The organism is Paraburkholderia sp. Ac-20336, from assembly GCF_017105025.1.
Lineage (GTDB): Bacteria > Pseudomonadota > Gammaproteobacteria > Burkholderiales > Burkholderiaceae > Paraburkholderia.
This window is the reverse complement of the sequence record NZ_JAAGPS010000033.1, coordinates 1-56,073: the sequence shown is the minus strand read 5'-3', so window position 1 is coordinate 56,073 and position 56,073 is coordinate 1. Positions and strand designations below refer to the sequence as shown.

Here is a 56,073-nt window from a genome sequence, read left to right as displayed (position 1 = left end):
CGGCCACCATGCTGTCGATCATGATCGGAGTGCCGCCGTAACCTGATTTCTGTAGAAGATCGACTGCCAGTTCCCTGACCTTTTCGAATTCACTTTCCAGTGACTGCGTGCTGGACAGATAGCCTGGTGGCCTAACCCTGCCAGTACGCCAGAGATTGAGTACCCAGACATACTGCGCGATGGCTATACGTTTGATACTCGCCAGCATCAAGGGATCGTCAGGTATTGATACCACCCTGGCTAGAGCCACTGCCGTGCGCCCTGGAGCACTCGCAGCGACTACAGCACCCGGCCACTGATCGATCCGTGTATCAGGAAAATTGTCTGGATGTTGCTGCGCTATCGCGTAGCTCCAGAACCATTGCTGGCAATGTCGCGACTCGTGGTAAATCGTATCGACAAATGCCTTGAGCGTTCTGAAGCGCAGATAGCGTTGACCCGCATCCTCGTCCGCTAACCGGCTTATAAGAATGAGGTCTTTGAGATCATTGAGATGCAGGAGCAGGCTCCAGTTCGCGGAATCAAAAAAGCCCTGCTCGGGTGCCGAACCCGGCGACACATCGAGTTTTATCTGCGAGGGAACGGCCTGAGCGGGAATACCGCCGTCTTGCGATTGATCCGTCATTGCCTTGACGATAAGCGGCTTTATCAGACTGAGTAGATATTTTTGTCCATCATCGTCAACCGGCCACCTGAGCACCTTCTCCGGCACCCCCTTACCAAAGAAAGTATTCCCCCACTGGATCTTCTCGAACAGCAACTCCACCGCAAACGCGTAATCCCTGGCAACCGGAAACATAAGCTGCCCTTTGCGTTCCGGGTCCAGATCAGAAAAGCGCATCCCCCAGCGCTCGGCCGAGCAGAGTGCGTAGGTCGGGATTCTGCCGGCGCTGGTGAGGCCTGGCTGATTGATCTCGACGATATGGTTGCCGACTTTGTGTGTGCGTCTAGCGGGCATTCCTGGCTTTCTCCTATAAATCGGATTTCGTCCCGGCATCCCGGACCAATATCGACCGATGCGTCGAGGCGACCGCGCCACACGCGCGTAGCAGGCTGACGGATGCAATCCGCACGCTGTCGCTCATCGCAACGGATGTTTCGCCGCGTCCATTACTGATCCCTTCGATCACCTGTCCGTCTGCAAGCTCGATCCGGTAACGCTGGTTCGTCATCACCCACCCCGAAACCTGTTCCACAAGCTTGAAATGCTCCGCCACCTTCGCCTGCCCGATATCCGTCATCGGCACGACAAACGGCACCGCCACCGGCGTATCGTTCAGATAACTCGCCGCATGAACCCGATGCCCGCCGTCGGTGTAGACGCTGTACCCCTGCGCATTGATCACGACCTTCGTGCCGGCCGCATGGAACACGATCTCCTTTCCGGCAATCAGATTGATCGATTCCGCCCGGCTGATGATGTTCACCACGCGCTGCGCAATGACCTCGATGTCATCGTGTTGCGCCTCGATCTGCACCTTGCCGGACGCTGCCTTGAGCCGGATGCCGAGGTTCTGCGCGAACACCCGCACGCCATTGACCGCCGACGCCAGCAGCGATCTCGCCGCGGCGATGCTGACGTGTCCGCCGGCCGTGAGCGCGAGATGTTCGCCACTCGCCACGTGCGTGCTTTCCGCGGCCGCGAGACTGATACCCGCGGCGCTGGCCAGCACCATGTCCGGCCTCGCCAGTTGCGGAAACGGCTGCTCCGCATCCGCCCCGCGCGCTACGCCACCGCGGATCGCCTCGTTCTGCATCCTGATCGCTTTCGACACCTCGCCCTGGCTGGCCTGCGGCTCCTGCACCTCGTACTGCCGGGCGAGACCCGCCAGGTTCTCGTGGATATCGCGCGCCTGCGCGAGCCGGGCCACCGTCTCGCCCATGTCCTTCGCCGGTGCGTTCGCACCGCTGCGCGCCTCGGTGGTGATCAGCAGGCCCCGGTTGGCCCGCGCGACACCCCATGCGTCGGTCGCGAGTTCCCAGCCGATGCCGCGCGCCTGCTGGCGGCCTGCCTCGCGCACGATGCGCGTGTTGTAGCCGAGCACGAGACGCGACTGCGCGTGATCGCTGGCGAGTTGCGCCTGGAGCTGGCCCGGCGTGTCGTCGAGCACGACGTGATTGGACTGGCCGGTGGCGCCGCCTTCGAGATCGCGGCTGAGCGTGCCCGAGAGCGCCTGGTTGGCCGGCAGCTTCCACGGCGGCGGGTTCCAGCCGTTGACCATGCGGCCCGATACGTACGGTTTGTCCGGGTCGCCCTCGTGGTAGCCGACCGTGACTTCCTGACCGGTACGGGGCAGATGGATCGCACCGAAACCATTGCCTTGCCACGGCGAGGACACGCGCACCCAGCAACTGGCGCTGGCGTCCTTCGGGCTGAGACGGTCCCACATGAAGTGGACCTTGACGCGCGCGTAGCCGTCGACCCAGAGCGGCTGGTTCTCCGGACTCACCACGATGGCGGTTTCGCTGGCGCAGTGCGGCTTTTTCTTCGGGCGGTTCCTGAAGAACGTATTCGCGGGTTGCAGCACGAAGTCGCTCACGCACTGGCGCGGTTCATCGTTCTCTCCCTCACCGGAAGACTGCGAATCCTGCTGCGCATTGCGGATATCGAGCGTGGTCGACACCACCAGGTATTCCGCGTTCACGTCCTGCTGCGGATGGTCGTCGAGCCAGAACGTCTTCCCGGTGATGAGCCCGCGCAGATTGCCCCGACCCTTCAGGCGCAGGCCGTGGCGGCGCATGGCATCGACGCGCACGCTCGCGAGGTATCGCGCTTCATCCTCGTGACGGTTCCGTTCACCGGATAGTCCGGACTCCCCGGCGAGCGGCTGCGCGTAGTCGCCCCAGCCGTGCTGTTCGATGCTGTCGCAGGCGCTTTCGCTGTAGCTCGCGTATCCGCCCTCGAACCGCGCGCCGGGGCGTGTGTAGTCGTAGTCGGTCAGGCTGACCTTGCCCGCCGTGATCCGGCGCGAGACCTTGAGCCGGTGGATATGCTCTGCGTCGACCCGCCGACTCTCGGGCGCGCGATAGCGGATGCGCCGGTACGTGTCGTCGTGCCGCTTGTGCGAGCCGGGGGAATCGCAGAGCACCAGCGTCAGGCCGTCGAACAGATAGTAGAGGCCCCATTCCCGCCAGAGGCGCGTGAGAAATGCGAAGTCGGATTCCCACATCTGGCGGACATAGTCGCGCTTCGGGTAGCTGCGTTCCGTGCCGGGGCCACCGAGTTCCATCACGACAGGATAGGGATAGCGCGCCTTGAGTATCGCAGAGGTGATATCCACGACGTTCATGTCCTGGAAGATCCGGCTCTCGCGGTTCTTCGTGGCGAGCCACAGCCACGGGCGCACGATGAAGCGGTAATAGGCGTGCCGGTCGTCGCTACCCATCTGCCTGACGCCGGTGATGAGGCCGGAGATCGTGCGGCTGCCGGTGGCTGCGCTTATCGCGTCGCCGCCGCAGGCAATCGACACGTCGATCACCTGGCCGATCAGGCGATCGGGCACGACCCGTTGCCGCGCCTGCCATAGCGGAAGCGTCGGTCTTTCGATCGTCGCCACGTCGAGCGCGTACCGGTAGAGCTTGCCCAGGGCTTCGGTGCCGTGCAGACGCAACGGCGCGAGCAGTGGCTCATTGCCCCAGGTCGGCAGCGTGTCACAGAAGATAGCTAAAGTGCGGTCCCACGGTGGTTTGGACATGCGTGCATCGAGTGATGGGTCGAGCACACAGTATCGAAAGCACCTATCCCACCGTCTATAGGAATTGGACTAATTTTTATCCTGAGCAGGCAAATTGCTCAATCTGCATAGCTAATTGAGATAGGCCGGTTTGATCTGTTTAGTGATCCTGTACAGCAATACGAATTAATCCCGTTGAATCCGCTGCAAAGAGAAATACAAATAAAAAATCAGAAAAGAAACGGCGAATATGATTGAAGCCGAGGGCCATCCGGGGCGGGCCCGCGCAACCGTGCCGTACTGAATAACACTTCGGCGGTATTAAAAAAGAATGGCAGCCGTGAGCGAACCCGATAACAAATCGCCGCGAATATAAATTACTGCGCGCTTGCACGAAGCTGAACGGGAACGACAGTTCTGCGTAAGCAGGGGAATAAACAAAGTGGCGAACAGGGCGGCAAGCAACGCAACCGGCAGAGCAGCGAACAGAACAGCAAATCTCCGCGAAAAGCGGAATCTGGCGCATCGAATCCTAAATATTGGTGATTCGAAGCATGTATTCACGCATTTGCGCACTCATCGTCCTCGGCGCCCGCCGTACGTGCACAACCCTACGGCGATTCGGCCCCGGTGCGAGCGTCGCTCCTGTTTATTACAATAAAGTTTAAATTTGAAAGGTAATTTAAGTAAATTGAAAGTAAAATTTCTTAAAGGTTCCCTGTCATAAAAAAAGAACATACGGACTCGATAATCCCGCTGCGTTAGAAAAATACGGATTTGTTCCGTTTGGGCGGAAAAAAGTTGTACATGCAAACCACCAGGGGTCCCATAATGCCGGTCAGTTCAACACCACGTACTACCCTTCTTTTAACCTCGATCGCGGCGGCCTGCGTGCTGGCAGCTTGCGGCGGCAACGACAATCCGTCGACGGCAAGCAACGGCGGCGGCAACAGCCCGACCCCGACGCAAACCACGACGTTCTCGGGCGTCGTGACCGCCGCGGCTTTCAAGCCGGGCAACGCATCGGGTAACCCGACGATCGCCGCCGGCTATTACGCGGGCGCGACGGTTTGCGTCGACGCGAACGGCAATGGCGTGTGCGATGCGTCGGAAACGAGCACGACGACCGACAGCAAGGGCCACTTCACGCTGAAGACCTCGGCGACCGGCCAGTTGATCGCCGACATCAGCACCAAGGCAACCAACACGGCAAGCGGCGCGGCCGTGCCGAGCCACCTGATCCTGCGTGCTTCGGCCGCGCAGATCGCCGACCAGGGCGCGGCTAACGTCGTCATCAGCCCGATGTCGAGCGAAGTGCAGCGTCTCGTCGAAGCGAACGGCAGCAGCTACGCCACCGAGAAGGCCAACCTCGCAACGCGCCTGAGCGGCCCGGCCCTCGGCGCATCGTCGGTGACGGTGAGCGCGACCGACGCGCTCGGCGACGTGAACACGCTCTCGGGCGCCGAACAGCAAGCGCTGCTGTTCGAAGACAACCAGCTTGAAAACCGCTACACGTACGCGACGACCAAGCTCGATCGCGGCGACATGTATCCGGACAACCTCGCGATGACGGGCGGCGATCCGTCGCTCATCGGCACCTCGGGCGTGATCCAGGCAACGGCCGTGAAGTCGTCGCAGACGCAGGCGAAGATCACGTACGCACAGGCGCAGCAGGCCGCGTTCAACGTCGAAGGCGTGCCGCGCTACGACAACGTGTTCGTGATCATGCTCGAAAACCACAGCGTGGGCCCGACGCCGGGCACGCCGGGCATTTTCGGTTCGACGAACGCACCGTTCATCAACCAGTTCCTGACCAGCAACAACCAGTTCACGACCTACTACGCGACCGGCAACCCGAGCGAGCCGAACTACACGGCACTCGGCGGCGCGGACGACTGGGGTATCGTCGACGACAACTGGTGGGGCTGCGGCGCGGGCACGAGCGGCGCGAACGCACCGACCGACGCGGCCTTCGCCGGCGGCACCGCTTCGGACGGCCAGCCGCTCGTCGCGACGACCGCACTGCCGCCGCAAGACACGAACCATCTGACGGGCCTGACGAGCGCGGCCTGTACGACGGTCGGTTCTTCCGCGAACCACAACGTCGCGGCGCCGAACCTCTTCACGCTGCTGTCGCAAGCGGGCATGACGTGGCGTACCTACAGCGAGTCGATGAACCCAGGTCAGGACCCGCGTTCGGACAGCATCGCCGAACCGACGATCTCGGCCGCCTACACGGGCCCGGGCGCGAACGGCACGGCCTACCCGATGCCTGGCGCGCTGTACAAGACCAAGCACAGCCCGGCAATGCCGTATCAGCTGGCGCGCAATCTGCCGGAGTTCTTCGCCGACAACCGCACGATCTTCGGCACGCAGTACCCGGCGTCCGCCCTGGCTACGTCGAAGGACTATTCGATCCCGACGAACTACAACTACGACCAGTTCAGCACCGACCTCGCGAACGGCGACGTGGGCAACCTGAACTTCATCATGCCCGACCAGTGCGACGACATGCACGGCACCGGCTCCGATCCGTCCTGCTCGAGCGGCAGCACCGCCATCGTGCAGCGCGGCGACGACTACGTGCGTCAGGTCGTGACGAAGATCCAGGCTTCGCCGCTGTGGACCAACAAGAAGCGCAAGGTCGCGATCGTCGTGATGTTCGACGAAGGCGAAGGCAGCTCGACCTCGTGCTGCGGCTGGAACCCGGTGACGTCGAACGTCAACCAGGCACCGCTCACGTTCTCGAACGGCAAGTACTCGCCGGTCACGACGACGCTGTACAACCAGGGCAACCATGGTCACGGCAACTCGGTGTTCGGCGTAGCAACGAACCAGGCGAGCGCGGGTGTGGTCGACAGCGACGAGTACAGCCACTTCTCGTTCGTGCGTACGATGCAGGACATGTTCCAGATCGGCGACCCGGCACAGCCGCAAACGTACCTTGCTCGCGCGAAGTACACCGAGTCGTTCATCGCCGCGAACGTGCTGAACCTGCCGGAACTCGCGGGCAGCGCGGATACGCACTTCGACTCGGTCCGTCCGATGAACCACGCGTACATCACGCCGGCGACCTACACGCAGAAGCTGAACCCGGTCGACGTGACGGGCACCTCGCTGGCTTCGCGCCAGGCGGGTCCTGACGCGAACCAGACCAACGTCTGGGCGCTGAGCAAGTAAGCGGTCGACCTAAGCGGCGGACCGACACACGCCGGGCGCAGCGCGCGCCCGGCGTGTGCAACCCGGCGCCGCAACGCTGCCTGCCGGACCACGGATCATGTGGTCCGGCAGTTTTCCATTCCGTTCGTCCCATTTCCACGCGGCCTTAAGTCGTACGCGCACTCAGCCAGGTCCTTCCACGGACCAAGCCAGGACCGCCCGGCAATCGGACTCAGGTAACACGATCAGGCTCAACACATCGATATGCGAAAAGTTTCTCTCGGCGTGCTTTGCGCGCTTTCCCTCGTATTGGCCGCCTGCGGCGGCGGGGGCAGCGATAGCGGCAGCAACGGCGGCAACGGATCGAGCCAGACCTCGGCGCCGGGCGGCGGCGAAACGGGTAGCGTTGCGCCGCCCGCCGCCGTCACGCTGAGCGCGGCGGCCCAAGTCGGCAAGCAACTGTTCTTCGATCAGAATCTGTCGGGCGGCAAGAACATGTCCTGCGCGACCTGCCATAGTCCGCAGTACGCGTACGGACCGCCGAACAGCCTGTCGGTGCAGCTCGGCTCCGATCCTTCGCTGGCCGGTCAGCGCGCGGTGCCCTCGCTGCGCTACAAGTCGATGACGCCGCCCTACAACGACGTCGCCGACAATCCCGACGGCATCACGCAGAACGCGCCGGGCGGCGGCTTCATGTGGGACGGCCGCGCGACGACGCTGGCGACCCAGGTCTCGCTGCCGCTGCTCAATCCGCTCGAAATGAACAACACGTCGGCCGCGAACGTGGTCAAGGTCGTGCAGGGCGCCTCGTATGCGCCGCTGTTCCAGCAGGCCTTCGGCTCGGGCGTGTTCGCCAACACCGACGCCGCGTTCGCCGACGTCGGCCTCGCGATCCAGGCCTACGAGACGGAAGACCCGAGCTTCGCGCCGTATTCGAGCAAGTTCGATCTGTTCGAATCGAACAAGGTGGGCGGCACGTTGACGGCGGCCGAGCTGCGCGGCCTCGAACTCTTCAACGACACCGACAAGGGCGCCGGCTGCGTGGCCTGCCACTACGCGGGCGCGAACTTCAACGGCTCGGTCGGTCTGATGACGGACTTCACGTATCAGGCGATCGGCGTGCCGCGCAACGACACGCAGATTCCCGACAACCCCGACCCGATCCCGAGCAACGCAACGACCTCGTACTACGACCTGGGTCTGTGCGGTCCGCTGAACAACCTCCACACGCCCGGCACCGCGACGAGCGGCGCGGGACCGGATTCGTTCACGGGCGTCAACGTGCCCGATCCGTATTGCGGCCGCTTCAAGGTGCCGACGCTGCGCAACGTCTCGACGCGCACCGCGTTCTTCCACAACGGCGTGTTCCATTCGCTCGTGCAGGTGCTGAACTTCTACAACACGCGCGACACGAACCCGGAATACTGGTATCCGAGCACCGGCGGCGATACGAGCCACATGGTGCAGAACCCGTCGTTCGCGCTGTTCCCGAGCGCCGCATCGGGGGCGACGGCGACGCCGTTCAACGATCTGCCGGTCGCCTACCAGGGCAACATCGACGAAGAACTGCCGATGGGCCAGGGGCAAACCGACGCGGGCGGCACGACCGCGGCGGACGGCGCGCTGGCCCGCCCGGTCCACTCGACGCCGCAGCTGACGCAGCAGAACATCGCCGATCTGGTCTGCTTCCTGAACACGCTGACGGACGGCTATCAGCCGCCCGCCACGCCCCCCACGAGCGGCGCATGCGTGAACTGACGACGCATCGATGACGATCCGCGCGCGGCCGGCTTCTCGTGGAGCGGCCGCGCGCCGGCGTTCGGGCCGTCGTGCCTCGGACCGCCGGCACCGCTGCCGCGCGCGCATCGCCTGCCGCCTGCCGCACCTAGCCGTTCAATAAGCCATCCAACCTGAGCAACAACACCATGACGCGACGTACCACCGCCGTCCGCCTTGCCGGCGGCGCGCTTTCCCTGTTTGCCCTGACCTTCGTCGCCGGCTGCCATGACAAAAGCCAGGACGCCAATCAGGAAAACTTCACGGCCGCCATCAACGATTTCCTCGGCCAACGCGGTCACCTGTGCCTCGCCAAATACGACTGGCCGATCTACACCACCACCGACGATCGCACCGCGGGCACGCGCGACGCCGTGCAGATGCCGGTGCTCGAAAAGCTCGGCCTCGTGAAGGGTCAGGACATGATGGTCGAGCGCGTCGACGCCGGCGGCAAGAAGATCACCGCGGCCGCGCGCCAGTACGAACTGACCGACGAAGGCAAGAAGTACTACCTGCACATTCCGGAAGTGGTCGCGACCGGCACGTCGCGCGTCACGCATCCGGCCGACTTCTGCGCGGCCACGCTGACGCTCGACAAGGTCGTGGGCTGGGAGCGGCCGATGCAGCTCGACGGCAAGACCGTCACGTCGGTGGTCTACACGTACAAGGTCGAGCCGGCGCCGTGGGCGAAAGATGCCGACGCGCAGCGCGTGTTTCCGATGGTCAAGCGCGTGATCGAAGGCGCGGGCACGATGCAGTTGCGCGAGGGCATGCACCTGACCTCGAAGGGCTGGGTCGCCGACGAGATTTTCCAGCGCTGAAGCCAAACGCGCGGGCGGCGCAACGTGCGGGCCGGGCCGTGCTGCCCGGCACCTGGGGTGCCTCGAACCTGAAACGCTCAGGTCCGCCCGGCGCTCAGGCCTGCTGGCGCGGCACGAAGCGGCGCGCGCGCAGCCATTTCGTCGCGACCCACTTCTCGCCCGAGCGCAGCGGCGTGCTCGCATGCAGCGAACTCGGATCGGCGAGGCCGAAGCGGTTGCCGTATTCGAAGTAGAGCGCGTGACCGCGCTGCGGCGTCACCGACCAGCCGATCTGCGGGAACACCGTTTCGCCGCCGTCTTCCACGTCGTTCAGATACATCAGCAGCGTGCCGACGCGCTGGCCGCTGCGCGCGATCGACTCGCGATTCGCCTCGTTGCCCGCGATCAGATAGTCGACGTGCGGCGTCGATTCGGCGCCTTCCTCGTAGTTCAGCATTTGCAGCCCCTCGCCGTTCTCGGCCGGCAGGCCCGTGAGTTCGGCGATGCGCGCTTCGAGGCGCGCGATCAGCGGCGTCTCGGCGAGGCGGAAAAACATCCCGTAGCTGCTGCGATGACCGGCCACGACGTTGCGGCCCGTCACCGGATCGACGACGGTCGAGCGGTCGAGGCGCGGCCGCGCGAGCGCAATCAGCTGCTCGCATTCGTCGGCGCTCAGAAAGTTGGCGAGATGCACGGCGGCGGGCCGTTGCAGGCGCGACAGCACGCGCACCTTGCGCTCGCCGAGCTGAAGCTGCGCGCCGTCGCGCACGCGCAGCGGTTCGGCTTCGTAGCTGAGCGGCGCGGCGCCCACTTCGAGCTTGTCGCCCGGCATCGGCGTGCCGTAGAGGAACGCGGCGGACACGGCGTTGACCATCGCCGCCGCGAGTTCGGCCGCGTTGTTGCGGCTGACCAGCTCGTTGACGATCGCTTGCGGCGCGACGCCGCGCGTGAGATTGGCGGCGATCCAGTCGCGCACTTCGGCGGGAAAATTGACGGTGATGGACATCGGGGTGACAGGCGCGCGGCCTGGAGGGTTATGTCGCGGAAAGAGGCGGGAAAGAAGCCGGGCTCGCATGATAGCGGTCGATTGTGACGCGCTTTAGACAGCGGAGCGGGTCCTGCCGGGGCGGCCCGGCCATTTTTCGTTACCGCATATTGCAGCCGTGCGCGGCCGGCCACGGCCGATCGATCCCCTTCCACGCGGCCCCGAGCCCGCCTGTCCGGGCGCCGCGCGGGGCCGCGTTGCCTTTCACCGCGTCAACTGTTGCACCGCTGTAACTCAAGCGTTCGGCAGCCCGGCTACATTGGCGCCATGCGGGCATCGCGCTTGCGTGCCGTTGGCGCCTCGATACGCGGCCCGATACGCGGTCCCAAGCACGGCCCCGCTTCCTTACGTTCAGATAACAGCACGTCCAGAGGACTTCGACTGATGACAACGCGCGCAAACCATGGCACTTTTGCGCAGTCCCATCAGAGGACGACGTTTCCACCGATCATCGACGCTACTATCCGTCCACGGAGATCAACATGAGCGAAGCCGTGTCCCCGCCGCCGAAGCGCTCCCGACGCGGGCTCGTCATCTTCGTGGCGATCGTGCTCGTGCTGATCGCGCTGGTTGCGATGCATGTGCTGACGCGCAAGAAGCCCGCGCGCGAGAACACGGCCATCGTCGTTACGGTCGCGAGCGCGACGCTCGGCTCGATGCCGGTCACGCTGAGCGAGCTCGGCACGGTCACGCCCACCGCCACCGTGACCGTGCTGCCGCAACTGAGCGGCTACCTGACCGAGGTCGGCTATCACGAAGGCCAGGAAGTGCAGAAGGGCCAGTTCCTCGCGCAGATCGATCCGCGCCAGTACCAGATCAGCAAGCAGCAGGCGCAGGCGACGCTCGCCAAGGACCGCGCCTCGCTCGCCCAGGCGCGCGCCGATCTCGCGCGCTACACGCAGTTGAACGAGCGCAAGTCGATCGCGCAGCAGACCTTCGCCGATCAGCAGTTCCTCGTGCAGCAGGACGAGGCGGCCGTGCAGGCCGATCTCGCCAACATCGCGCAATTCGATCTCGATCTCGCCTATTGCCGCATCACCGCGCCGATCGCCGGCAAGGTCGGCCTGCGCCTCGTCGATCCGGGCAACTACGTGACCGCGTCGTCGTCGACGGGGATCGTCGTCATCACGGCGGTCAAGCCGACCACGGTGCAGTTCACGGTGCCGCAGGACGCGCTTGCCTCGATCGTGCAGCGCATGAACAGCGGCGCGAAATTGCCGGTCACCGCGTATTCGAGCGACAACGCGCGCGAGATCGCCACCGGCACGCTCTACGCGATCAGCAACCAGATGGCGACCGCGACCGGCACCGTGACCTTGCGGGCCACCTTCGCCAACGACGACGAGGCGCTGTTCCCGAACGAGTTCGTCAACGTGAAGCTGCTCGTCGATACGATGAGCAACGCCGTGCTCGTGCCGACCGCCGCGGTGCAGACCGGCGCGCCGGGCGACTACGTGTATCTGGTCAATGCGAACGGCACGGTGTCGGTGCACAAGGTGAAGCTCGGCCCGAGCGACGGCAGGAATACGGTGATCCTCTCCGGCCTCGCGGCGGGCAACCAGGTCGTGACGGACGGCACCGACCGGCTCAGCGACGGCGCGAAGATCGAGCCGGCCCATGCGAAGCCCGCGGCGGCGGGCGTGAACGGCGCGAGCGGCGCGGGTGGTGCAGCGGCGAAGCCCGAGGCCGCTTCGGAGAGCGGCTTCAAGCGCCTCCTGCAGCGCGTTTTTCCGCCTGCCGCGAAGCCCGCTGCGCCGGCGTCGTCATCCGCCGCTTCGTCGTAACGGACCGCCGCGCCGATGAACATCTCGCGCCTCTTCATTCTCCGACCGGTCGCGACGCTGCTGCTGATGATCGCGCTCGTGCTCGTCGGGCTCGTCGCGATGCGCGTGCTGCCGGTCTCGTCGCTGCCGAACGTCGACTATCCGACGATCCAGGTGCAGACCTTCTATCCGGGCGCGAGCCCGAGCGTGATGGCGACCACCGTCACCGCGCCGCTCGAAGTGCAGCTCGGCGAAATTCCCGGCTTGCAGCAGATGACCTCGTATAGCTCGGACGGCGCCTCGGTCATCACGCTGCAGTTCGATCTCTCGCTGAACCTCGACATCGCCGAGCAGAACGTGCAGCAGGCGATCAACGCGTCGAACAGCTATCTGCCCTCGGGCCTGCCCGCACCGCCGACTTACGCGAAGGTCAATCCGGCCGACCAGCCGATCCTCACGCTCGCGGTCACCTCGAAGTCGATGTCGCTGACGCAGTTGCAGGACGTCGCCAACAACCGCCTCGGCACGAAGATTTCGGAAGTCTCGGGTGTCGGCGTCGTGACGACGAGCGGCGGCAACGTGCCGGCGATCCGCGTCGAGGCGGACCCGCACAAGCTCGCCGCCTACGGCCTCAATATCGACGATCTGCGCACGCTGCTCAGCTACGTCAACGTGAGCCAGCCGAAGGGCAATTTCGACGGCCCGGACCTCGACTACACGATCAACGGCAACGACCAGATCACCGATCCGAAGGACTATCTCGACACGGTGATCGCGTATCAGAACGGCTCGCCGGTGTTCCTGCGCGACGTCGCGCGCGTGAGCCAGGCGCCGCAGGACGTCGAGCGCGGCGCGTGGTACAACGGCTCGCCCGCGATCGTGCTGAACGTGCAGCGGCAACCGGGCGCGAACGTGATCGCGACCGTCAACCAGATCATGAAGGAGTTGCCGCAACTCGAATCGACGCTGCCGGCCGGCATGAAAGTGACCGTGGTGTCGGACAGCACCGGCGTGATTCGCGCCTCGGTCGCGGACGCCGCGTTCGAGCTGATTCTCGCGATCGTGCTGGTGGTCGCGGTGATCTTCGTGTTCCTGCGCAACGTGCCCGCCACGCTGATTCCGAGCGTCTCGGTGCCGGTCTCGCTGATCGGCACGCTGGCCGTGATGTACCAGCTGAACTACTCGATCGACAACCTCTCGCTGATGGCGCTCATCATCGCGACCGGCTTCGTGGTCGACGACTCGATCGTGATGATCGAGAACATCGTGCGCTATCTGGAAGAGGGCATGACGCCGCTCGAAGCCGCGCTCGAAGGCGCGGGGCAGATCGGCTTCACGATTCTCTCGCTGACCGTTTCGCTGATCGCGGTGCTGATTCCGCTGCTGTTCATGGGCGGCGTGATCGGGCGCCTGTTCAGCGAATTCGCGGTGACGCTCGCGGTCACGATCGTGATCTCGGCCATCGTCTCGCTGACGGTCGTGCCGATGCTGTGCGCGCGCATGCTGCGCGCGCAGGCCGAGCGGCATCCGAGCCGCTTCGAGCGCATCAGCGAGGGCCTGTTCGACAAGACGCTCGCCGCCTACGAGCGCGGCCTCGCGTGGGTGCTCGACCATCAGACGCTGACGCTGATGGTCGCGATCGGCACCGTCGTGCTGACCGGCCTCCTGTACGTGGTGATTCCGAAGGGCCTGTTCCCGGTGCAGGACGTCGGCGTGATCCAGGGCATCAGCGTGGCCGACAACTCGGTTTCGTACTCGGCGATGGTCAAGCGCCAGAGCGCGCTCGCCGAGGCGATCCTGAAGGACCCGGACGTGGTTTCGCTCACCTCGTACGTCGGCATCGACGGCATCAATGCGACGCTCAACAACGGCCGCTTCCTGATCAATCTGCGCGATCGCGACCAGCGTTCCGACACCGCGCAGGAAGTCGCGCGGCGGCTCGCGCAGGAAGTCGCGCGGCGGCTCGCGCAGGAAGTCGCGCAGGTGCCCGGCGTGAAGCTCTACATGCAGCCCGAGCAGGACCTGACGCTCGATACGACCGTCTCGCCGAACCAGTACAGCTTCGTATTGCGCGGACCGAGCCAGCAGGCGTTCCAGCAGTACGTGCCGGACCTCGTCGCGCGGCTGAAGCGCATTGCGTCTCTCGAAGACGTGCAGAGCGACCTCAATAGCGACGGCCTCAGCGTGAACGTCGAGGTCAACCGGCAACTGGCCGCGCGCTTCGGCATCACGCCCGCGACGATCGACAACGCGCTGTACGACGCGCTCGGCCAGCGCATCGTGTCGACGATCTTCGAGCAGTCGAACCAGTACCGCGTGATTCTCGTCGCCAAGCCGGAGACGCTGCCGAGCGTGCAATCGCTCGGCAATCTCTATCTGCCGAGTCAGACCAGCAGCACGGGGCAGGTGCCGTTGTCGGGCATCGCGAAGATCGAGATCAAAAAATCGCCGCTCGTCATCAGCCATCTCGCGCAGTTCCCCTCGGTGACGATCTCGTTCAATCTCGCGAAGGGCGCCTCGCTGAGCACGGCGGTCAAGGAGATTCACGCGGCCGAGCAGGCCGTGAACCTGCCGCCGTCGATCACCTCGTCGCTGCAAGGCGCAACCGCCGCGTTCGAGGATTCGCTTTCCAGCGAGGTCTATCTGCTGATCGCGGCGCTCGTCGCCGTGTATATCGTGCTCGGCGTGCTGTACGAGAGCTTCATCCATCCGGTCACGATTCTCTCGACGCTGCCCTCGGCCGGCATCGGCGCCTTGCTCGCACTGATGCTCGCGGGCAGCGATCTCGACGTGATCGGCATCATCGGCATCGTGCTGCTGATCGGCATCGTCAAGAAGAACGCGATCATGATGGTGGACTTCGCGCTCGACGCCGAACGCAATCACGGCAAGCCGCCGCGCGAGGCGATTTTCCAGGCGTCGCTGCTGCGCTTCCGCCCGATCCTGATGACCACGCTCGCGGCGATGCTCGGCGCGCTGCCGATGCTGCTCGGCACCGGCACGGGGTCGGAACTGCGCCGGCCGCTCGGTCTCGCGATCATCGGCGGCCTGACGCTGAGCCAGATGCTGACGCTGTTCACCACGCCGGTGATCTATCTGTTCTTCGACCGCATGGCGGCGCGCGTGAAGCGCTGGCGCGCCGCGCGCAACCCGCGCGGCGGCAACGACGGCAGCGAATCCGGTGAGCCGCCGCCCGCGGGCGGCACCGAGGGCGCGCCGTGAACATCCCGGCGCTCTTCATCCGGCGGCCGGTGGCGACCACGCTGCTCGCCATCGCGATCCTGATCTCCGGCACGCTCGCGTATTTCCGCCTGCCGGTCGCGCCGCTGCCGAACATCGCGTTTCCGGTGATCGTCGTGCAGGCGAACATGGCGGGCGCGAGCCCGGACATCATGGCGGCGACGGTGGCCGAGCCGCTCGAGAGGCGGCTCGCGACGATGGCCGACGTCGAGGAGCTGACCTCGATCAACTACGTCGGCTCGTCGCTGATCGTCGTCGAGTTCGGCCTGAAGCGCGACATCAACGGCGCGGCGCGCGACGTCGAAGCGGCGATCCAGGCCGCGCGCGCCGATCTGCCGACCACCTTGCGCAGCAATCCGAGCTATCGCCAGTACAACCCGGCCGACGCGCCGATCATGGTGCTGTCGCTGACTTCGGACACGCTGACCAAGGCGCAGCTTTACGATTCCGCCGATTCGGTGATCCAGCAGCAGCTCTCGCAGGTACAGGGCGTCGGCCAGATCACGCTCGGCGGCGGCGCGTTGCCGAGCGTGCGCGTCGAGTTGCAGCCGGGCAAGCTCAACAGCTACGGCATCGGCATGGAAGACGTGCGCGCGGCGATCAGCGCGGCCAATGCCGACAGCGCCAAGGGCCATCTCGACGTCGGCGCTCAGCGCTATGTCGTCACGTCGAACGATCAGATCACGAAGGCGGCGCCGTATCGCGACCTCGTGGTCGCTTATCGCGACGGCGCGCCGGTGCAGTTGCGCGACGTCGCCGAGGTGCGCGACTCGAACGAAAACATCCGCAATGCGGGGCTCTTCAACGGCAAGTCGGCGATTCTCGTGATCGTCTATCCGATGCCGGGCAGCAACGTCGTGAGCACCGTGCGGCAGATCCGCAGCGTGCTGCCGTCGATCGAGGCGACGTTGCCGAGCAGCGTGCACGTGGGCGTCGCGATCGATCGCTCGGAGTCGGTCACGTCGTCGGTCGGCGATACCGAGCGCACCCTGTTCATCGCGATGCTGCTGGTGGTCGGCGTCGTGTTTATCTTCCTGCAGTCGCCGCGCGCGACGCTGGTGCCGGCCGTGGCGCTGCCGCTGTCGATCATCGGCAGCTTCGGGCCGATGTATCTGCTCGGCTATAGCATCGACAATCTTTCGCTGATGGCGCTGACGATCGGCACCGGCTTCGTCGTCGACGACGCGGTCGTCGTGCTCGAAAACGTCGTGCGCCATATGGAGCTGGGGCTGAGTCCGAAAGAGGCCGCGCTGAAGGGCGCGGGCGAGGTCGGCTTCACGGTGATCTCGATGAGCCTCTCGCTGATCGCGGTGTTTCTGCCGATCATCCTGTTTCCGGGCATCGTCGGGCTGATGTTCCACGAGTTCGCGATTACGCTGTCGATCGCGATCGTCATCTCGCTCGTGATCTCGCTGACGGTCACGCCCGCGATGTGTGCGTACGTGCTGAGCCGCGAGAACGCCGGCCATTCGAAAGCGCGCTGGGCGCGGTGGATCGAACGGCAATTCGAGCGCTTCAAGGCGCTCTACGCTCGCTCGCTGACGGCCGTGCTCGATCATGCGCGGCTCGTCATCCTGCTGCTGTTCGCGCTGCTGATCGGCAACGTGTTCCTGCTGAAGCTGGTGCCGGCCACCTTCTTTCCCGAGCAGGACACCGGCATCCTGATCGGCCAGATCATCGCCGACCAGAGCATTTCGTTCCCGGCCATGCAGAAGAAGCTCGCGCAGTTGCAGGCGATCGTGCAGAAAGACCCGGCGGTGCTGTCGGTCGCGGGCTTCACGGGCGGCCGCGCGCTCAATAGCGCGAACGTGTTCATCGAACTGAAGCCGCTGTCGGAGCGCCACGCGACGGCCACCGAGGTCGTGAACCGGCTGCGGCCCAAGCTCAACGAGGTGTCGGGCGCGCGGCTCTTCCTGCAGGCGCAGCAGGACTTGCGCATCGGCGGCCGGCAGTCGGCGGCCGAGTATCAGTACACGCTGACGAGCGACGATTCCGCGGCGCTCTTCAAGTGGACGCCGAAGCTCGTCACCGCGCTCGCGAAGACGCATGGACAACTGCTCGACGTGAACTCGGACCTGCAGCAGAACGGCCTGCAAACCTATGTGAAGATCAATCGCGCGACGGCGGCGCGCTACGGCTTCGCGCCGAACCAGGTCGACAACGTGCTGTACGACGCGTTCGGCCAGCGCACCGTGTCGACGATCTACAACCCGCTCAACCAGTACTTCGTCGTGATGGAAGTCGCGCCCGAGTACTGGCAGTATCCGCAGGCGCTCGACCATATCTATCTGAGCACGGCCTCGGGCAACCCGGCCGGCACGGCCGCCACGCAGATGCCGGGCGCCACGGTGTCGGCGGCGAGCGCGCAGAGCGGCAGCGCCTCATCCAACACCAACGCGCGCAATGCGAATGCGCAGTCGAACGCGACGAACAACAGCATCGCCAACAGCAAGGGCGGCAGTTCGACCGGCAGCGCGGACAGCACGGCCGCCGAAACGATGGTGCCGCTCTCGGCGATGGCCTCGTATTCGAACAGCCACACGGCGACCCAGGTGAATCACCAGAGCGGCCTCGTGGCCGCGACGATCTCGTTCAACCTGCCGCCCGGCGGTTCGCTGAGCCAGGCGGGGCAGACGATCGAGAGCACGAGCCGCGAGATCGGCATGCCCGCGAGCATTCACGGCGCGTTCGCGGGCGCGGCGGCGGCCTATTCGCAGTCGGTCGGCACGGTGCCGCTGCTCGTGATCGCGGCGCTCGGCGTCGTGTATATCGTGCTCGGTGTGCTGTACGAAAGCTCGATCCATCCGCTGACGATTCTCTCGACGCTGCCGTCGGCGGGCATCGGCGCGACGCTCGCCTTGCTGATCTTCAACACGCCGTTCTCGGTGATCGCGCTGATCGGCATCATTCTGCTGATCGGCATCGTCAAGAAGAACGGCATCATGATGGTCGACGTCGCGATCCAGTTGCAGCGCCAGGAGCGCATGCCCGCGCGCGACGCGATTCACGCGGCCGCGCTGATCCGCCTGCGGCCGATCATGATGACGACGTTCGCGGCCGTGCTCGGCGCGGTGCCGCTCGCGGTCGGCATGGGCCAGGGCGGCTCGCTGCGTCAGCCGCTCGGTATCACGGTGATGGGCGGCCTGCTCCTGAGCCAGGTGTTTACGCTGTACACGACGCCGGTGATCTATCTGTACCTCGACCGCCTGCGCGCGCGGCTCGTCAGATGGTCCGACGGCCTGCGCTGGAACCGCGACGCGAAGCCGGGGCAACCGGATACGAAGGCATGACCATGAAGATTTTCATCACACGTTTGGGTGCGCGGGATTCGGCACAGCGTGCGCGTAGCGCGAGCCGTGCTTCGGCCCGTGGCGGCGATGTCGGCCGCGCCGGTTCATGGCGTTGGCCGTCCGCCGCGACGCTCGCCGTTACGCTGCTCGCGCTGCTGAATGCCGGCTGCATGGTCGGCCCCGACTATCACCGGCCGCAGGTGCGCGTGCCCGCTACCTATGCCGAACTGCCGGGCTGGACCCAGGCCGAGCCCAACGCGGGCGCGCCGAAGGGTACGTGGTGGACCGCGTTCAACGATCCGCTGATCGACGAACTCGAACCGCTTGTCGCGGTATCGAACCAGACCGTGCGCGCGGACTACGCGAACTACCAGGAAGCGCTTGCCGAAGTGCGCGCCGCGCACGCGAGCCTGTTCCCGACGCTCGGCGCGACCGGCTCGGCCACGCGCGAGCGCGCCTCGGCCACGACGCTGAACGGCACGGCGACGCGCATCGCCAACGCGGGCTCGCTCGAAGGCAACGTCAGCTGGGCGCCGGACCTGTGGGGCCAGGTGCGCCGCACGGTCGAGGAGAACGCGGCGAACGCCCAGGCCACCGAAGCGACGCTCGCGAATGCGACGCTCTCCGAGCAGGTGGCGCTCGCGACCGCGATCATCGAACTGCGCACGAGCGACGCGAACATCGACCTGTTGCAGCAGACCGTCGTCGCGTATCAGCACTTTCTCGACGTCGTCACCGAGCAGGACCGCGCGGGCACGATTGCGCCGAGCGACGTGATTACCGCGCGCACGCAGCTCAATACCGCGAAGTCCGATCTGATCGCGCTCGGCGTTGCGCGCGCGCAGTACGCGCATGCGATTGCGGTGCTGGTCGGCAAGAACCCGGAAGAACTGTCGATCGCTCACGATCCCGGGATGCCGGTGCTGCCGTCGGTGCCGGTCGGCGTGCCGTCGACGCTGCTCGAACGCCGGCCCGACATCGCCGCGGCCGAGCGCAAGATGGCCGCGCAGAACGCGGCGATCGGCGTCGCGGTGTCCGCGTATTACCCGGAGATTTCGCTCTCGGGCGCGGCCGGTTTCACGCAGTCGCCGCTGGCCGGTCTGCTCAAGGTGGCGAACTACGTGTGGTCGCTCGGCGCCAGCGCGAGCGAAACGCTGTTCGACGGCGGCCTGCGCAGCGCCGACGTCGATGCGGCGAAAGCGGCCTACGATTCGGCCGTGGCCAGCTATCGCGGCACGGTGCTGACCGCGTTCCAGAACGTCGAGGACGATCTGTCCGGCTTGCGCATTCTCGCGGAGCAAGCCGACGTGCTCGAAGCGGCCGTGCGCGACGCGAACCGCGGCGCGGAGATCGCCTTCAACGAGTACCAGGCCGGCACCGTCGACTACACGACGGTCGCGACCGCGCAGGCCACGCAACTGAGCACGCAGCAGACCGCGTTGAACGTGCAGGAGTCGCGGCTGTTGCATGCAGCGTCGTTGTTCGGCGATCTAGGGGGCGGGTGGTCGGCGGATCAGTTGCATGACCCGCGTGGCGGGAGTGCGCGCGCGGCGGCGCAAAGCGGGGATGCGGGGGCGGCTTCTGCGGCGGCGGTTTCCTCTGCTGCTGCGGCTGCATCCGCTGCCGTGAGCAACGGTGGCGCGAATCCGCCATGACGGTGCATCCACGGGCGGGTTGGCCCGTCTGCCGGTAACACGACACGACAAAAGGCCGCGCGCCGTTGCGGATATCATGCGCGGCTTGTCTTATACGAAGGCACATGACGGCATACGAAGACATACGCAGCATCACACAAGGAGAAACAGGCGTGGCAGGCACCAACGAGCACGAAGTCGACGAGAACGACAGCCGCGACCCGGCCGCACCGCGCGGCGAGCTGGCGGCGCAACCCGGCGAACCGCCGTCCGGCAACATGACCGTGCTCGGGCTGTTCATGATTTTTGCGCGCATCGGTCTGACGAGTTTTGGCGGCGGCCTGAGCGGCTGGTTCCTGCGCGAGTTCGTGCACGACCGCCACCTGATCAGCGAGGACGAATTCCTCAACGGCCTCGCGCTGTCGCAGGCGTTGCCGGGCGTCAACGTGAAGAATCTGGCGATCTGGGTCGGCTATCGCCTGTTCGGCTGGCGCGGCGCGATTGCGGGGTTCTGCGGCATCATCCTGCCGCCGGCCGTGGTGATCGTTCTGCTCGGCGTGTTCTTCGCGGCCATCGCCTCGTTTCCGCTCACGCATGTCGCGCTCGCGGGTGCGGCAGCCGGCGCGATCGGCTTGTCGCTGTCGATGGCGATTACGGCGGCGCACCGTCTGCCGCGCCGCGTGTTCCCCTATCTCGTGCTGGTCGCGACGTTCGCGGCTGTCGCGCTGTTTCGCGTGTCGCTTGTGTGGACCGTGCTGATCGGCGGCGCCATCAGCATCGGCTATGAATATGTGCGCGCTGCGCGAGTCATGGATCGTGAGCCGTGAGTGGTAGTAGGCCGTGTCGTTATACACAATGTGTCTGCTGTGCCGTGGCATCGAAATAGCCGGTTGACTTTCAATGACATGGTGCAGCGTTTGTAAGCTGTTCGTGCTCCACGTTTGCAATCCGCTTCGCGCGTATGCCTTGATGTCTGCGGCAAAGTTCATCGCAGGCGGCAAGCCATAGCAAATGGTCCTGACGCCGTGTTTTCTGTCGCTTTTGCGAGGCACGATGGGTATTCCAGCGTACACAAATGTTGACATTTCGTTGTCCAGCGGAACCCCAAAATCATCCATCGCCCATTCCATATCGCTGTAGGCACCTGTTAGCTTGGCAGCCCAAACAATGACAGAGGAATTCGGAATGTTGGATCAACAGGATTCCGACGGAGTGCGCGTGGTGCTCAGTGCGCCGCAATTGGCTGCGGTACTGGCTCGCCAGTCGATCAGCCAGTCGGAGATGTCTTTCAATCGGATCTGGGGCGGTCTTCAGATCGTGGGTGGCGTGCTGGAAATGGTCGGGGCTGGGGCGCTCTGCGTGCTGCCCGAACCGACCATGGCGAGCAAGGCGGGATAATGGGCAATATCAGAAGTAGTGCGCGTCCACACGACACAAGTCCAGAATTGGGCGAAGTCTTCAGGTAGTGGTGGTCCCCTCACACTGATGCAGCACGTTGCGGGTGATGTCGGCTATGGAATAGAGAGGCAGACAGGAAAACTGACACGGATGAATGAGGTTGTCGTTGTGCTGAAATATCAAACCTGCAATGGAATGCCATACTACATTCTCACAGCTTACGTCGGATGAAGGAAAAAGTTATGCTGTCGGATCGCTACCCGAACCTGTATCAGTTGTTTGGCGCATACTTTAATCAGGATTCTGATTTATGGGGAGACACGATTCCAGAGATTGTTTCGTGCTACAGAAGGGACTGCCCACGGGCAAATCACCTCGAAATGATCCGCGAGATAGACTCGTTCATAAGCGAGCACCCGAATGATCTGGATTCTGCATTTGAAAAGGATTACGGACAGGATTTTGACCCGATGTTATGGGGCCATACAACTGCTTCGTTTCTCGAAGAATTGAAACACCTTCTGAGTGAGCAATAATCCGCCGGTTGCCGCGGGCACGGAAGGGCCGCGGCAACCAGGCACCCTTATCTCGCAGGCCCCCGCTTCATAAGGGGCTGGCGAGATAGGTATAACGTCATGGCGTTAGCCGCACCTCGGGCAGTCAAACTTAAGAAGAACCCATCACGTGTCCAGAACGCTCATCGCACTGTTTTCGGTTTTTGCTCCGCTGTCGATCGTGACCGTCGGCGGCGGCCAGGGTGTCGTCGCCGAGATTCAGCGACAGGTCGTCGACGTGCATCACTGGATGACGCATGCGCAATTCCTCAGCGACTTCGCGATTGCGCGGCTCGCGCCCGGCCCGGGATCGCTGCTCGCGACGCTGATCGGCTGGCAGGTCGGTGGACTCGGCGGCGCGGTCGTCGCGACGCTCGCGTTATTCGGGCCGACCGCGTTTCTGATGTACGCGGTCGTGCACGTGTGGAACCGCCACGAGGGCGCGCGCTGGCTCAACGCCTTGCAGGCCGGTTTGCGGCCCGTTGCGGCGGGCCTGATTCTCGCGGCCGTCTACGTGCTGGTCGAGCAGCTCGAAGGCGGCTGGATTGCATGGCTTACGGCCGCGATTGCCACGCTGCTCGTGATGAAAACGCGCATCAACGCCTTGGTGCTGATTGCGGGCGGCGCGGTCGTGTTCGTGCTTGCGCATTTCGCGGGGCTGCTTTGAGTTAAGGCGCGCGCGATTCAACGCCCGGAAAGAACCGCATCCTCTATTTCATAGCGCTCGTCGCCGATCGAAATCAGGTTGATGCCGGCGTTATTCCGGGTCAGCGTATTGCCCGGCATCGGTCGATCGCCTGCTTTCATGGCCGCGCCGAGTACTCGTCCGTGCGCGTTGAACAGGATCACGCGCGTATTGCCATCGGGCCAGTAGATTACGACGCTCGCGGAGTGATTGCCATGACGAACGACACCGTACTTGCACATGGTCTTCGTCTTGCCGCCGCCGCGCTCGCAGGGCAGCGTGCCGGTCGTGCTGAAATGCATGTCCTTGTCTTGCGTCTGCGCGGGCCAGCTTCGATCGTCGGCGGCGGGACCGTCCTCGGTGGCAATCGAAATCAGCGTCACGCCATCCGCTTCTCCCACCACGCGCGCACGTCGATGGTCGAGAATCGCATGCACGTCGGCGCTATTGCGCAGGCCCGGACAGCCGACGAGCATTGCCGTATGGTCGAGATAGTTCGCGGTCGCGGACGATTCGCCGAGCCGCCGGCATACATCGCCCGCATGCGGATAGCCATCGCCGAGCACCACGAACGACGCGGGCCACGCAAAATGCTTCGCGTTTGTCGGCGTGTTTGTTGCTGTGTTTGTTGCTGTGCTTGCCGCGGCGATTGCCGAAGCACTGCTCCAACTCAAAGCGGCCGCGACGAGCGCCGTCAGAGTGGCATTCGAAGCAAAAGTGGCAGCAAAAGACCGGCTCGCGCATTTCATCGACTGTCTCCTTGCGTCGCTCATTGCCGTGTCGAGCCGCTTGCCAACGCGGCCTGCGCGCGCTGCAACCACTCGCGGTTATGTTCCCGCGCGTGACGCGGCCAGTGCCGCGCATCCTGAACGATTTCCGCGTACAGACTCTCGGCGCGCTGGCGATCGGCGGCGTCGGCCTGCGTGGCCAGCCAGTCCGCGAACAGGCAGCGCGGCGCGACATCGCTCGCACAGGTGAGCGCCTGCTCGAAGGCGGCGCGCGTGCCCGGCGCACCGAGCGCGGCCAGCGTGCGCGCATACAGCAGCGCCGGCTCGCCCTGATTGCGCGCCTGCGGATTGCCCGAGAACAGATTCGCCAGCGTCGCGTCGGCGGCGGTGTAGTCGCGCAGCGCGAACTGCGAGCGCGCGAGACCGAGCAGCAAGACCGGATCGTTGGCGAAAGGTCCGTTTGCCGCCGCCTGGAAATGTTCGAGTGCCTCGCGCGCCTCGCCGGCCGCGAGCAAGGCCTCGCCGAGCCGCATGCGATGCTGTACGGTCGGCGCGCGATCGAAAGCGGCGCGCGCTTCACGCAGCGCGCGATTCGGGTCGACGAATTGCGTAATGGCCTGGGTTGCGACGCGCGCGCCACGCGAATGCCGCAGACCCGGCAGATAGATCGCGAACAAATAGACGATGCTGCCGAGCATTGGGAAAGCGAACAGAATGAACAACCAGTAAAGGCCTTGTCCATTGCGTATCGCGTGGACGGCGAAAAAAATCGCAATGATGACGTGAAGACCGATTCCGAAGAAATAGGGCATATCGATTCAACCTTGGAGCCTGAAGGAGCGCGAGGGCGCATGAGCCGACGCCTGAGCCACACATGGTGGCATATGGTGGCACACGGCCGCGCCGGATTTCGACCGCACAGTGTATTACAGCGCGGCCCATGCGTATCCCCCGCAGCTGCCGAGCTTAACCGGCGCGCAGATACGCGAACAGCAAGGACAGCGCCACGACGACGATGCCCGTCGCCACGGCGAGGTGATTGGCCAGGAGTCGACGCATCGCAAGTCTCCTAAACGAAGCTGTAGCGTTCGGAATGGTAGCGCGTGCGCGGCACGTCTATCTCGCCGAGCGCGCGTTCGATCGCATCCATCATCGGGTCCGGTCCGCAGATGAAGTACTCGTGATCCGCATAGCCCGGCGGCAGATGGCGCCGGAACATGGCCGCATTGATGTGCCCGGTCTCGCCGCTCCAGCCCTGGGGCGGTTCCGCCAGCACGTAGACGACGCGCAGATCGAGCCTCGCCTGCAGCGCATCGAGTTCCTCGCGAAAGGTCAGCGAATCCCAGTTCTTGCCGCCGTACAGCAGCACGAGCGGACGTGAGTCGCCGCGATCGGCGAGCGTGCGGATCATGCTCATCATCGGCGTAATGCCGATGCCGCCCGCGATCAGCACGTGCATGTCGGTCGGCTGGCCGATCGTGAACGCGCCGTACGGTCCGTCGAGATAGACGCGCTGGCCGGCCTCGATCGTCTTGACCTGGCTCGTGAAGTCGCCGAGATTGCGGATTGTCATTTCGACGCGGCCCTGCGCGGCTTCGGCGCTCGACGAAAACGAAAAAGGATGGCCGGTGATTCTGAACGGACTGCCCCATACGGTAAGCCAGCCGAATTGCCCCGGCTTGAAGCGGAAGCCCGCATGTCCGTCGGGCTGCATGACGAGCGTCGTGGTGTCGCCGCGTTCGCTGCGTACTTCGGTGATGCGATAAGGCCGACGCAACATGAAGAGCGGCTTGAAGAGCCGCACGTAGAGCAGCAGCGCGATCCAGAACAGCGTCATGCCGATCCACAGCGCGCGCTTGAGCGGATCGGCGAGATAGAAGCCCCAGCCGATCATGTGCAGCACGCCGCCGAAGATCGCGATCAGCGCGAGCGCGATATGCGACAGATGCCAGAGTTCGTAGGGGATTTTCAGTTGCTTGCGCCACAGCGCGGTAATCACGAGCACGATCACCGCGCCGATCGACAGCACCGCGAACCACGCGCCCCACGGCACTTCGCCGAGCGACGCGGGCATGGCGAGCTTGTCGGAGCCGATCGCGAGCAGGATCAGCGGATGAACGACGACGAGGCCGACCGCGAGCAGCGAAACGCGCCGATGGAAATGGTAGATGACGTCCTCGCCCCACGGCTCGGTCACGTGACGAAAGCGCGCGGTGAGGCCGAATTGCAGACCCATCATCGCGAGGCCCGAATAGCCGAGCGCCACCGAGAACTCGGTGCCGAAGCCGCGCGCGGGCGGCAGCGTGCCGGCCAGCAGCGCGAACAGCGGGGCGAGAATGAACAGCAGATAGATGGCGGACCAGATGGCCTTGCGCGCGAGATCGTGAGACTGCATGAGTGCCTCTTTATGGGAGCGGCGAAACGGGAGAAACGGGCGGACCGCGCAGGCGGCGAAAGGATCGCGGCGCGCTCGAACGCGGCCCGGAAGTGATGCTCACGGCACGCTTGTGGTGTGCCTGCGGAGTGTTCGTGGCGTGCTTGCGGCCTAATTCACGGCGCGCTCGTAGCACGCTCGTGGTGCATTCGTCTTGCGTTCAGACGCACGTCGTGAGCAGCAGCGCGGGGCCAAACGTAATGACGGTCGCAACGAGCGCCGCGATCAACGTCCAGATGACGACGCTGTGCATGAACGAACTGATGGGCTCGGGTCCGGGGTCGTGCCGCGCGGCGGCGCGATAGCGCCACAACCCGCCGATCGCGACCAGATGCAGCAGCAGCACGATTGCGAGACTCGCGCGCAACGGACCAGCCGACCATGCGAACGCGCAGCCGATCGCATGCAGCGCATAGAGAATCACGAGCGCGAGGCACCAGATCGTGAAGCCGGCGGCGAGCCACCACACACGCCGCGGCGCAAGCGGGCGTCCGTTCATGGCTTTGCTCCGAGCATCGCGACGAGGCCGGGCAGCGCGAGCACGAGGCCGAGCGCGACGATGGCGGTCGCGAGCGTGTAATCGACCCACAGGCGCGTGAGGCGCAAGTCCGTGAGCCGTCGCGCGGAGATGAAGCCGGCGCCGAGGCGCAGCATGTTGCTGGCGAGGAACAGCAGCCCGACGCCCGCATGGATCGCGACGTAGGTGAGCAGCGCGGCGGCGGTCGCGCCGAGCGCATGCTCGCGCGGATTCGGCATCACGCCGTTGATGAGCATCACGTCGGCGACGAGCGCCACGCCCAGCGCGAGCGCGGTCAGCGCGATCGTGCCGTGCGGTTTGCGCTCCGCGGCGGCCGCGCGCAGCGAGCCGCGCGTCGTGGCCGCCGCGACCGCGAGCGCGACGAGCGTGACGAACGCGAGCAGACGGCTCGGCTGTGGCGTGACGGCGGCCGGCCAGTTCGGCGCGGCGATCCACAGGTAGAACGTGCCGAACACGAGCGAGGTGAACAGCGTGCCGTTCGCGACGAGCGTGCAGACCAGCGCGAGCCACGACGGCGCGCCGGCTACTTCGGTATGCGGCGGTACGCTGACGCCGCGGCCCACGGGCAGCGCGCCGTAATCGCGCGCATGGCCGGCGCTTTGGCCCGCGTAGACGAAGAGGCCGAACGTCACGAACGCGAAGGCGAGCGACAGCCAGTAGAACTTGAACAGCATCGCCAGCACCGCCGCGCAGGTGACGGTCGCGGTAATGAGCGGCAGATAGGTCGGGCGCGGCAGCACGATCAGCTGCTCCGGCTCGCCCGAGGTCATATGCACGCCGAGCGCTTCCTGCCAGCCGTTGCGCGTGAAGCCGAGATAGCCTTCGCCGCGCGCGAGCGAGGCCGCGAGTTGGCCGGGGCCGACCTGTTCGGTGTGCGCGTCGACGTGCGGAATCGATGCGAATGCATAGGGCGCGGGCGGAATCGGCATGGCCCATTCGAGCGTGGTCGATTCCCACGGATTACGCCGCACCCGCCGGCCGAAACGCAGCTGCACGAGGATGTCGATCGCGACGAGGGCGAAGCCGATCGTCATGACGAAGCTACCCAGCGACGACAGCAGATTGAGCCCGTTCCAGCCTTCGTCGCCGCTATAGGTGAAGATGCGCCGCGGCATGCCGAGCAGGCCGGTCAGGTGCATCATGAAGAACGTCATGTTGAAGCCGATGAATACGAGCCAGAACGCCGCTATCGAGAGCTTGTGCACGGCGGTGCGGCCGGTCAGCAGCGGCAGCCAGTAGTAGAACGCGGCCAGCATCGGAAACGCGAGTGCGCCGGCCACCACGTAATGCATGTGCGCGACGACGAAGTAGGTGTCGTGCGCCTGCCAGTCGAACGGCACCATCGCGAGCATGACGCCGGTCAGGCCGCCGCAGGTGAACACGAAGAAGAAACCGAAGATGTACAGCATCGGCACGTCCCAGCGTGGCCGGCCGTGCGACAGCGTGGCGAGCCACGCGAAGAACTGGATCGCGGTGGGCACCGCGACGATTGCCGAGCCGGCCGAGAAGAACGCGAGCGCGAGATGCGGAATGCCCACCGTGAACATATGGTGGACCCAGATGCCGAAGCTCAGGAACGCGAGCGCGATGATCGCGACGACGATCGCCTTGTAGCCGACGAGCTTTCTTCTCGCGAAGACCGGGATCATGGTCGAGAGCACGCCCGCCATCGGCAGGAAGATGATGTAGACGTCGGGGTGGCCGAACAGCCAGAACAGATGCTGCCAGAGCAGCGGGTCGCCGCCGCGCGTCGGATCGAAGAACGGCAGGTTGAAGGCGCGTTCCACTTCGAGCAGGATCGAGCCGAGAATCAGCGGCGGAAATGCGACGATCATCATCATCGCGGTCACGAGGATGTACCACGCGAAGATCGGCATGCGGTCGAGCGACATGCCCGGCGCGCGCATCTTCAGGATCGAGACGACGATCTCCATCGCGAGCGAGAGCGCCGAGATCTCGACGAAGGTGATGCCGAGCAGCCATACGTCGGCGTTCAGCCCCGGTGTGTAGACATGCGAACTCAGCGGCGTGTACATGAACCAGCCGCCGTCCGGCGCGCTGCGCAGAATGAGCGAGACCGTCAGGATCGTGCCGCCGAACAGATAGCACCAGTAGCCGTACGCGGTGAGACGCGGAAACGCGAAGTCGCGCGTGCCGAGAATTTTCGGCGTGAGATAGACCGCGAAACTTTCCACCATCGGAATCGCGAACAGAAACAGCATCATCGACCCATGCATCGTGAAGACCTGGTTGTAGGTCTCGACGTCCATGAAGGCCGCGTGCGGCGTGGCGAGCTGTACGCGCGTGAGCATGCCGAGAATGCCCGCGATCGCGAAGAACACGAACGAGGTCATCATCATGCGAATGCCGAGCACGCTGTGGTTGACGGCGGCGAGTCTCTGCACGCCCGGCCCGGTGGCCCAGATCGCGGCAAGCTGACGGTGCAGCCGCAACGCGCTCATGCCCTGCGATTGCGGCTCGATGGGCACGCTCATTTCTTTATCTCCCCGGTGGCGGCGTTTCTGACGGCGGCGGAAAAATCTTCGGGACGATCGACGATCACGCTGAAATGCATGCCCGCGTGGCCGATGCCGCAAAACTCGTTGCATTGTCCGGAGTACTCGCCCGGCTGATCGGCTTCGATGCGCAGGCGGTTTTCATGACCTGGCAGCGCGTCGATCTTGCCGGCGAAGCGCGGAATCCAGAACGCGTGCACGACGTCCCGGCTCGTGACGACGATATCGACCGGCGTGCCCGCCGGCAGATGCAGCACGTTCTCGGTTTCGACGTTGCCTTCGTCCGGATAGCGGAAGGTCCAGCGCCATTGCTGCGCGATCGCTTCGATGCGCATGGGCGCATGCGCGCGCAACGGCAGCAGCAGTTCGCCCGCATAGAGCGCATAGCCGATCAGCGGCAGCAGAACCACGGCGGGCAGCACGAGGCCGCCGAGCACGATCCAGCGCGCGGGCGATACGCGCGAGCCCCAGCCCGGATAACGGATCACGAGGTAGAACAGCACGAGCACCAGCGCGAACAGCAGCGCCGCGCCCGCCAGCATGACCCACCATAGTCCGGCGATGGACGCCGCCGCGGGACCGGAAGGCTCGAGCGTCGACAGCGGACCGGCGCAGCCGCATAACGCCGCGATCAATCCCGCTTGGACCATCAACCGCAAACGGCTATGATAGTTCGCACGATTAAGCATTCGACGCGAGGAACTTTCATCATGGCAAAACAAGGCAATTCCGGATCCGAAAGCAGAAGCGAAGTCCTGCTGGAACTGTTGCGGCTCGATGCGGGCTCGGCCGTTGCACTCGTCGGTCATCCTATCCACGTGATGATGGTGCATTTCCCGATCGCGTTCGTCGTCGCGACGCTGGGCGTCGACGTGCTCTACTGGTGGACGGGCGATCCGTTCTGGGTGCGTGCCGGTTTGTGGGCGGGCGGCTTCGCATTCTGGAGCGGCGTGGCCGCGAGCTTCGTCGGCACGGCCGAGTTGTTGCTCGTGCGCGGCATCCGTCTCAGGGAAGCGAGCTGGTCGCACGCGGTCGCCGCGATGACGCTCGTCGCAATCGCGGGCGCGAACTGGGGCGTGCGGCTGTTCTACCCCGAGCAGATCCTGCCGCATGGTCTCGCGCTGTCGGTGCTCGCCTCGGTGATGACGGGCTTCGCCGGCTGGCATGGGGGCAAGCTCGTGTTCGATCATGGCGTGGGTATTCTGGTTTCGCCGAAGGAGTGATGCAGCCAGCGGCCAAGTCCGCCGGGCTCGAACAGATGCGGGGCAAGCAGGTTCGAGTCGATGTGCGGCTTGGCCAGCACGATCCAGATGATCGCGACGATCACGACCACGTACGCGACGCTCAGCACGATCAACGATGCGCGGCTGAAACGGCCGTCGGGCAGAAACACGTCATGCAGCACGAGGCCGGCCACGACGTGCAGCATCGCCATGATGCCGACCAGCACCATCTTCAGCGAGAACCATTCGACGAAGGTGGCCTGCAGAAAAATCAACACCGTGCCGCTCGCAATCGCGACGAAGGCGGCAGGCGAAGTCAGTTCCACATAGACCATGCGCGTGATGCGGTGCAGGCGATCGAGCTCGGTGCCTTCCGTTTGCGCGCCGCGTTGCCAGAACAGGAACGGCAACACGATCAGGCCGCCCGACCATAGCGCAATCGCGGCGAGATGAATGAATTTCAGAAGGGTCGTCACAGTGCGGGCTCTCTGACGTGCAGGCTGGACCAGGCAAGCCGAAGTCCCGCGATGAAGTAGGGGATCATTCCGAGCACCCACATCAGCAGTCCCGCGAGTTGCTGGTCGGCGAGCGGCGTGAGCCCCCATGCGGCCGTGGTTGCGAAGTGCGCGACATAGAGCGGCACCGGCGCGAACACGATCAATGCGCCGAGCAGGCCCATATGTCCGATCGTCGCGACGAGCGCCATCAGTGCCGCGCCGGTCGGCACCGATGGCGAGAAGATGCTGCGCCACATGAACCATGCGCTGCCGAGCAGCGTGAGTTGCATGAGCCAGTAGGCCGGCACCGTGGAGAGCCCCCACGCATAGGGGCCGGGTGCATGCCAGAGCCAGATGAACACCGCATGCGCGGCGACTACCGGCACGAGCGGTGGACAGGCGAGGCGCGGCAATGGAAACGCGAGGGCGAGCAGCGGCGCAATAGCCGCGATCAGAATGATGTGGTGAGTGACGCGCGCCGAGAACAAGGCCGACGACAGCGCGCATAGCGGCGAGACGAATACGACGACCATCAGCGCAATGGCCGCCCAGGCCGCGCGTGCATTGTCGGAGCGGCCGCTCGCCACCACGAAGGCGAGCGCGGCGAGTGCCACGAGCAACAGCGGGTCTGTATTCCAGCGTAGCCACACGCTGCCGGGGACAGCGGCGGGGCCACAATAGGCGACCAGAAAATATGGCATGGCGCAATATCTTCAGCTAGTCCAGGTTTCGCACCTCACGTTGAACGCGCGGAATAAGAAACTGGAGAATGGTTGGGATGGCTGATGATCTTATTGATTGCCCATGTACTGTAGCGTAAATAATCTGTTTAGGGTCGGCTATCTGGACGTCATTGCTTTTTGCATTGCATAAAAGATTGTGAATTTTTCATGCGGAATGTGAATTATGAAAAAAATCGGTTCTATGCAATGACATCGATATACGTGCGATGGTGCGACGCAATACGGCCATGCTGATAGACGGAGTGGGTCGAGTGCTCGTGGGCGCGCGATCTATTCGCGTGCTTCCGGATCAATTGAATTGATTTGAATGGTGGCGTTGAAATTGCACCACCATTGGCATTGGAGCTGTATTGATGAGAATAGGATAGGGGGCGTGGTGAATGGGCGTCTTTACGATAATGTTGCTATTCGTTCTTTACAGCTGTGGGCGTTCCAGTTGTATCCATTGCCGCACGGAGTCTCGTTGCCATTGATCGTTTGCATAGTCCTTCAATCTTTGCGGCACCGGGTCACCGTTCAATACGAGGCGATTCAACATAAGCGCGAGATCCGTATCGGCAATGCACCACTCGCCGAAGAGATTGGACGAATCGTGCGGAAGCAGCGCTTCGACTGCTGCGAACAATTTTTGCGCGGCATCTTCGGCGGTCGCGGAAAGCGGGCCGCCACGCACTCCGTAAAAGATGACTTCGGTCGAGCGTTCCTGGCGGATCGGCAATAGATCACTGCGCAGCCATGCCTGCACTTGGCGCGCCCGCGCGCGCAGATGGCGGTCTTGCGGGTAGACCGGCGTTTGCGGAAAAGTCTCGTCGAGGTATTCGGTAATCGCCGACGATTCGGATAACGCGAAATCGTCGTGGACCAACGTTGGTACGCGTTGTGTCAGCGAGCGGGCGGCATACTCTGCCTGACGATTCGCGTTGCTTGCGAGATCGACGGTGGAAAGATCGAATGGCAATTGCTTCTCGCGAAGCGTGACGAAAACGGACATCGCATACGGGCTGGCGAATTGGACATCCGTGTAGAGGCGCAGATGCGGTTGCAAAGTACTCTCCATCGTTGTGGTGTTGTCTTGCGTATCGAGCCTGAGGGGCGTTTCCCTCGGAGAAGTCCAAGCTTCAATACTAAACCGTTCTTACATCGGGCATCGCGCCTCGGGACATCCAGTTGGCTTCGGGTCTGTTTTTGAAAAATCTCCGCATAGGGGCTTCAAAAAAATAATTTTGTTGCTACAATGGCGCCCCTCTGCCCAGGTGGCAAAGGGGTAGACGCACTCAAAGCGCTGTCCAGGCCTTGGCTGACGGGGCTGTCAGCGGTAAAGGGTCCAGTGCGTCCCGAGTTGTATGCAGTGCCGACGTGGTGAAATTGGTAGACACGCTATCTTGAGGGGGTAGTGGCGAAAGCTGTGCGAGTTCGAGTCTCGCCGTCGGCACCAAAGTCATGTTCCGTAGCCAGCCGCGCTGCGGGCTACTAGCAGTTCTTCTTCCGCAGCTATCTGCTGCACGCTCCCCGTTCAAAGACCCGTTGAATCAGACGACGACGCCCGAGGGTAGTCTTGCGACGTGGTCATAAATTTCTCCCGGCCGCGTGAACCATACTTTGTCGCGATTCGCATGATTGACGATGTATTTCAAAGCTCGTTTGATTGCGCGTAATCGATACGGCTGGCCGACAATCATGGTGTGCAAGGCGACGCCACATACCAACGGATGCTCTTCCGATTGTTCAAGCATTTCCTCGAACTGATCGACGATCATGCGCTCGAACTCCTCAGCGGAGTGGTGACGGACCAGTACCTGGGGCGAGTCGTTGATTTCAAACGGATACGGTAGCGACAGAATCGGGCCCGAGCGCGTTTGCATCCAGATCGGCTGATCGTCACCGGGCCAGTCCATCAGGAACTTGTAGCCGCTTTCGCGTAACAGATCGGGCGTCTGGTGGCTGACCGACATCCATGGACTCATCCAGCCTCGGACTTCCTGCTTCGCGTGGTGCTGAATCTGCTCGCGCACATGTTGCAGGAGCCTGATTTCGTCCTGCTCCCACATCTGCCCCTGACGCTCCGAATTGGTTCGTCCGTGTCCGATGATCTCGTCACCGCGAGTCCTGATCGCTTCGACAATTTGTGGTGCATAGTCGAAAACCGCGGTGTTCATCAGATGGCATGCCGGCAAACCCAATTCGTCGAGTAACTTGAAAATGCGCCATACGCCGATCCGGTTTCCGTAATCGCACCATGTGAAGGCTCGATGGTCGAGGCCAGGCAATGGCGTAGAAAGCGAATGGCTGAGGCCCGTTCCGAATGCGAAGTGCTCGATATTCAGGCCGATATAGAATGCCAGTCGTTTCCCCTCGGGCCATGAATAGTTCTGGCGTTCGACAATGGGCGAGTAACTGTAACGATTATGGTGTGGCAGTTGCATAAGTGATTGGGTAGCCGTAGTTCATTGATCAATGACGATTCGCCATTCTTCTGCGTTCCAGTCGGCTGATAAGGCGAACCAGCGGGATCAACAGCAGCAGATACAACAGGGCGGCCAAAATAATCGGCGACGGGTTGTAAAGCAAAGCCTGCGCATTTTGGGCGACCTGCAATAGCTCGGGCAGCGCGACTGCGCTCGCGATCGTTGTGAGCTTGATGATTTCGAGTGAATTGCTGACCAGATCCGGCATTACATTGCGCACCGCCTGCGGAATCTGCACATAGAAGAGCGCCTGCATGAAAGAGAGCCCCGTGGAGCGGGCGGCCTCGACTTGTCCCTTGGGGAGCGATTCGAGCCCGGCGCGAAATACCTCACCGTAATAGCAGGAGTTGTTCAATGTGAAGCACAGCACGACCGCGACGATCTTCGGGATATTGAGGTTGAGGAAGGGAAGCCCGAAGTAGATGACCATCAGCAGCACGAGTGGCGGAATGGATCGGAAGATGTCGATATAGACCACCAGTACGGCGCGCAGTAGCGGGTTCCTGGCATTCGTATATAGAACCGCCACTCCGAGCCCGGAGATCAGGCCAAATGGAATCACCAGAATCGACAGGAGCACTGTCATCCAGAGTCCCTGCAGCAATATCGGAGCGACGCTGCGATAGATGTCCAGATTGAAAAAATTGTCCAGAATTCCCTGCATGGGGTTCCTCGTCTATTCAGCGGAAGCGCCGTTCCAGATAGCGGCCGACCAGTACCACGGGCAAGAAGATCGCGAGGCTGCCGATGGCGCACATCATCAACGGAGTCGCATTGCCCGCGCTGCTGGTCGCGGACTGCGCATTGTTGAGTACCTCGGCAAGACCGACCACCGCTCCCAGCGCCGTTCCCTTGACGATGGCGATGACCCGATTGGTCAAAGGCGGTACCGTGAGTTTCAGCGCGTGCGGCCATACGACATACCACATCGTCTGCATCCAGCTCATTCCGGTCGAGCGGCCCGCTTCCATCAATCCCTTGGGGGTTGCGCGCAATCCCGCCCAGAAGATTTCTTCGGCAAAGGCAGCCAGAACGAGCGATAGCGCCAACCAGGTGGCCGCGAACGCGGACATGGATATGCCGATGTACGGGAACGCAAAGAACAGCAGAATGATGCCGACGAGCGGCGGGAGCGAGCGAAGCACATCGGCGAATACGATGATGGCGACATTGACCGTGCGCACGCCGGCAGCCCGCATGAATGCAAGCAGGAACCCGATGGTGAGGCCCGTAGCGACCACCGCAACGCCCACCTTCACCGTGACCCACATGCCGGACAGTATGAAAAGGTAGTACTTCCCGATCACGTCGGGATTTAAGAACGTAAATATCAGCCCTTGAATATTCATCGGTGTCTCAAAGCCGGAATCGAAACCTGAACGGACATCAATGCCGCGATGTCACGCTCGATATAAAGGCCTGGGTGCGCTCATGCCGCGGCTGCTCGAAGATCTGTTGCGGTGTACCTTGCTCCAGCACGACGCCGCCGTCCATGAACACGACCCGGTCGGCCGCCGCCCTGGCGAAGCCCATCTCATGGCTGACCACGATCATCGTCATGCCCATGGTCTTGAGCTTGCGCATGGCTTCCAGCACGCTGCTGACCAGTTCCGGATCGAGCGCGCTGGTGGGTTCGTCGAACAGCACGATCTTGGGATGCAACGCAATCGAGCGCGCAATCCCGACGCGTTGCTGCTGCCCGCCCGAGAGCTGATCGGGGTAGTAGCTGGCGCGCTCCAGCATGTTGACCTGAGACAACGCTTCCAGCGCACGCTGTTCCGCGGCCGCTTTAGGCAGCTTCTGCACCTTGCGCAAGGCGAGCATGATGTTGCTCAGTACCGTCATGTGAGGATAGAGATTGAAATGCTGAAAAACCATTCCGATCTTCTGTCTGACTGCATTCAGGTCGGTGCGAGGACGCGTGATGTCCTGGCCGTCGAAGTGAATGCTGCCCGAACTCACATGCTCCAGCACGTTGCAGCATCGCAGAAGGCTGCTCTTCCCGGAGCCGGACGGCCCAATGATGAACACCAGCTCTCCGGCGCGAATGTCGAGATTGATTCCCTTGAGCACAGGGTTGTCGCCATACGACTTGTGAAGATCGCGGATGCTCAGGATGGGCTGCGAGGCGTTGTTCAGCATGAAATACCTCTACTTGGCGCAGGATAGCTTGACCGGCGTGGCGTCGTAGCCGGGCATATTCGGAATCCCTTCTCCCGGGTACACGTTTTTCGTCGTGTCCGGTGCAAAGCCCAGCCATTTGACCGCGATTTGAGCCACGATGCCTTTTTGTTTGAGGCACTTCAATGCATTCGAGATCTGATTGCGGCGCGCGGCATCGTCCTTGCGAAATGCGAAGGCCCAGGCTTGTCCGGTCTTGATGAGAAGCGTCGATTGAAGCAGGGGATTGTGTTTGGCCGCCCATGCCTGCGCGGGCACGCCCGCCATGTTTGCATCGGCTCTGCCCGAGACCACCGCCTGAATCGCATCGGCATTGGTCGGGAAAACGTTGAATTCAAAACCATATTTCGCATGGTTCTCCTGCGACCATTGCTCGTATGGCGATCCCCGATTGACCGCCAGCCGCATACCCTTCAGTTGTGCCAGCGAGGTGATCGGCGTCGCGCCTTTCTTTTGCAGCACCAGGTAGTCGGAATCCAGATAGGGCTCCGAGAACAGCATCGCGTTGGCACGTTCAGGCGTGGCGGTGACGGCCCCGAGGATGAAGTCGTACTTCTTTGCGTTGAGTGCGGGAATCAGCGCCGAAAACTGCGTGCCTTCAACCTCTATCTTATCGCCCAGTTCTTTTTCCAGCGCGTGCCCCAGATCGATCGAGAATCCTTCGAGCTGACCTTGCAAGTTGCGAAAAACGAGCGGGGCATAGGTGTCGTCAACCCCGGTGTGCAGGGTCTCGGCCTGTGCCGGTGCGATCGACATCGTCAATGCCGCGATGCAGGCCAGCATTCCCGCCCGTTTAACACCCAATCCGTATGCCATTTCTTTGTCTCCTCAAAAGTTGTTCCTGCCCGACAAGGTCGATCGTTAGCACTGCAATGGCAGCCCTTTATAGATCGAACAATTTTCTGAACAATAAACCTCGGCCATCGCGCCCCAGGCCATCAGGCACGGGGCGCTCGGGTTGCACCAGCCATTCCGATGGTCCGCACGCCAGAAACGTGCCGTCTCCCGGTTTCGCCAATAGCTGTCCGCCATTGACGACGACCTTTCCCCGGCAGATCGTTGTTTCCGGCCATCCCTGCACCTGCATGCCTTCGTATGGCGTGTAGCCCACGCGATCGTGCAGCATCTCGCTAGTGATGGTCACGTGGCGATCCGTGTCCCAGATCACGAGGTCGGCATCACTATCGACCCGGATGACGCCTTTCCTCGGATAAAGCCCGTAGGCTTTGGCCGGATTGGCCGCGGTCAATGCAACGTAGCGCTCCAGTGAAATGCGGCCTTTGCCGACCCCCTCGGAAAAGAGCAGAGGCAGACGTGTTTCCAGACCCGGAACGCCGTTGGCGATTTCGGAGAAGCGAGTCTCGGCGCCATTCGGGAGCTTCCCGCTGCTGTCGAAGCGATAGGGCGCATGATCGGACGAAAATACGCTGAGCGTCCCGCTGGCGAGACCCGCCCATACCGCTTCCCGCGATACGCCATCTCTCGGCGGCGGCGCGCAGCAGAACTTGGCGCCTTCCAGTCCGGGCAAATCCAGGTCTTCGCGGGACAGAACCAGGTATTGCGGGCAGGTTTCGGCATATACCGGCGCGCCCATTGTCTGCGCCGCATGAATGACCTGGACGGCCTCGATACCGCCGACATGCACGATGAGCAATGGCGCGCCAGCCAGCCGCGCCAATGACACGGCGCGATAAGTGGCTTCGGTTTCCGCGAGGGGATCGTGTGCCACCTCGTGATATTTAGGCGCGGTCAGGCCTCGTTCGAGCAGCCGGGCCGTCAGCCAGCGCACCATGTCGTTGCTTTCCGCGTGCACCATGACCAGTGCGCCGTGCTGGTTGGCCGAGGCGAAAACATCGAGTATCTGGGTGTCGTTCAGCCTGACCGCGTCATACGTCATGTACACCTTGAACGACGTTATGCCGCGGGATACGGCGATCGGTACTTCCCGGGTCAGAACGTCATCGGATGCGTCGGTCAGGATTGCATGGAACGCATAGTCGATCACCGCCTTGGGTGTGGCGCGAGCCGCGTAATCGTCGATGGCGGCAAGCAATGATTCGCCACGCCGCTGCATGGCAAAAGGAATCACGGTTGTCGTGCCGCCGAACGCGGCGGAAACCGTTCCGCTGTAGAAGTCGTCCGCTCCCATGATGCCCATGCCGGACATCTGCTCGATGTGACAGTGACTGTCTATGCCGCCGGGCAGAATCAGCTTTCCGCCGACATCGAAATCCTGCCGACCGGGACATAGGTCCGGGGCCAGCGCGACAATCTGTTCGCCACGAATTCCAATGTCGAGGCGATGCGTTCCATCGCCGGTGTGCACGAGACCACCGCGCAGCGTAAGGTCGAATTCAATCGTCATCAATGAATCCCTGGTCGTTGTCAGGCTGTTGAAATTCGCTGCGAGGTATGGCTCAAAGAACCTATTCAATAGTCCTGCTGGAAAATGCCGGATCGATATACCGGCTGAGCAATTCGGCCGCAGCCAGCAGCAGGCGATCCTGACCAAATCGCCCCACCAGTTGCAACCCGAACGGCATGCCGTTCGCGGACCGACCAAATGGAATGACGATGGTCGGCAGATGCAAGAGGGTCCATAAAGCGCCCAGTCGTGGCGAGCCGGAATAGTCGAGGCCTTCTTCCGCGGAGCCTTCCGTCGCCGGGTAGATCAGCACGTCGTTGTCCTGGAACAGTTCATCGACCGAGTATCTGGCGCGCTCGACGGCGCTGCGCAGCTGCAGATAAAGGTCCTGGTCGATCTGTTCCGCGACCGCGAGGCGGTTGCGCAGAATGTCGCTCATCAGTTCGGCGTGGTTCTGGCGTTCATGCGCGAGTGAATGAGCCGCTTCATAGACGAAGATTTTTTCCTGTCCGGCAATCAGACTCTCCAGATCGGCGTCGAGGCTCAATTCGCGAACCGGCTGATTTGCCCGCATCAGAGCCTGCTGAAGTCGCGTCAGCGTATCGAAGAACGATTGCTCGACGCCGTTCCACTGTGATGATCTGCAAATGGCAAAGCGTGGTGTGCCGCATCGAACGATTTCCGAGTCGAAGTCGGGATCATTGAACGTGAGCAGATAGGCATCGCGAATCGTGCGGGTCAACAATCCAATCGTGTCCAGAGATTGACTCGTGGGTTTCAGGCCCGCACGGTTGAACAGGTCGAACGTGGGCTTGAACCCCACCACTCCACAATACGATGCCGGTCGGGCAATCGATCCGGTCGTTTGCGTACCCAGTGCGAAAGGCACCATGAAATCGGCGACTGCCGCAGCCGATCCGCTGGACGATCCCCCGGGAGTATGGGTGAGACGAAGCGGATTGCGCGTCATGGCGGGCTTGCGCGTCGCGAATTCGCTGGTGGCCGCTTTGCCGACGAGAATCCCGCCCATGCCCCGGAATTGCGACACGCATGCCGAATCGGCTTGCGGGCGATGTCCGGCATAGATTGGGGAACCGTATTCAGTCGGAAAGTCGGCGGTTTCGATGATGTCCTTTACAACGAACGGTATCCCATGCAGGTGAGGGCGATACACCTGCCTGTCCATCTTGCGTGCATCGTGAAGCGCCTTGTCCGGGTCGACGGTGACAAGAGCCTGCACGACCGGGTTGCGATCCTGAATGCGCTCCAGGCACGACCGTACGAGTTGCTCGGAAGTGAGCGAGCCGGCCGCCAATTGCTGCGCGGCGGCGGAAACAGTGAGCAGATGAGCTTCGTGGATCAATTTTTTTGCCGGAAGTCAACTTGAGTGGCGGATTATAGGTAGGCCATAAATCTACGTCTAATTCTTAATTGACAGTCGATTGATTCGTATTAAGCTATCAATCGAGTCTCGCCGGATCAGCCGACTCGGGGGCGAAGAGGCCACCCCCGCGGGCCACACCGCGCGTAAGTTCGTCTTCCTTCTACTCATCACCCATGTACGATCTGATTCATCTGAAGACATTTGTCGTGCTGGCGGAAGAGCTGCATTTCCGCCGGGCCGCCGAGCGCCTGCATATCACTCAGCCCCCGCTCAGCCAGCGGTTGAAGCAGCTCGAAGACTTTCTTGATGTACGCCTGCTGGAGCGCACGACGCGATCGGTCGAACTCACCAATGCGGGCAAGGTTTTTCTGGAAGGCGCACGCGAGGTGCTGAGGCGGCTCGAAACGCTCGACTTGCAGACGAAGCTCGCGTCGACAGGCAATGCGGGAAAACTGCGCATCGGCTTCGTTCCGAGCGCCGCCTATATCTTCCTGCCGATGGTGTTGCAAAAGTACAAGGCACTTCATCCGATGGTGGATATCCAGCTGGACGAAATGCCGTATCTGCGCATCCTCGATCAATTGAAGAATCAGAATATCGATGTCGCGTTGCTGCGAACCTCGACGCAGGAGAAAGCGGTGAGCAATATCGTCGCAATGAGGGAGTCGCTCATTGTCGCCATCCCGCGCAGCCATCGATTGGCGAAGAGCAAGGTGGTCCGCGTTACGGACCTGCATCAGGAGCCATTCATCGCGTTTTCCGGGCGCGACTCGCCTTATTTCTCCGAGAAGATTGGCAACATCCTGCTGCAGCACCGGGTGCAACCGAGGATCGTTCAATATTCGCTATTGCCGACCATTCTCTCTTTTGTGGAAGCGGGAATCGGACTCGCGATCGTGCCGGAATCGGTCAGTCGAATCGCGAATCCGAATGCCGTCTACAAGAAACTGCTTGGCTTGCAGGATCGCGATGCGGTGGATCTGACCGCGGCGTGGCGCAGAGATCATAAATCGATTCTGCTGGCTAACTTCATTGAGATTATTCGCGAGGTGAGTCTCGTCAGTCGTCGGCGAAAACCGGGGGGAAAGGAAGTGTTCTGAGTGAACGGAGTATGGGATTCCCGTTTTACGTCGTCGGTCTGACTACCACCGTCCCTACCGAACCTCGATATCGCCGCGTGCCCTATCCCGCGGGTTATCTGTCGTACGACGCCTGCGCGGATCATAGTCGAACTCGAGGCGCGCAGGCGTTGACTGCAATATTGAAACCAAAATCATCCACGGCCCATTCCATACGTCGCGATTGATTGGTAATTTGACTGGTTCAATCAATTTTACGCGAATGAACAAGGTTTTCGTTGTTCTGAAATACGAAACCTATAACGGCATGCCGTATTACATTCTTACCGCCTACGTCGAATGAGAGAGAAATGAGTTCTTCAGAGCGCTATCCAGAAATGGACCACATTTTTAGTGTGTATTTCGGCCAGGACTTCGACCTGTTTGGAGAAACTGTTCCGGAAATTGTCGTGTGTTATAAGAAAGACAGTCCTTACCACTATAAAGAATTGAATCGCGAAATAGACTCGTTCAGGAGCGAACACCCGAACGACCTGGAGGCAGCATTCAATCAGTCGTTCAGGGATGGGTTTCGTCCCGAAGGGGCGGGCTACACGATTGTCTCTTTTCTTGATGAGATACAGCAGATCCTGAGCGAGTAGTTGGATCCGACCGTAGACACCTTTCGCAATGAAATATGAGGCGCACGACGGGATGCCGTACCACAATCAACGCTTCGAGCAATCATCCTGCCTGGAACTCAATCATTTCTTCGACGCCTATCTAAACCAGGACTATGAACTTTCCGGGGAGGCAGTCGAAGAAATAGTCGAGTGCTATAAACAGGGAACACCTGCTGAAGCGCATAGACGGATGGTATCCGAGATAGAGCGTTTCATCAGCGAACATCCGGATCTGGACGAGGCATTGAGCGACGCCTACGGCAATGATTTTTCGCCGGAATTATGGGGCTACACGACCGCCTCTTTCCTTGAGGAATTGAAGCGGCTTCTGAGCGAGTAACCGCACCTACCACGCCGGGCCCAACATCGGTTTGCCGATACCCGGCGGCCCACCATCAGCACACTACCATTCAAAACTCACCCCGATACGCAAACAACCCCGGCAGTCCCCCGCTCATCACAAATAGAACCTTCTGCCCCGCAGCATACTTCCCACTCGTCACTCCTTCCACCAGTCCCGCGAACGCCTTCCCGCTATATACGGGGTCGAGCAGAAGACCTTCCGTCGACGCCAGCAAACGAACGGCAGCACGCATGCCATCCGTGGGGATGCCGTACCCCTGCCCGAGTTGCGCTTCATCGATCGAAACGTCGCTCTGGTTCACGCGCAGATTGGGATCGATAAGCTGAAGCGTTTGATTCGCTTTATCGAGCGTCGTGGCGTGCGCGTGAGCGGCATCGCCATAGACCGTGAATCCGGTAATACGCGACGGGTCCAGGCCGAGTGCGACAAAACCCGCAATCAGTCCTGCATGCATGCCGCCGCTTCCATTGGGTATCACGATGCGATCGAAAGACAACTCCGCCGCGCGCGATTGATCCACGATCTCAGCCGCGCAATCCGCATAGCCGAGACAACCGACGGGACTCGATCCACCCAGTGGACACACATAGACATTGCGGCCTTGCGCGCGCAATGCGTTCGCACGTTGTTCGGCGAATTGCAGCGCATTCGCGGAACCGGGCAGATCATGCACATGCGCGCCGAATAGCGAATCGAGCAGGACGTTGCCGTTCTCCATGTAGTCGTGATCGGATCGCGGCACGGTGCGCGTCAGCACCAGTTCGCATTGGAGTCCGACGCGCGCTGCTGCCGCCGCCGTGAGTCGTGCGTGATTCGACTGGCGGGCGCCGACGGTCATGATGGTATCCGCGCCGACGGCCAGGGCTTCTCCAATCAGGAATTCGAGCTTCCTCAATTTGTTGCCACCGCCGCCGAGACCGGTCAGGTCTTCTCTTTTGACGTAGATGTTCGCGCCGCCAAGATGGGCGCTCAGGCGCGGGAGATGCTGGATCGGCGTCGGACCTTCGAGAAGCTCGCGGCGTGGGAATCGCGAAAGATCGAGCCTGGCGGTTCTGCTCATGGGCGTGGAATTCATGGTCTTTCAGAAATCGTTCGATTGAGCGGCATGTTGAGCCACGCGATCGGCGCGCCGCGTGGCCCGTTACCCGAACCTTAATGCACGAGAGCTCGTATCGCGGCTAGCAGTCTTTCGATCTCCGTATCGGTGGTCAGATAGCTGACGGATGCGCGCGCGACCTGCTGAAGCCCTCTGTGTGTCATATCCAGCGGCGTGTAACTCACGCCGTTACTGCTGATCGCAATGCCTTGCGCGGCGAGCGAACTCCGTACCGATGCCGCATCGAGACCCGCGACGTTAAACGACACGAGACCAGATAGTTCGGTACCCTGATCGAGTACCGACACGCCAGGAATATCCGCGAGTTGCAGGCGCAATCGTTGAGCGATCTGATCGATCTGTGCGCGAATGGTATCGATGCCGATTTCGAGCGCTTCGTGTAGCGCATTCGCCAATCCGCAGTGTAGAGCGAACGCTGTTTCCGACAATTCGAAGCGTGCCGCGTCGTTTCGCAGCACGGGTTCGCCGTGGGCATCGAGCGGTGCCGAATGTATGTCGACGAATGCAGGCATCAGGCGCGAGAGAAAATCCTGCCTCACATACAGCAGTCCTGTACCTCTTGGACCGCGCAAGGCTTTACGGCCTGCACCGGCCAGCATATCGCAGCCCAGTTCAGCCACGTCGACGGGAACCTGCCCCACGGCCTGCGCCGCGTCGATGAGGTAGGGAATGCCGTGGCGTCGCGCTACCCGGCCGATCGCCGCGGCCGGATTGATGAGTCCGCCGTTTGCTGGCAGCCAGGTCAGTGCGATCAGGCGCACGCTGTCATCGAGCATGGCTTCGAGCGCGTGAGGATCGACCATGCCGCTCGAATCGGACGGAATCGTTTCGACCGAGGCGCCGGCTCGTTGCGCGGCGTAGTACATCGAGGCGAGATTGCCGCCCCATTCGTGCCGCCCGACGAGAATGCGCTGCCCCGGTTGCCACGGCCCCAATGCGGCGAACGCAATACCCCAGCTAGCGGACCCGCCTGTGGTCAGCGCGATTTCATTAGGCTGTGCGTTGAACAGTTGCGCCGCGAGCGCGCGTGCTCGCGCGGACTGTTCTCTGCCTGTCGCGCCGGCTTCCATCGGCCCGGCCGTGGCTTCGCGCATCAGGTGCGCGTGAATGGCTTCCAGTGTGGCAGCCGACGGCAACGATGCGCCGGCGTGATTGAAGTGTGTCGTGGTGGACGCGCCGGGAGTGCGGGCACGCAGCGCATCTATTGCGGCAGACGAGAGCGGAGAGGACATGGCGGTTTCGATCGGGTGAGTTGAGTTCGCGCTTCCTGCAAAGTGCCGAGGATAGCCCGAAACCCGCCCTCTCCGCTAATTCCATTAGTCCTTCCAGGCCTCTCCATCCGGAAACGCGTGCTTTTCGAGCGACTCCGCGAATATCTCGATGCTATAGCCCGGCTTTTGCGGCGGCATATAGCGGCCATTGCGAATGACGACCGGATCGACGAAATGCTCGTGCAGATGATCGACGTATTCGAGTACCCGGTTTTCGAGCGAACCCGACACGCAGATATAGTCGAACAGCGAAATATGCTGCACGTACTCGCACAATCCGACGCCGCCCGCATGCGGGCACACCGGCACGCCGAACTTCGCGGCCATCAGCAGCACGACGATGACTTCGTTGAGTCCGCCGAGCCGGCAGCTATCGACCTGGCAGAAGTCGATGGCTTGCGCCTGCAGCAATTGCTTGAACATCACGCGGTTGTGGCAATGCTCGCCGGTAGCGACGCCGATCGAGCCGAGCCGCTTGCGAATCGCCGCATGGCCGAGAATGTCGTCGGGACTCGTGGGTTCCTCGATCCACCACGGGTCGAATTCCGCGAGGCGCCGCATGTTCGCGACCGCTTCGTCGACGTCCCATACCTGATTCGCGTCCATCATCAGCTTCAGGTTCTCGCCGATTTCCTCGCGCAGAATGCGCGCGCGCCGGACGTCCTCGTCGAGATCGCCGCCCACCTTCTGCTTGAAATGCGTCCAGCCCTGCGCGACGCCTTCGCGCGCAAGGCGGCGAATCTTCTCGTCGTCGTAACCGAGCCAGCCGGCCGAGGTCGTATAGGCCGGGTAGCCGTGCGCGACCATTTCTTTTTCGCGCTCGCCTTTGGTTTTCGCGTGACGGTGCAGCATGGCGAGTGCTTCATAAGGCGTGATCGCATCCGTCACGTAGCGAAAGTCGAGACAGCGCACGAGTTCTTCGGGACTCATGTCGACGAGCAGTTTCCATACGGGCTTGCCGACCGATTTCGCCCACAGGTCCCACACCGCATTGACGACTGCCGCGGTCGCCAGATGAATCGCGCCTTTATCGGGGCCGATCCAGCGCAATTGGCTATCCGACGTCAACGCGCGCCAGAAAGCCCCCATATTCGCGGCGATATCTTCGAGCTTCTTGCCGGCGATGAGCGGCGTCAGCGCATTGACCGCCGTCACGCAGATCTCGTTGCCGCGCCCGATCGTGAACGTGAGGCCATGACCCGTGAGACCGGGCGAGTCGGTTTCGAGCGTGACGTAGGTGGCGGAATAGTCCGGCGCGGCATTCATCGCATCGGAGCCGTCGAGAGAGCGTGAAGTGGGAAAGCGAATGTCCCGAACGGACAGTCTTGTGATCGTGGTCATCTGAGTACTCTCCGGGAGCGATGGCTAGCGGTTTTCGCCTGCGGGGCAGGCGGGTCGGCTTTTTGCGCACGCGGCGCACGCACTACTCGTACGCGTATCGAGGCAGGGCGACCACTATTTGGACCATGGCGGACCCAGGCATTTGTACGCGTTGACAACACTGCATTCGCTTCCTAGCATGCTAGCATGTCTTCTCGAAATCAAGAGCGTCGTGAGTTCTTCAGCCGATCCAGAGACTGTCGCCAGCAATCCGTATGTCGCACTGCAAAAGATCAGGGGCGGCGAGCGCGGCAGCTTGACCGACGCGGTCGAAGCGGCGTTGCGGGAAGCGATTCTGACGCTGGCGTTGGAGCCCGGCATGATGATCGACAAGATCGCGGTCTGCGAACGGATGGGCGTGTCGCGCTTTCCCGTTTCTTCCGCGTTGGCGAGGCTGGCGCATGCGGGCCTCGTCGAGGTGTTGCCGCAGCGCGGCACGCGCGTCAAACCGATCGCGCTCGACGACATTCGCCAGCATCTGTTTATCCGCAGCGCACTGGAAGTCGAAACGGTGCGCGGCGTTGCGTCGATGCGCGATCGGGCCACGCTCGATGCGCTGGCAAGCAATCTCGACAGGCAGCGCAGTGTGGCCGGCAGCGGCGAACGTCTTGCGTTTCACGAGCTCGATCTGGCTTTCCATGAAATCCTGCTCGACGCGGTGAAGCTGCCGCGAGTGAAGGAAATCGTCGCGGTGTCGCGCAATGCGCTGGATCGCGCGCGGCAATTGCTGGCGAGTCCCGAGCGGCTCATGCATACGCTCGAAGAGCACGAAAAGATTTTCGAGGCTATCGGCGCCGGCAATGGCGATGCGGCCGCGAAAGCGATGCACGATCATCTCGACCAGGTGGTCGCCGAGTTGCACCGGTCCGCGAAAGCAAGGCCGGATCTTTTCGAGCCGTAATGAAAGCCGTCTTGAACGCGGTCATCAAAGTGCTGGTGATACAGGTAGCCGTCGGCGAGTCCGCACCATGAACCCACTCATTTCAGTCAACAAGCTGTGCAAGAGCTTTCCTGGCGTCAGAGCGCTTCATGACGTTCGCTTCGAACTCATGGCCGGCGAGGTTCATGCATTGATGGGCGAGAACGGCGCGGGCAAATCGACGTTGATGAAAATTCTCGCCGGCGTCTACACGCGCGATTCGGGCGAAATTCTCTACGACGGCAAGCCGGTCGATTTTCAGGGTCCGCGCGACGCGCAGGCGGTCGGCATTGGCATCATTCATCAGGAACTGCAACTGATGAATCATCTGAGCGTCGCGCAGAACATCTTTATTGGCCGCGAGCCGCGCAAGCACCTGGGGCTCTTTCTCGACGAAGACAAACTCAATGCACAGGCTCGCGAGATTCTCGCGCGCATGCATGTCAATCTCGATCCGCGCACGATGGTCGGCTCGCTCACGGTGGCGAGCCAGCAGATGGTTGAGATCGCGAAGGCGCTGTCTTTCGACTCGCGCGTGCTGATCATGGACGAACCCACGTCCGCGCTCAACGACGCCGAGATTGCGGAACTGTTCCGCATCATTCGGCAATTGAAGGAGCGCGGAGTCGGCATCGTCTATATCTCACACAAGATGGACGAGCTGAAACAGATCACCGACCGTGTGACCGTGATGCGCGACGGCGAATACGTCGCGACCGTGCCGACCGAAGGCACGAGCGTCGAAACGATCATCGGCATGATGGTCGGCAGAACGCTCGCCGAGATGCCGCCGGTCGAAAGCGCTTTGGTGCGCGGCGAGGTCGCGCTCGAAGTGAGAAATCTCGTCGCGGGGCCGCTCGTGCGCGACGTGAGTTTCGCGTTGCGCCAGGGCGAAATACTCGGCTTTGCCGGCTTGATGGGCGCGGGCCGTACCGAAGTGGCGCGCGCGGTGTTCGGTGCCGATCCGGTCGAGTCCGGCGAAATTCTCGTGAAAGGCGTGAAAGCGTCGATCAGAAAGCCGAGCGATGCGGTGAAGCGCGGCATCGGCTATTTGTCGGAAGACCGTAAGCGCTTCGGTCTCGCGACCGGCATGGACGTCGAATCGAACATCGTGATGTCCGATCTCGGCAAGTTCCTGTCGTTCAATATGTTTCTGCGCCGTGCGCAGATACGCAAACGCGCCCAGCACTTCATCAAGCTGTTCGCGATTCGCACGCCATCGGCCACACAGCAGGTACGGCTTCTCTCGGGCGGCAATCAGCAGAAGATCGTGATTGCGAAATGGCTCGAACGTGATTGCGACGTGCTGTTCTTCGACGAACCGACGCGCGGCATCGACGTCGGCGCGAAAAGCGAAATCTACAAGCTGCTGCGCTCGCTTGCCGCACAAGGCAAGGCGATCGTGATGATTTCCTCGGAATTGCCCGAAGTGCTGCGCATGAGCGACCGCATCGTCGTGATGTGCGAAGGTCGCATTACCGGCGAACTCTCCGCCAGCGAAGCGACGCAGGAGCGCATCATGCATCTCGCGACGCAGCGCGAAACCCTGAAAGCGGCACCAGCCTGAAGAGGTCCACGACATGACATTGCGAACGGATACCGCGGCGCTCGATGATACGAGCCGGTCTTCCGGCCTGAGGGCCCGCATCTTTGCGCCCACCGCGTTGCAGAAACTGCTCGCGTTCGCGAGCCTGATTCTGCTGCTGGTTTTCTTCAGCTTCGCGTCGCCCGCTTTCATGCAGATGGACAACATCCTCGGCATTCTGCAGGCGACCGCGGTGAACGGCGTGCTCGCGATTGCCGCGACGTTCGTCATCATCACGGGCGGCATCGATCTTTCGGTCGGCACGTTAATGACGTTTACCGCCGTGATTTGCGGCGTGTTTCTCACCAATTGGCATTTGCCGATGTGGATCGGCGTACTCGCTGCCATCGTCACGGGCGCAATTTGCGGTACGGTATCGGGCACGCTGACCGCGAAGATGAAGATTCCGCCGTTCATCGCGACGCTCGGCATGATGATGCTGCTGAAAGGACTTTCGCTCGTCGTCTCCGCCGACAAACCGATCTATTTCACCGACACCGAGAACTTCTACCGTATTTCGCAGGATTCGCTGATCGGCTATGTGCTGCCGAGCGTGCCGATTCCGAATGCGGTGCTGATCCTGTTCTTCCTCGCGATTGCGAGTTCGATCGTGCTCAATCGCACGGCACTCGGCCGCTACACGTTCGCACTCGGCAGCAACGAAGAAGCGGTACGGCTTTCGGGCGTCAACGTCGATCGCTGGAAGATCGCGATCTACGGCGTGGGCGGCGCGATTTGCGGCATTGCGGGTCTGCTGATCGCGTCGCGTCTGAACTCCGCGCAACCGGCGCTCGGCCAAGGCTACGAGCTCGATGCGATCGCCGCGGTCGTGATCGGCGGAACGTCGCTGAGCGGCGGCTCGGGCACGATTCTCGGCACGATCATCGGCGCTTTCATCATGAGCGTGCTGACCAACGGCTTGCGCATCATGTCGGTCGCGCAGGAATGGCAGATCGTCGTGACGGGTCTCATCATCATTCTCGCGGTCTATGCGGACATCCTGCGGCGCAGCAGGAGAAGCTGAACCCGCCGATAGAGGAAACACAACAAACGCAAACGCAGCAAACACAGGAATCGCAGGAGCAAGAGAGAGGGGAGCACGTGGAGGCTCCCTCAACGGCTGCAGGTTGATAGCCCATCCTTAGGAGGAGGCCCCATGTTGAAGAGAAGACTCATCGGTATTGTGGTCGGTGTCGGCGCGCTCGTCGGTGGAAGTGCTCTCGCGTATGCGGACGAGCCTTATATTCCGCTCATTTCGAAGGGCTTCCAGCATCAGTTCTGGCAGGCCGTGAAAGCAGGCGCCGAACAGTCCGCGAAAGCGAACAACGTCAGGATGACGTTCGAGGGACCGGAAACGGAGGCGATGGTCGACAAGCAGATCGACATGCTCTCGGCCGCGCTCGCGAAGAAGCCGCAGGCGCTCGGCATCGCGGCGCTCGACAGCAAGGCCGCGATTCCGCTGCTCAAACGCGCGCAGAACGACAAGATTCCGGTCATCGCATTCGACTCCGGTGTCGACAGCGATATTCCGCTCACCACGTGCGCGACCGACAACATCGCTGCCGCCGCGCTCGCCGCCGACAAGATGGCCGCGCTGATCGGCGACGCGGGAGAGGTCGGCGTGATCGTGCATGACCAGACGAGTCGTACCGGGGTCGACCGGCGCGACGGTTTCCTCAACCAGATCAAGTCGAAGCATCCGAACATCAAGATCGTCTCCGTGCAATACGGTGCCGGCGATCACCTGAAGTCGGCGGAAATCGCCAAGGCGATGATTCAGGCCAACCCGAACCTGAAAGGCATTTTCGGAGCCAATGAAGGCTCGGCGGAAGGTGCCGCGATCGGCGTCAAGGAATCGGGCAAGAAGCTCGTGCTGATCGGCTTCGACTCCGGCAAGGAGCAGAAGGACAACATCATGTCGGGCCTGATGGCGGGCGCGATTACGCAGAACCCGGTCGGCATCGGCAAATGCGTGGTCGATTCGGCGGTCAAGGCGCTGCATGGCGAAAAGCTGCCGAAGAAGATCGACACGGGTTTCTACTGGTATGACAAGACCAATATGAACGATCCGAAGATTGCGGCAGTGCTTTACGACTGAGTTGCGCCGGCACGGCAATCGACGTGCGATCGTCAAAGAGGAAGAGCGATGCTCTTCCTCTTTTTTATTGGGTATTCGTCATGTCTGTTATTCGCAACGCCTGGAGTGCCTCGCGCATGGTGCATTGCGTGACGCCAAACGTTTGCGAGGACGTTCGAATTCTCCGTTGAACCGTTGTGCACGTGCTCGTCATTTGTGCAGCGCTTTCAACCGGTGTGTGGGCCAGTCATTTCCCGCCATTTGCGGAATTAATCTGATATTTTACGTTTGTGCAACCATTGCACGTCCGTGTGGCCCCACTAACCGATAGATGCGCAGGTCATGGCTTTTACCGAACCAAGGTCTCCATTTTTCAGGTGGGTCGTCTCTTGCGCTCAGAACCTGAGCCCGGAGAACCGGCAGGTTTTACTTGCTAATCTGTTTACGCGAACCGCTTCGATCGTCTTCGCGTCGATCTGCGAAATCAGCGTTTGCGCCACCGCGTACTATCTTTATCCGATTCCTCTCTACGCCGTCTGGGGCATTGCCGTCGTCGCATTGCTGGGCGCGCGGCTCGTGCTGATCTGGCTGTGCCGCACGCGTTCCGCGCAAGGTCTGCCCACGCCGACTTCCGCGTTTCTGTGTGCGAGTCTGCTGTGGAGCATGCTATTCGGCATCGGTACATTACTGTGCAATATCAGCGGGAATCCCACGCTGTTTCTGCTCGGCAACGTGTGCGCGGTTGGGGTGATCGGCGGCCTGGCCGGACGCAATGCGGGTACGCCGCGCCTCGCGCTATTGCAGATCGTTTTCATTCTCGGTTTCCTGAGCGTGGGCGCGGCACTCTCGCCGGGCAGCGGCAAGCTCGTGCTGCTGTTTCAGGCGCCGTTTTGCGCGGCCGGCTTTTTCACGGTGGCGTTGCGCAGCAATCGCGATACCGTGGCGTTGCTGCTCGCGCGCGAAAACAGTCATCGTCTTGCGCGGCAGGACAGCCTCACCGGTTTGCCGAATCGCGCGCGTCTCAGCGAACTGCTGCTCGAGCGCACCAGCAAGGGCTCGCCCGAGGACCAGGCATTCGCGGTGCTGCTGATCGATCTGGACGGCTTCAAGGCGATCAACGACAGTCTCGGCCACGCAGCGGGCGACCAGATTCTTCAGGAAGCGGCGAGGCGTCTGCGCGAGCTGCTGCCGGGCGGCGATCAGGTGGGCCGTCTCGCGGGCGACGAGTTCGTGGCGATTGCGGACGGCGCTGCACAGATTCGCGACGTAAAGGTGCTTGCCGATCGCATCGTCAGAACGCTCGCGCGGCCGTTCGCGTTGAGCGATGCGCTCGTGCATATCGGCGCGAGCGTCGGCATTGCGCTTTATCCGCAGCATGCACAGACGGGTCCGCAATTGCTGATTTGCGCCGATCGCGCGTTGTATGCGGTCAAGCGCAGCGGCAAGAGTTCGTTCACGATCTTCGACAGGGAGAAGCATGTCTCCGACGAAAGCCTGAGCCTCTTGCGCAGCGATCTCGAAGGCGCGTTGAAATCGTTCAGCGGTTTGCGTATCGAGTATCAGCCGATCGTCGACCTGAGTAGCGGCGCGGTGTCGGGCCGCGAGGCGCTGATTCGCTGGACGCATCCGACGCGCGGCGAGCTGTCGCCGTCCGCGTTCATTCCGACCGCCGAACGCACCGGGCTGATTCTCGCGCTGGGCGAATGGGTGCTACTGCAATCGTGCATGGAAGCGGCGAGGTGGTGCGACCAGGTGATCGTCGCGGTTAACGTGTCGCCGGTGCAGTTGCGCGAGGAATCGTTCGCGTCGAAGGTATTGGCGATACTTCGCAAGACGAAGCTGCCGGCCACGCGGCTCAATCTCGAGGTGACCGAAACCGCGCTATTGAACGATGATGCGGTCACTCGCCGCAACATCGCGAGGCTGCGTTCGCTCGGCATCGGACTCGCGCTCGACGATTTCGGCACCGGCTTCTCGACGATGTCGACGCTCGTGCGCTTCTCGTTCGACAAGCTGAAGATCGACAGTTCGTTCGTCAAGGAGTCGGTGCACGGGCGCGAATCGGCGGCCGTGGTGCGCGGCATCGTTGCACTGGCGCGTGAAATAGGCATGTCGACCACGGCCGAAGGCATCGAAACCGAGGAGCAACTGAATTTCGTGCGCGTATGCGGATGCACGCACGCGCAGGGCTATCTGCTCGGCAGGCCGGTGCGTGGCGATGCAATCGAGCAGAGCGAGTTGGCGCTCGAAGCACCCGATGTTGCGCCTGCTACGGCACCTGCTACCGCGCCTGTTACTGACAAGACAGAAAACGCCGGCTTCTGAAAGCCGCCAGCGGAAATCGACATGTCTTTTCCATTGCAATTCCAGCTCAGAATTACCGCGTCGCGCGAATGGGCAGAGGCGTTGCGCGCCGATCCGTCCAGCGCATCGTGGCCGGCGCTGCGTGACGTTCTGCGCACGCACAACGCGACGCTGAAGTGCCAGTTCGATGCATTCGCCGACTACGTGAGCGAAGCGGAAAGAATCGGCATCGAGCACTATCCGCTTTATCAATGGACCCGGCAGACGATAGAGAACCCCGAGAAAAAAGCGAAGTATCTGCAATCGTTCACGCTGTATGTCAACGGCGAGGAAGTCTACGACCAGGCTGTGACAGACGCGCTCGAAGGCGAGTTGTCGAAGCTCGTCGACGGGAGCCGCATCGTGCGCGTTTCGTGCTTCGACACGAATCCTGCGAACAATCCGCAGCCGCCCTCAAGCTGACGATTGTGTTACATCGGTACAGTCCCGTCACCGTCAAGCCGCTTAACATTTGACGACAGCACGCGAGCTTCGTGAGACGATGCAGTTTCACCAACTTTTGTGGGAGCGCGACATGGGACTTCTGGACGAAGTAGGCAAGATTGCAGGTGCGGTTGCCGCCGTCGAAGCAGCGGAGAAAGTCGATCCGGAAGCGGGTCTGCTGACGAAAGGCATTGCCGCTGTCGCTGGTTTTGAAGGCGCCGGCAAGCTGGAATCGCTGGTCGAGAAGAAAGAAGACGAGAAGCAGGACGACGCCAGCAACGCTCAGGCTTCCGACGACACGAGTTCGCAGACCTGAGCGAATTCACGGTTGCCGGCTGCATGCAGGTCGTCTGGTTGCATCGTGCGCCGGCAACCCCACGCTGATTAAGCTAGTCTGATTTAACGGTCGCCCGGCCGTTACGAATTTTTCAGAACGCCTTCATTCATATCGAAACGAACTTTCGTTTCGCAATCCGATTCTTCCATTCCTTCGTTTTTTCCGGTCCGATGTTTTCATCGGGCTGTCATCGCTACGCCGCTACGATGGTTCGTCACATGCGTCCGCGCTCGCACCGCGGTGCGTTGTTTTGCGCTGGCATTCTTCCACCACCTCACAACAACACCGGACATGTCGAACAAGAAAATCGTCAAGGCAGCGCCCGCCGACGAGCAGGGCGCATCGATCGTTTCGCGTCGAGGATTCCTGAAGTTCGCCGGCGCATCGAGTCTCGCAACCGCCGCGGGCGCGCTTTCGTCGGCGGCGCGCGGCGCAAACGGTACCGCACCCGACGGCACACCCGAGCAGGTGCATCTGACCTGGGGCAACGACCCGACGAGCGAAGTCACGGTGTCGTGGTCGTCGCTCGCGGCCGCAAGCAATCCGCAGGTGCGCCTGAGCGGGCTGAACGGCGCGGACCGGCAACGGCACACCGTGCATGCGGTGCAGAGCACCTATACCGACGGCATCAACGGCGAGGTCGTCTTCAGCTATCACGCCCGCCTGCGCGATCTGAAGGCCGATACGCATTACCAGTACGAAGTGACGGCCGACAACGACAGCAATGCGTCGCAGCCCTTTAGCGCGAGTTTCCGCACCGCGCCGCATGGCCGCACGCCGTTTCGCTGGACCAGTTACGGCGATCTCGCGACGCCGAATACGAACTGGGTATTGTCGTCGCCGCAAAGCCGCTTCGCGGTGCAGGCCGTCGAGCGCTTTCAGCCGCTGTTTCACCTGCTCAACGGCGACCTCTGCTACGCGAACCTGAATCCGATGCAGCAGCCCGAGGTGTGGCGCGACTTCGGCAACAATGCACAGACGTCCGCGTCGAACCGGCCGTGGATGCCGTGCCCCGGCAATCACGAACTCGAATTCAACAACGGCGAGCAGGGGCTGGCGTCGTATCTGTCGCGCTATACGCTGCCCGACAATCACACGCGTTTTCAGGGCCGCTGGTACAGCTTTCGCGTCGGCGCGGTGCTGTTCGTTTCGCTCGACGCGGACGACGTCATCTATCAGGATGGCGCGGCATTCGTTGCGGGGCCCACGCCGCTGACGCCGGTGGCGAGCACCGGCAATCCGCCGATTCCGGCCGGCACCTCGCTCTACGTGCGCGGCTATAGCAACGGCGAGCAGACACGCTGGCTCGAAAACGTCTTGCAGCGCGCCGCACATGACGGCGACATCGACTGGATCGTCGTGCAGATGCATCAGGACGCGCTCAGTTCGTCGAAGACCGGCAACGGCTCGGACAAGGGCATTCGCGAAGCGTGGCTACCGCTCTTCGATCGCTATGGCGTGGACCTCGTGCTGTGCGGCCACGATCACGACTACGAGCGCAGCTATCCGGTGCGCGGTTGCAATCACCACAAGGGCACCGACATCGCGACGGGCCGGCCGGTCGATACGTTGCAGCCGAAGCCGGTCATGTCGGCGGTTTCGCATGGCGAGTCGACGTTCGATACGAGCCACGGCACGATTCACCTGATTCTCGGCGGTGGCGGCACGAGCGCGCCGCTCGATGTGTATGGCGTCGATGCCGGCACGGGTCTGCCGCAAGCGCGCATTTTCACGAAGCCGAATCGCCCGGCTCCGTCGACGACGACAACGGGCGCGTTCGTGCGCGCCAACGCGGATGCGGTCGAAGACGCGATCTGGTCCGCGCAGCGCGACACCGGCACCGGCTACGGTATCGCGGTGTTCGATTACGATCCGGGCGAGCATGGCGGGGAGACCACGATTACGATGAACTACTACCATGCGCCCGGCGCGGATCAAACGCCGACCGCCGACTACGAACTGTTCGAAACGATCGAGCTGAAGAAGAAACGGCACAAATAAGAAAGCGCATATCGTTCGGTAATCCGTAGCAATCCCGCAGCAGCAAGGGCCGCTCATTTCGAGCGGCCCTTGTTTTTTCGCGTTCAGCGCATGCCCTGCAAAAACGCGAATTCATTTTGTTACACGTCTTACTGGCGCTCGGCTCTGTGGTTACAAAAGCCTTTCGAATGCGCCGTTATACTCGGCACCGTCTCATCAAAACAAAAGACCTGCTATGTCGAAGAGAATCATCCAGATGGTTGCCGTGGCCGCCTTGAGCGCCGCAGCGTCGTTGCCGGTCATGGCCGGCGATATGAACAACATGCTCGGCGGCGCGCTGGGCGGTGTGGCCGGTGCCGCACTTGGCGGCGCAGTGGGCGGCAGCACGGGCGCGGTGATCGGTGGCGCGGTCGGCGGCGGTGC

General features: G+C 62.3%; 46 protein-coding genes, 1 tRNA gene and 1 pseudogene. 26 read left to right on the top strand and 22 right to left on the bottom strand.

Features of this window, described 5'->3' with window-relative positions:
- Nucleotides 1–958: hypothetical protein (locus tag GXB81_RS31430; protein WP_241016341.1), on the bottom strand; the 958-nt coding region annotated here is incomplete at its 3' end.
- 13 nt (nt 959–971) lie between these two features.
- The gene (tssI, locus tag GXB81_RS12940) at nt 972–3,695 is read right to left on the bottom strand and encodes a type VI secretion system Vgr family protein (protein ID WP_241016340.1); all 2,724 of its coding nucleotides are present in this window, start codon (nt 3,693–3,695) and stop codon (nt 972–974) included.
- A gap of 810 nt (nt 3,696–4,505) precedes the next feature.
- Between tssI and GXB81_RS12935 the strand changes: the two genes are divergently transcribed.
- From GXB81_RS12935 to GXB81_RS12925, 3 genes are all read left to right on the top strand, one after another.
- Entirely contained in the window at nt 4,506–6,854 is a 2,349-nt protein-coding gene (locus tag GXB81_RS12935; protein WP_167042785.1) for an alkaline phosphatase family protein, read from the top strand.
- Nucleotides 6,855–7,097: 243 nt separating this feature from the next.
- The gene (locus GXB81_RS12930; protein WP_205989313.1) at nt 7,098–8,591 is read left to right on the top strand and encodes a cytochrome c peroxidase; all 1,494 of its coding nucleotides are present in this window, start codon (nt 7,098–7,100) and stop codon (nt 8,589–8,591) included.
- A 167-nt stretch (nt 8,592–8,758) separates the two neighbouring features.
- Nucleotides 8,759–9,430 carry a hypothetical protein gene (locus GXB81_RS12925; protein WP_205989312.1) on the top strand — a complete coding sequence of 224 codons (672 nt, stop codon included), beginning with the start codon at nt 8,759–8,761 and terminating at the stop codon, nt 9,428–9,430.
- A gap of 94 nt (nt 9,431–9,524) precedes the next feature.
- Here GXB81_RS12925 and GXB81_RS12920 read toward each other — a convergent pair whose 3' ends face one another.
- Complete coding sequence (locus GXB81_RS12920) at nt 9,525–10,415, bottom strand: 2OG-Fe(II) oxygenase (protein WP_167282371.1); 891 nt, start codon at nt 10,413–10,415, stop codon at nt 9,525–9,527.
- 521 nt (nt 10,416–10,936) lie between these two features.
- Between GXB81_RS12920 and GXB81_RS12915 the strand changes: the two genes are divergently transcribed.
- The 9 genes from GXB81_RS12915 to GXB81_RS12880 all read left to right on the top strand — a co-directional run bounded on the left by GXB81_RS12915 (nt 10,937) and on the right by GXB81_RS12880 (nt 23,000).
- On the top strand, nt 10,937–12,238 hold the full coding sequence (locus GXB81_RS12915; RefSeq protein ID WP_205989311.1) for an efflux RND transporter periplasmic adaptor subunit: 1,302 nt from the start codon (nt 10,937–10,939) through the stop codon (nt 12,236–12,238).
- Nucleotides 12,239–12,253: 15 nt separating this feature from the next.
- Complete coding sequence (locus tag GXB81_RS12910; RefSeq protein WP_205989310.1) at nt 12,254–15,439, top strand: efflux RND transporter permease subunit; 3,186 nt, start codon at nt 12,254–12,256, stop codon at nt 15,437–15,439.
- Nucleotides 15,436–18,747, top strand: a complete 3,312-nt coding sequence (locus GXB81_RS12905) for an efflux RND transporter permease subunit (RefSeq protein ID WP_205989309.1) — start codon at nt 15,436–15,438, stop codon at nt 18,745–18,747. Before GXB81_RS12910 ends, GXB81_RS12905 begins: the two co-directional genes overlap by 4 nt.
- A complete protein-coding gene (locus GXB81_RS12900; RefSeq protein WP_277396786.1) occupies nt 18,744–20,402 on the top strand; it encodes an efflux transporter outer membrane subunit in 1,659 nt (552 codons plus the stop codon). The genes GXB81_RS12905 and GXB81_RS12900 overlap by 4 nt, the downstream gene beginning before the upstream one ends.
- Nucleotides 20,403–20,659: 257 nt before the next feature.
- Nucleotides 20,660–21,208, top strand: a complete 549-nt coding sequence (locus GXB81_RS12895) for a chromate transporter (protein ID WP_167042873.1) — start codon at nt 20,660–20,662, stop codon at nt 21,206–21,208.
- Nucleotides 21,209–21,566: 358 nt separating this feature from the next.
- On the top strand, nt 21,567–21,779 hold the full coding sequence (locus GXB81_RS31900; RefSeq protein ID WP_345891036.1) for a hypothetical protein: 213 nt from the start codon (nt 21,567–21,569) through the stop codon (nt 21,777–21,779).
- Nucleotides 21,780–21,785: 6 nt separating this feature from the next.
- On the top strand, nt 21,786–22,010 hold the full coding sequence (locus tag GXB81_RS31895) for an RNase A-like domain-containing protein (protein WP_345889848.1): 225 nt from the start codon (nt 21,786–21,788) through the stop codon (nt 22,008–22,010).
- Nucleotides 22,011–22,021: 11 nt separating this feature from the next.
- Complete coding sequence (locus GXB81_RS12885) at nt 22,022–22,315, top strand: contact-dependent growth inhibition system immunity protein (protein ID WP_205989308.1); 294 nt, start codon at nt 22,022–22,024, stop codon at nt 22,313–22,315.
- Between the two features lie 148 nt (nt 22,316–22,463).
- Nucleotides 22,464–23,000 carry a chromate transporter gene (locus tag GXB81_RS12880; protein ID WP_167042769.1) on the top strand — a complete coding sequence of 179 codons (537 nt, stop codon included), beginning with the start codon at nt 22,464–22,466 and terminating at the stop codon, nt 22,998–23,000.
- Nucleotides 23,001–23,017: 17 nt separating this feature from the next.
- Here the strand turns inward: GXB81_RS12880 and GXB81_RS12875 are convergent, their stop codons facing one another.
- The 6 genes from GXB81_RS12875 to coxB form a co-directional block, all read right to left on the bottom strand.
- Nucleotides 23,018–23,587, bottom strand: a complete 570-nt coding sequence (locus GXB81_RS12875) for a hypothetical protein (protein WP_345889842.1) — start codon at nt 23,585–23,587, stop codon at nt 23,018–23,020.
- A gap of 200 nt (nt 23,588–23,787) precedes the next feature.
- Nucleotides 23,788–24,558: a hypothetical protein gene (locus tag GXB81_RS12870; protein WP_167042764.1), complete on the bottom strand. Its 771-nt coding sequence runs from the start codon at nt 24,556–24,558 to the stop codon at nt 23,788–23,790.
- A gap of 257 nt (nt 24,559–24,815) precedes the next feature.
- The gene (locus GXB81_RS12865) at nt 24,816–26,141 is read right to left on the bottom strand and encodes a ferric reductase-like transmembrane domain-containing protein (RefSeq protein WP_205989307.1); all 1,326 of its coding nucleotides are present in this window, start codon (nt 26,139–26,141) and stop codon (nt 24,816–24,818) included.
- Nucleotides 26,142–26,340: 199 nt separating this feature from the next.
- Entirely contained in the window at nt 26,341–26,679 is a 339-nt protein-coding gene (locus GXB81_RS12860) for a hypothetical protein (protein WP_205989306.1), read from the bottom strand.
- Nucleotides 26,676–29,213, bottom strand: a complete 2,538-nt coding sequence (gene ctaD, locus GXB81_RS12855) for a cytochrome c oxidase subunit I (protein WP_205989305.1) — start codon at nt 29,211–29,213, stop codon at nt 26,676–26,678. Before ctaD ends, GXB81_RS12860 begins: the two co-directional genes overlap by 4 nt.
- Nucleotides 29,210–29,884: a cytochrome c oxidase subunit II gene (gene coxB, locus GXB81_RS12850; protein WP_241016339.1), complete on the bottom strand. Its 675-nt coding sequence runs from the start codon at nt 29,882–29,884 to the stop codon at nt 29,210–29,212. The genes ctaD and coxB overlap by 4 nt, the downstream gene beginning before the upstream one ends.
- Before the next feature lie 60 nt (nt 29,885–29,944).
- Here coxB and GXB81_RS12845 point away from each other — a divergent pair, with 60 nt between their 5' ends.
- Nucleotides 29,945–30,457, top strand: a complete 513-nt coding sequence (locus tag GXB81_RS12845; RefSeq protein WP_205989303.1) for a DUF2231 domain-containing protein — start codon at nt 29,945–29,947, stop codon at nt 30,455–30,457.
- On the opposite strand, the gene GXB81_RS12840 is transcribed toward GXB81_RS12845, so the two are convergent.
- From GXB81_RS12840 to yfcF, 3 genes are all read right to left on the bottom strand, one after another.
- The gene (locus GXB81_RS12840) at nt 30,421–30,933 is read right to left on the bottom strand and encodes a CopD family protein (RefSeq protein ID WP_205989302.1); all 513 of its coding nucleotides are present in this window, start codon (nt 30,931–30,933) and stop codon (nt 30,421–30,423) included. The genes GXB81_RS12845 and GXB81_RS12840 overlap by 37 nt on opposite strands.
- A complete protein-coding gene (locus tag GXB81_RS12835) occupies nt 30,930–31,655 on the bottom strand; it encodes a cytochrome c oxidase assembly protein (protein ID WP_205192902.1) in 726 nt (241 codons plus the stop codon). The genes GXB81_RS12840 and GXB81_RS12835 overlap by 4 nt, the downstream gene beginning before the upstream one ends.
- A 457-nt stretch (nt 31,656–32,112) precedes the next feature.
- A complete protein-coding gene (yfcF, locus tag GXB81_RS12830) occupies nt 32,113–32,754 on the bottom strand; it encodes a glutathione transferase (protein WP_205989301.1) in 642 nt (213 codons plus the stop codon).
- 293 nt (nt 32,755–33,047) lie between these two features.
- Here yfcF and GXB81_RS12825 point away from each other — a divergent pair.
- A tRNA-Leu gene (locus GXB81_RS12825) sits at nt 33,048–33,132 on the top strand.
- A 94-nt stretch (nt 33,133–33,226) separates the two neighbouring features.
- Here the strand turns inward: GXB81_RS12825 and GXB81_RS12820 are convergent.
- The 7 genes from GXB81_RS12820 to GXB81_RS12790 form a co-directional block, all read right to left on the bottom strand.
- The gene (locus GXB81_RS12820; RefSeq protein ID WP_167042752.1) at nt 33,227–34,120 is read right to left on the bottom strand and encodes a polysaccharide deacetylase family protein; all 894 of its coding nucleotides are present in this window, start codon (nt 34,118–34,120) and stop codon (nt 33,227–33,229) included.
- Nucleotides 34,121–34,148: 28 nt separating this feature from the next.
- Complete coding sequence (locus GXB81_RS12815; RefSeq protein ID WP_167042750.1) at nt 34,149–34,826, bottom strand: amino acid ABC transporter permease; 678 nt, start codon at nt 34,824–34,826, stop codon at nt 34,149–34,151.
- 16 nt (nt 34,827–34,842) lie between these two features.
- The gene (locus tag GXB81_RS12810) at nt 34,843–35,511 is read right to left on the bottom strand and encodes an ABC transporter permease subunit (RefSeq protein WP_241016338.1); all 669 of its coding nucleotides are present in this window, start codon (nt 35,509–35,511) and stop codon (nt 34,843–34,845) included.
- A 37-nt stretch (nt 35,512–35,548) separates the two neighbouring features.
- Nucleotides 35,549–36,304 (bottom strand): amino acid ABC transporter ATP-binding protein, encoded by a 756-nt coding sequence (locus GXB81_RS12805; RefSeq protein WP_167042748.1) that lies wholly within the window; start codon nt 36,302–36,304, stop codon nt 35,549–35,551.
- A gap of 9 nt (nt 36,305–36,313) precedes the next feature.
- Nucleotides 36,314–37,159 (bottom strand): transporter substrate-binding domain-containing protein, encoded by an 846-nt coding sequence (locus tag GXB81_RS12800; protein ID WP_167283728.1) that lies wholly within the window; start codon nt 37,157–37,159, stop codon nt 36,314–36,316.
- Between the two features lie 67 nt (nt 37,160–37,226).
- Complete coding sequence (hydA, locus tag GXB81_RS12795; RefSeq protein ID WP_241016337.1) at nt 37,227–38,708, bottom strand: dihydropyrimidinase; 1,482 nt, start codon at nt 38,706–38,708, stop codon at nt 37,227–37,229.
- 61 nt (nt 38,709–38,769) lie between these two features.
- Nucleotides 38,770–40,071 (bottom strand): amidase, encoded by a 1,302-nt coding sequence (locus tag GXB81_RS12790; RefSeq protein WP_205989300.1) that lies wholly within the window; start codon nt 40,069–40,071, stop codon nt 38,770–38,772.
- A gap of 194 nt (nt 40,072–40,265) precedes the next feature.
- On the opposite strand from GXB81_RS12790, the gene GXB81_RS12785 reads away from it, so the two are divergent.
- From GXB81_RS12785 to GXB81_RS12775, 3 genes are all read left to right on the top strand, one after another.
- A complete protein-coding gene (locus tag GXB81_RS12785) occupies nt 40,266–41,192 on the top strand; it encodes a LysR substrate-binding domain-containing protein (protein WP_167042742.1) in 927 nt (308 codons plus the stop codon).
- A 329-nt stretch (nt 41,193–41,521) separates the two neighbouring features.
- Complete coding sequence (locus GXB81_RS12780) at nt 41,522–41,812, top strand: contact-dependent growth inhibition system immunity protein (RefSeq protein ID WP_205989299.1); 291 nt, start codon at nt 41,522–41,524, stop codon at nt 41,810–41,812.
- A 28-nt stretch (nt 41,813–41,840) separates the two neighbouring features.
- Nucleotides 41,841–42,173: a contact-dependent growth inhibition system immunity protein gene (locus GXB81_RS12775; protein WP_241016335.1), complete on the top strand. Its 333-nt coding sequence runs from the start codon at nt 41,841–41,843 to the stop codon at nt 42,171–42,173.
- Nucleotides 42,174–42,243: 70 nt separating this feature from the next.
- On the opposite strand, the gene GXB81_RS12770 is transcribed toward GXB81_RS12775, so the two are convergent.
- From GXB81_RS12770 to GXB81_RS12760, 3 genes are all read right to left on the bottom strand, one after another.
- Complete coding sequence (locus GXB81_RS12770) at nt 42,244–43,257, bottom strand: D-cysteine desulfhydrase family protein (RefSeq protein WP_205989298.1); 1,014 nt, start codon at nt 43,255–43,257, stop codon at nt 42,244–42,246.
- Between the two features lie 92 nt (nt 43,258–43,349).
- On the bottom strand, nt 43,350–44,546 hold the full coding sequence (locus GXB81_RS12765) for an aminotransferase class V-fold PLP-dependent enzyme (protein WP_205989297.1): 1,197 nt from the start codon (nt 44,544–44,546) through the stop codon (nt 43,350–43,352).
- Nucleotides 44,547–44,630: 84 nt separating this feature from the next.
- Entirely contained in the window at nt 44,631–45,926 is a 1,296-nt protein-coding gene (locus GXB81_RS12760) for an L-fuconate dehydratase (protein ID WP_205989296.1), read from the bottom strand.
- A gap of 178 nt (nt 45,927–46,104) precedes the next feature.
- Here GXB81_RS12760 and GXB81_RS12755 point away from each other — a divergent pair, with 178 nt between their 5' ends.
- The 9 genes and pseudogenes from GXB81_RS12755 to GXB81_RS12715 all read left to right on the top strand — a co-directional run.
- Nucleotides 46,105–46,866 (top strand): GntR family transcriptional regulator, encoded by a 762-nt coding sequence (locus tag GXB81_RS12755; protein WP_167042732.1) that lies wholly within the window; start codon nt 46,105–46,107, stop codon nt 46,864–46,866.
- Nucleotides 46,867–46,933: 67 nt separating this feature from the next.
- Complete coding sequence (locus GXB81_RS12750; protein WP_205989295.1) at nt 46,934–48,451, top strand: sugar ABC transporter ATP-binding protein; 1,518 nt, start codon at nt 46,934–46,936, stop codon at nt 48,449–48,451.
- Nucleotides 48,452–48,464: 13 nt separating this feature from the next.
- Nucleotides 48,465–49,493 (top strand): ABC transporter permease, encoded by a 1,029-nt coding sequence (locus tag GXB81_RS12745; protein ID WP_205989294.1) that lies wholly within the window; start codon nt 48,465–48,467, stop codon nt 49,491–49,493.
- A gap of 132 nt (nt 49,494–49,625) precedes the next feature.
- Nucleotides 49,626–50,567: an ABC transporter substrate-binding protein gene (locus GXB81_RS12740; RefSeq protein ID WP_167042726.1), complete on the top strand. Its 942-nt coding sequence runs from the start codon at nt 49,626–49,628 to the stop codon at nt 50,565–50,567.
- 321 nt (nt 50,568–50,888) lie between these two features.
- On the top strand, nt 50,889–52,871 hold the full coding sequence (locus tag GXB81_RS12735) for an EAL domain-containing protein (protein WP_205989293.1): 1,983 nt from the start codon (nt 50,889–50,891) through the stop codon (nt 52,869–52,871).
- A 21-nt stretch (nt 52,872–52,892) separates the two neighbouring features.
- Nucleotides 52,893–53,312, top strand: coding sequence for a hypothetical protein (locus GXB81_RS12730; RefSeq protein WP_205989292.1), 420 nt, complete (start codon nt 52,893–52,895; stop codon nt 53,310–53,312).
- Nucleotides 53,313–53,424: 112 nt separating this feature from the next.
- Nucleotides 53,425–53,649 (top strand): hypothetical protein, encoded by a 225-nt coding sequence (locus GXB81_RS12725; protein WP_167042860.1) that lies wholly within the window; start codon nt 53,425–53,427, stop codon nt 53,647–53,649.
- A gap of 312 nt (nt 53,650–53,961) precedes the next feature.
- Nucleotides 53,962–55,671, top strand: coding sequence for a metallophosphoesterase family protein (locus GXB81_RS12720; protein ID WP_167042719.1), 1,710 nt, complete (start codon nt 53,962–53,964; stop codon nt 55,669–55,671).
- Between the two features lie 214 nt (nt 55,672–55,885).
- Nucleotides 55,886–56,073, top strand: a pseudogene (locus GXB81_RS12715) (hypothetical protein); the annotation flags it as partial.

Excerpts from the sequence above, each read along its gene's own strand:
- GXB81_RS12895 (WP_167042873.1), top strand. The coding sequence starts at position 20,660 with ATGACCGTGCTCGGGCTGTTCATGATTTTTGCGCGCATCGGTCTGACG.
- GXB81_RS12780 (WP_205989299.1), top strand. The coding sequence starts at position 41,522 with ATGAGTTCTTCAGAGCGCTATCCAGAAATGGACCACATTTTTAGTGTG.
- GXB81_RS12820 (WP_167042752.1), bottom strand. The coding sequence starts at position 34,120 with ATGCAACTGCCACACCATAATCGTTACAGTTACTCGCCCATTGTCGAA.
- GXB81_RS12835 (WP_205192902.1), bottom strand. The coding sequence starts at position 31,655 with ATGCCATATTTTCTGGTCGCCTATTGTGGCCCCGCCGCTGTCCCCGGC.
- GXB81_RS12805 (WP_167042748.1), bottom strand. The coding sequence starts at position 36,304 with ATGCTGAACAACGCCTCGCAGCCCATCCTGAGCATCCGCGATCTTCAC.
- yfcF (WP_205989301.1), bottom strand. The coding sequence starts at position 32,754 with ATGGAGAGTACTTTGCAACCGCATCTGCGCCTCTACACGGATGTCCAA.
- GXB81_RS12800 (WP_167283728.1), bottom strand. The coding sequence starts at position 37,159 with ATGGCATACGGATTGGGTGTTAAACGGGCGGGAATGCTGGCCTGCATC.
- GXB81_RS12760 (WP_205989296.1), bottom strand. The coding sequence starts at position 45,926 with ATGACCACGATCACAAGACTGTCCGTTCGGGACATTCGCTTTCCCACT.
- GXB81_RS12740 (WP_167042726.1), top strand. The coding sequence starts at position 49,626 with ATGTTGAAGAGAAGACTCATCGGTATTGTGGTCGGTGTCGGCGCGCTC.
- GXB81_RS12900 (WP_277396786.1), top strand. The coding sequence starts at position 18,744 with ATGACCATGAAGATTTTCATCACACGTTTGGGTGCGCGGGATTCGGCA.
- GXB81_RS12770 (WP_205989298.1), bottom strand. The coding sequence starts at position 43,257 with ATGAGCAGAACCGCCAGGCTCGATCTTTCGCGATTCCCACGCCGCGAG.
- GXB81_RS12860 (WP_205989306.1), bottom strand. The coding sequence starts at position 26,679 with ATGAACGGACGCCCGCTTGCGCCGCGGCGTGTGTGGTGGCTCGCCGCC.
- ctaD (WP_205989305.1), bottom strand. The coding sequence starts at position 29,213 with ATGAGCGTGCCCATCGAGCCGCAATCGCAGGGCATGAGCGCGTTGCGG.
- GXB81_RS12920 (WP_167282371.1), bottom strand. The coding sequence starts at position 10,415 with ATGTCCATCACCGTCAATTTTCCCGCCGAAGTGCGCGACTGGATCGCC.
- GXB81_RS12735 (WP_205989293.1), top strand. The coding sequence starts at position 50,889 with ATGGCTTTTACCGAACCAAGGTCTCCATTTTTCAGGTGGGTCGTCTCT.
- GXB81_RS12815 (WP_167042750.1), bottom strand. The coding sequence starts at position 34,826 with ATGCAGGGAATTCTGGACAATTTTTTCAATCTGGACATCTATCGCAGC.
- coxB (WP_241016339.1), bottom strand. The coding sequence starts at position 29,884 with ATGGTCCAAGCGGGATTGATCGCGGCGTTATGCGGCTGCGCCGGTCCG.
- GXB81_RS12720 (WP_167042719.1), top strand. The coding sequence starts at position 53,962 with ATGTCGAACAAGAAAATCGTCAAGGCAGCGCCCGCCGACGAGCAGGGC.
- GXB81_RS12810 (WP_241016338.1), bottom strand. The coding sequence starts at position 35,511 with ATGAATATTCAAGGGCTGATATTTACGTTCTTAAATCCCGACGTGATC.
- GXB81_RS12765 (WP_205989297.1), bottom strand. The coding sequence starts at position 44,546 with ATGTCCTCTCCGCTCTCGTCTGCCGCAATAGATGCGCTGCGTGCCCGC.
- GXB81_RS12775 (WP_241016335.1), top strand. The coding sequence starts at position 41,841 with ATGAAATATGAGGCGCACGACGGGATGCCGTACCACAATCAACGCTTC.
- GXB81_RS12725 (WP_167042860.1), top strand. The coding sequence starts at position 53,425 with ATGGGACTTCTGGACGAAGTAGGCAAGATTGCAGGTGCGGTTGCCGCC.
- hydA (WP_241016337.1), bottom strand. The coding sequence starts at position 38,708 with ATGACGATTGAATTCGACCTTACGCTGCGCGGTGGTCTCGTGCACACC.
- GXB81_RS12930 (WP_205989313.1), top strand. The coding sequence starts at position 7,098 with ATGCGAAAAGTTTCTCTCGGCGTGCTTTGCGCGCTTTCCCTCGTATTG.
- tssI (WP_241016340.1), bottom strand. The coding sequence starts at position 3,695 with ATGTCCAAACCACCGTGGGACCGCACTTTAGCTATCTTCTGTGACACG.
- GXB81_RS12910 (WP_205989310.1), top strand. The coding sequence starts at position 12,254 with ATGAACATCTCGCGCCTCTTCATTCTCCGACCGGTCGCGACGCTGCTG.
- GXB81_RS12785 (WP_167042742.1), top strand. The coding sequence starts at position 40,266 with ATGTACGATCTGATTCATCTGAAGACATTTGTCGTGCTGGCGGAAGAG.
- GXB81_RS12745 (WP_205989294.1), top strand. The coding sequence starts at position 48,465 with ATGACATTGCGAACGGATACCGCGGCGCTCGATGATACGAGCCGGTCT.
- GXB81_RS12885 (WP_205989308.1), top strand. The coding sequence starts at position 22,022 with ATGCTGTCGGATCGCTACCCGAACCTGTATCAGTTGTTTGGCGCATAC.
- GXB81_RS12750 (WP_205989295.1), top strand. The coding sequence starts at position 46,934 with ATGAACCCACTCATTTCAGTCAACAAGCTGTGCAAGAGCTTTCCTGGC.
- GXB81_RS31900 (WP_345891036.1), top strand. The coding sequence starts at position 21,567 with ATGTTGGATCAACAGGATTCCGACGGAGTGCGCGTGGTGCTCAGTGCG.
- GXB81_RS12870 (WP_167042764.1), bottom strand. The coding sequence starts at position 24,558 with ATGCCCTATTTCTTCGGAATCGGTCTTCACGTCATCATTGCGATTTTT.
- GXB81_RS12755 (WP_167042732.1), top strand. The coding sequence starts at position 46,105 with ATGCTAGCATGTCTTCTCGAAATCAAGAGCGTCGTGAGTTCTTCAGCC.
- GXB81_RS12865 (WP_205989307.1), bottom strand. The coding sequence starts at position 26,141 with ATGCAGTCTCACGATCTCGCGCGCAAGGCCATCTGGTCCGCCATCTAT.
- GXB81_RS12730 (WP_205989292.1), top strand. The coding sequence starts at position 52,893 with ATGTCTTTTCCATTGCAATTCCAGCTCAGAATTACCGCGTCGCGCGAA.
- GXB81_RS12935 (WP_167042785.1), top strand. The coding sequence starts at position 4,506 with ATGCCGGTCAGTTCAACACCACGTACTACCCTTCTTTTAACCTCGATC.
- GXB81_RS12915 (WP_205989311.1), top strand. The coding sequence starts at position 10,937 with ATGAGCGAAGCCGTGTCCCCGCCGCCGAAGCGCTCCCGACGCGGGCTC.
- GXB81_RS12845 (WP_205989303.1), top strand. The coding sequence starts at position 29,945 with ATGGCAAAACAAGGCAATTCCGGATCCGAAAGCAGAAGCGAAGTCCTG.
- GXB81_RS12925 (WP_205989312.1), top strand. The coding sequence starts at position 8,759 with ATGACGCGACGTACCACCGCCGTCCGCCTTGCCGGCGGCGCGCTTTCC.